The 57671-nt window shown below is 42.5% G+C and carries 49 protein-coding genes and 1 riboswitch; of the genes, 18 read left to right on the top strand and 31 right to left on the bottom strand.

The window, feature by feature from the left end:
- Positions 1 to 39 precede the first annotated feature (39 nt).
- From AC570H_RS21210 to AC570H_RS21175, 8 genes are all read right to left on the bottom strand, one after another.
- Positions 40 to 1773, bottom strand: coding sequence for a peptidase associated/transthyretin-like domain-containing protein (locus tag AC570H_RS21210; RefSeq protein WP_497358697.1), 1734 nt, complete (start codon positions 1771 to 1773; stop codon positions 40 to 42).
- 3 nt (positions 1774 to 1776) lie between these two features.
- Positions 1777 to 2736, bottom strand: a complete 960-nt coding sequence (locus tag AC570H_RS21205) for a FecR family protein (RefSeq protein ID WP_497358695.1) — start codon at positions 2734 to 2736, stop codon at positions 1777 to 1779.
- Between the two features lie 10 nt (positions 2737 to 2746).
- On the bottom strand, positions 2747 to 3301 hold the full coding sequence (locus tag AC570H_RS21200; protein WP_497358693.1) for an RNA polymerase sigma-70 factor: 555 nt from the start codon (positions 3299 to 3301) through the stop codon (positions 2747 to 2749).
- A gap of 83 nt (positions 3302 to 3384) precedes the next feature.
- The gene (locus tag AC570H_RS21195) at positions 3385 to 4893 is read right to left on the bottom strand and encodes a DUF4833 domain-containing protein (RefSeq protein ID WP_497358689.1); all 1509 of its coding nucleotides are present in this window, start codon (positions 4891 to 4893) and stop codon (positions 3385 to 3387) included.
- Positions 4894 to 4913: 20 nt separating this feature from the next.
- Positions 4914 to 5591, bottom strand: a complete 678-nt coding sequence (locus AC570H_RS21190) for a head GIN domain-containing protein (RefSeq protein WP_497358687.1) — start codon at positions 5589 to 5591, stop codon at positions 4914 to 4916.
- 25 nt (positions 5592 to 5616) lie between these two features.
- The gene (locus tag AC570H_RS21185; RefSeq protein ID WP_497358683.1) at positions 5617 to 6717 is read right to left on the bottom strand and encodes a hypothetical protein; all 1101 of its coding nucleotides are present in this window, start codon (positions 6715 to 6717) and stop codon (positions 5617 to 5619) included.
- 252 nt (positions 6718 to 6969) lie between these two features.
- Positions 6970 to 7272: a GNAT family N-acetyltransferase gene (locus tag AC570H_RS21180; protein WP_497358681.1), complete on the bottom strand. Its 303-nt coding sequence runs from the start codon at positions 7270 to 7272 to the stop codon at positions 6970 to 6972.
- 35 nt (positions 7273 to 7307) lie between these two features.
- Positions 7308 to 10769: a TraB/GumN family protein gene (locus AC570H_RS21175; RefSeq protein ID WP_497358679.1), complete on the bottom strand. Its 3462-nt coding sequence runs from the start codon at positions 10767 to 10769 to the stop codon at positions 7308 to 7310.
- A gap of 361 nt (positions 10770 to 11130) precedes the next feature.
- Between AC570H_RS21175 and AC570H_RS21170 the strand changes: the two genes are divergently transcribed.
- The 8 genes from AC570H_RS21170 to AC570H_RS21135 all read left to right on the top strand — a co-directional run bounded on the left by AC570H_RS21170 (position 11131) and on the right by AC570H_RS21135 (position 20647).
- On the top strand, positions 11131 to 12384 hold the full coding sequence (locus tag AC570H_RS21170; protein ID WP_497358674.1) for an efflux RND transporter periplasmic adaptor subunit: 1254 nt from the start codon (positions 11131 to 11133) through the stop codon (positions 12382 to 12384).
- A gap of 4 nt (positions 12385 to 12388) precedes the next feature.
- Positions 12389 to 13843: a TolC family protein gene (locus tag AC570H_RS21165; RefSeq protein ID WP_497358672.1), complete on the top strand. Its 1455-nt coding sequence runs from the start codon at positions 12389 to 12391 to the stop codon at positions 13841 to 13843.
- A 160-nt stretch (positions 13844 to 14003) separates the two neighbouring features.
- Positions 14004 to 14669 (top strand): ABC transporter ATP-binding protein, encoded by a 666-nt coding sequence (locus AC570H_RS21160; RefSeq protein ID WP_497358670.1) that lies wholly within the window; start codon positions 14004 to 14006, stop codon positions 14667 to 14669.
- 9 nt (positions 14670 to 14678) lie between these two features.
- On the top strand, positions 14679 to 15917 hold the full coding sequence (locus tag AC570H_RS21155; protein ID WP_497358668.1) for an ABC transporter permease: 1239 nt from the start codon (positions 14679 to 14681) through the stop codon (positions 15915 to 15917).
- A 24-nt stretch (positions 15918 to 15941) separates the two neighbouring features.
- Positions 15942 to 17126 carry an ABC transporter permease gene (locus tag AC570H_RS21150; protein ID WP_497358666.1) on the top strand — a complete coding sequence of 395 codons (1185 nt, stop codon included), beginning with the start codon at positions 15942 to 15944 and terminating at the stop codon, positions 17124 to 17126.
- Positions 17127 to 17147: 21 nt separating this feature from the next.
- The gene (locus AC570H_RS21145; RefSeq protein WP_497358664.1) at positions 17148 to 18518 is read left to right on the top strand and encodes a sigma-54-dependent transcriptional regulator; all 1371 of its coding nucleotides are present in this window, start codon (positions 17148 to 17150) and stop codon (positions 18516 to 18518) included.
- A complete protein-coding gene (locus AC570H_RS21140; protein WP_497358662.1) occupies positions 18502 to 19764 on the top strand; it encodes a sensor histidine kinase in 1263 nt (420 codons plus the stop codon). The genes AC570H_RS21145 and AC570H_RS21140 overlap by 17 nt, the downstream gene beginning before the upstream one ends.
- 64 nt (positions 19765 to 19828) lie before the next feature.
- Positions 19829 to 20647, top strand: a complete 819-nt coding sequence (locus tag AC570H_RS21135; RefSeq protein ID WP_497358660.1) for a L,D-transpeptidase family protein — start codon at positions 19829 to 19831, stop codon at positions 20645 to 20647.
- Positions 20648 to 20945: 298 nt separating this feature from the next.
- On the opposite strand, the gene AC570H_RS21130 is transcribed toward AC570H_RS21135, so the two are convergent.
- The 6 genes from AC570H_RS21130 to AC570H_RS21105 all read right to left on the bottom strand — a co-directional run bounded on the left by AC570H_RS21130 (position 20946) and on the right by AC570H_RS21105 (position 27346).
- Positions 20946 to 21842, bottom strand: a complete 897-nt coding sequence (locus AC570H_RS21130; protein ID WP_497358658.1) for a helix-turn-helix domain-containing protein — start codon at positions 21840 to 21842, stop codon at positions 20946 to 20948.
- 60 nt (positions 21843 to 21902) lie between these two features.
- Complete coding sequence (locus AC570H_RS21125) at positions 21903 to 22721, bottom strand: SDR family NAD(P)-dependent oxidoreductase (protein WP_497358656.1); 819 nt, start codon at positions 22719 to 22721, stop codon at positions 21903 to 21905.
- A gap of 104 nt (positions 22722 to 22825) precedes the next feature.
- A complete protein-coding gene (locus AC570H_RS21120) occupies positions 22826 to 24151 on the bottom strand; it encodes a sulfatase-like hydrolase/transferase (RefSeq protein WP_497358654.1) in 1326 nt (441 codons plus the stop codon).
- Between the two features lie 190 nt (positions 24152 to 24341).
- Entirely contained in the window at positions 24342 to 24770 is a 429-nt protein-coding gene (locus tag AC570H_RS21115; RefSeq protein ID WP_497358652.1) for an SRPBCC family protein, read from the bottom strand.
- A gap of 191 nt (positions 24771 to 24961) precedes the next feature.
- Positions 24962 to 25321 carry a response regulator transcription factor gene (locus AC570H_RS21110; RefSeq protein ID WP_497358650.1) on the bottom strand — a complete coding sequence of 120 codons (360 nt, stop codon included), beginning with the start codon at positions 25319 to 25321 and terminating at the stop codon, positions 24962 to 24964.
- 54 nt (positions 25322 to 25375) lie between these two features.
- Positions 25376 to 27346: a PAS domain-containing sensor histidine kinase gene (locus tag AC570H_RS21105; RefSeq protein ID WP_497358648.1), complete on the bottom strand. Its 1971-nt coding sequence runs from the start codon at positions 27344 to 27346 to the stop codon at positions 25376 to 25378.
- A gap of 189 nt (positions 27347 to 27535) precedes the next feature.
- Here AC570H_RS21105 and AC570H_RS21100 point away from each other — a divergent pair, with 189 nt between their 5' ends.
- Both AC570H_RS21100 and AC570H_RS21095 read left to right on the top strand, forming a co-directional pair.
- On the top strand, positions 27536 to 28123 hold the full coding sequence (locus AC570H_RS21100) for a Crp/Fnr family transcriptional regulator (RefSeq protein ID WP_497358646.1): 588 nt from the start codon (positions 27536 to 27538) through the stop codon (positions 28121 to 28123).
- A gap of 76 nt (positions 28124 to 28199) precedes the next feature.
- Positions 28200 to 28982, top strand: coding sequence for an alpha/beta hydrolase (locus tag AC570H_RS21095; protein ID WP_497358644.1), 783 nt, complete (start codon positions 28200 to 28202; stop codon positions 28980 to 28982).
- Between the two features lie 58 nt (positions 28983 to 29040).
- On the opposite strand, the gene AC570H_RS21090 is transcribed toward AC570H_RS21095, so the two are convergent.
- The 7 genes from AC570H_RS21090 to AC570H_RS21060 all read right to left on the bottom strand — a co-directional run bounded on the left by AC570H_RS21090 (position 29041) and on the right by AC570H_RS21060 (position 35317).
- Positions 29041 to 30117, bottom strand: coding sequence for a hypothetical protein (locus AC570H_RS21090; RefSeq protein WP_497358642.1), 1077 nt, complete (start codon positions 30115 to 30117; stop codon positions 29041 to 29043).
- A complete protein-coding gene (locus AC570H_RS21085; protein ID WP_497358640.1) occupies positions 30110 to 31732 on the bottom strand; it encodes an FAD-dependent oxidoreductase in 1623 nt (540 codons plus the stop codon). Before AC570H_RS21085 ends, AC570H_RS21090 begins: the two co-directional genes overlap by 8 nt.
- Position 31733: 1 nt before the next feature.
- Entirely contained in the window at positions 31734 to 33248 is a 1515-nt protein-coding gene (locus AC570H_RS21080) for a polyamine aminopropyltransferase (RefSeq protein ID WP_497358638.1), read from the bottom strand.
- Positions 33249 to 33250: 2 nt separating this feature from the next.
- Positions 33251 to 33475: a DUF350 domain-containing protein gene (locus tag AC570H_RS21075; protein WP_497358636.1), complete on the bottom strand. Its 225-nt coding sequence runs from the start codon at positions 33473 to 33475 to the stop codon at positions 33251 to 33253.
- Positions 33476 to 33481: 6 nt separating this feature from the next.
- Positions 33482 to 33655 (bottom strand): hypothetical protein, encoded by a 174-nt coding sequence (locus AC570H_RS21070; protein ID WP_497358634.1) that lies wholly within the window; start codon positions 33653 to 33655, stop codon positions 33482 to 33484.
- Positions 33652 to 34779 carry a DUF4178 domain-containing protein gene (locus tag AC570H_RS21065; RefSeq protein WP_497358633.1) on the bottom strand — a complete coding sequence of 376 codons (1128 nt, stop codon included), beginning with the start codon at positions 34777 to 34779 and terminating at the stop codon, positions 33652 to 33654. The genes AC570H_RS21070 and AC570H_RS21065 overlap by 4 nt, the downstream gene beginning before the upstream one ends.
- Positions 34780 to 34963: 184 nt before the next feature.
- On the bottom strand, positions 34964 to 35317 hold the full coding sequence (locus tag AC570H_RS21060) for an S-adenosylmethionine decarboxylase family protein (RefSeq protein WP_497358631.1): 354 nt from the start codon (positions 35315 to 35317) through the stop codon (positions 34964 to 34966).
- A gap of 114 nt (positions 35318 to 35431) precedes the next feature.
- Positions 35432 to 35498: riboswitch (Fluoride riboswitch) on the top strand.
- Positions 35499 to 35525: 27 nt separating this feature from the next.
- Here AC570H_RS21060 and AC570H_RS21055 point away from each other — a divergent pair.
- Positions 35526 to 36833: a voltage-gated chloride channel family protein gene (locus AC570H_RS21055; RefSeq protein ID WP_497358629.1), complete on the top strand. Its 1308-nt coding sequence runs from the start codon at positions 35526 to 35528 to the stop codon at positions 36831 to 36833.
- Between the two features lie 153 nt (positions 36834 to 36986).
- Here AC570H_RS21055 and AC570H_RS21050 read toward each other — a convergent pair whose 3' ends face one another.
- A complete protein-coding gene (locus AC570H_RS21050) occupies positions 36987 to 38102 on the bottom strand; it encodes a transglutaminase domain-containing protein (protein ID WP_497358627.1) in 1116 nt (371 codons plus the stop codon).
- A gap of 162 nt (positions 38103 to 38264) precedes the next feature.
- On the opposite strand from AC570H_RS21050, the gene AC570H_RS21045 reads away from it, so the two are divergent.
- Complete coding sequence (locus AC570H_RS21045) at positions 38265 to 38882, top strand: 2'-5' RNA ligase family protein (RefSeq protein WP_497358625.1); 618 nt, start codon at positions 38265 to 38267, stop codon at positions 38880 to 38882.
- Here the strand turns inward: AC570H_RS21045 and AC570H_RS21040 are convergent.
- Positions 38879 to 39775 (bottom strand): LysR family transcriptional regulator, encoded by an 897-nt coding sequence (locus AC570H_RS21040; RefSeq protein ID WP_497358623.1) that lies wholly within the window; start codon positions 39773 to 39775, stop codon positions 38879 to 38881. The genes AC570H_RS21045 and AC570H_RS21040 overlap by 4 nt on opposite strands.
- A gap of 96 nt (positions 39776 to 39871) precedes the next feature.
- On the opposite strand from AC570H_RS21040, the gene AC570H_RS21035 reads away from it, so the two are divergent.
- Together AC570H_RS21035 and AC570H_RS21030 are read left to right on the top strand one after the other, a co-directional pair.
- Complete coding sequence (locus AC570H_RS21035) at positions 39872 to 40510, top strand: NAD(P)H-dependent oxidoreductase (RefSeq protein ID WP_497358621.1); 639 nt, start codon at positions 39872 to 39874, stop codon at positions 40508 to 40510.
- Complete coding sequence (locus tag AC570H_RS21030) at positions 40482 to 40772, top strand: putative quinol monooxygenase (protein ID WP_497358619.1); 291 nt, start codon at positions 40482 to 40484, stop codon at positions 40770 to 40772. The genes AC570H_RS21035 and AC570H_RS21030 overlap by 29 nt, the downstream gene beginning before the upstream one ends.
- Positions 40773 to 40819: 47 nt before the next feature.
- On the opposite strand, the gene AC570H_RS21025 is transcribed toward AC570H_RS21030, so the two are convergent.
- The 8 genes from AC570H_RS21025 to AC570H_RS20990 form a co-directional block, all read right to left on the bottom strand.
- Positions 40820 to 41119: a Dabb family protein gene (locus AC570H_RS21025; RefSeq protein WP_497358617.1), complete on the bottom strand. Its 300-nt coding sequence runs from the start codon at positions 41117 to 41119 to the stop codon at positions 40820 to 40822.
- A gap of 49 nt (positions 41120 to 41168) precedes the next feature.
- Positions 41169 to 41915: a hypothetical protein gene (locus AC570H_RS21020; protein WP_497358615.1), complete on the bottom strand. Its 747-nt coding sequence runs from the start codon at positions 41913 to 41915 to the stop codon at positions 41169 to 41171.
- Positions 41916 to 41987: 72 nt separating this feature from the next.
- Positions 41988 to 43400 carry a beta-helix domain-containing protein gene (locus AC570H_RS21015; RefSeq protein ID WP_497358613.1) on the bottom strand — a complete coding sequence of 471 codons (1413 nt, stop codon included), beginning with the start codon at positions 43398 to 43400 and terminating at the stop codon, positions 41988 to 41990.
- Positions 43401 to 43531: 131 nt separating this feature from the next.
- Positions 43532 to 44536, bottom strand: coding sequence for a TonB-dependent receptor domain-containing protein (locus AC570H_RS21010; RefSeq protein WP_497358611.1), 1005 nt, complete (start codon positions 44534 to 44536; stop codon positions 43532 to 43534).
- 24 nt (positions 44537 to 44560) lie between these two features.
- Positions 44561 to 46852, bottom strand: coding sequence for a TonB-dependent receptor (locus AC570H_RS21005; RefSeq protein ID WP_497358609.1), 2292 nt, complete (start codon positions 46850 to 46852; stop codon positions 44561 to 44563).
- A gap of 131 nt (positions 46853 to 46983) precedes the next feature.
- Positions 46984 to 47967, bottom strand: a complete 984-nt coding sequence (locus AC570H_RS21000) for a FecR family protein (RefSeq protein WP_497358607.1) — start codon at positions 47965 to 47967, stop codon at positions 46984 to 46986.
- Positions 47968 to 48275: 308 nt separating this feature from the next.
- Positions 48276 to 48833 carry an RNA polymerase sigma factor gene (locus AC570H_RS20995; RefSeq protein ID WP_497358605.1) on the bottom strand — a complete coding sequence of 186 codons (558 nt, stop codon included), beginning with the start codon at positions 48831 to 48833 and terminating at the stop codon, positions 48276 to 48278.
- A gap of 89 nt (positions 48834 to 48922) precedes the next feature.
- The gene (locus tag AC570H_RS20990) at positions 48923 to 50296 is read right to left on the bottom strand and encodes a S41 family peptidase (RefSeq protein WP_497358603.1); all 1374 of its coding nucleotides are present in this window, start codon (positions 50294 to 50296) and stop codon (positions 48923 to 48925) included.
- A 306-nt stretch (positions 50297 to 50602) separates the two neighbouring features.
- Here AC570H_RS20990 and AC570H_RS20985 point away from each other — a divergent pair, with 306 nt between their 5' ends.
- From AC570H_RS20985 to AC570H_RS20970, 4 genes are all read left to right on the top strand, one after another.
- Positions 50603 to 52219 (top strand): helix-turn-helix transcriptional regulator, encoded by a 1617-nt coding sequence (locus AC570H_RS20985; RefSeq protein WP_497358600.1) that lies wholly within the window; start codon positions 50603 to 50605, stop codon positions 52217 to 52219.
- A 251-nt stretch (positions 52220 to 52470) separates the two neighbouring features.
- Positions 52471 to 55248: a TonB-dependent receptor gene (locus AC570H_RS20980; protein ID WP_497358598.1), complete on the top strand. Its 2778-nt coding sequence runs from the start codon at positions 52471 to 52473 to the stop codon at positions 55246 to 55248.
- A gap of 28 nt (positions 55249 to 55276) precedes the next feature.
- On the top strand, positions 55277 to 56536 hold the full coding sequence (locus AC570H_RS20975) for a right-handed parallel beta-helix repeat-containing protein (protein WP_497358596.1): 1260 nt from the start codon (positions 55277 to 55279) through the stop codon (positions 56534 to 56536).
- A gap of 3 nt (positions 56537 to 56539) precedes the next feature.
- A complete protein-coding gene (locus AC570H_RS20970; RefSeq protein ID WP_497358594.1) occupies positions 56540 to 57613 on the top strand; it encodes a phytase in 1074 nt (357 codons plus the stop codon).
- Positions 57614 to 57671 lie beyond the last annotated feature (58 nt).

Raw genomic sequence — 57671 nt, 5'->3', positions numbered from 1 at the left:
TTCCAGTCTTCAACCCTCTTCCATCTCCCCTTTTACATCTTACATAATGGTAATCCCGGCATTCCACCCTACCCAGCCTTTATATCGACCAATATCCTGATGTTTGCTAGGCACAATCTGTTGCTTGTAGTTTTTGCCACTCGAGCCTAAAGGCGCATTACTGGTGTAGTAGTTATAAGTTGGGCCACCAAATACGCTGAAGCCTTTAAACAATTTGAGTTGCAGGTTAACCTGGCCTTTGTACAGCACATTTGCATAATCCCAATTGCCCAGGTATAAATGTTGCGCGCTGAGCTCGGCTGCGAATGAAACTGTTTTTCCTAAAATGAAATCATGCCCTATACCCAAGCCAAAGGTGATTACTTTGGCCGTATCTGAAAAATTATAGCCCCCCATCAGCATGGTGTACAAATTGGCATTTCCGGTTTTATAGGCCACATTGGCATTGATGGTTTCGTTGGTAGAAAAACTTAATTTGTGGTAGCCGGTTTTTACGAAATTAAGCAGCCCCAAGCTTGTGCCAGAGGAAGTATCGGAAGCATTGATGAGTGCCAACTGGAATCCCTTGTTGTTTTTGGCATAATTGAACAAGCTGGAAATTTGAATGCCCTCCATTTTACGCGAAGTGATATTGCTTAAACCTGCTATTTGTATGCCTCTTGTTTCTCTGCTTACGATATTCCCTAAACCCGAGACCTGAATGCCACGCAGGTTTTGGCTCACGATATTGGCAAGGCCGGCTAGCTGAACACCTTCGGCATTTTTCTTTACCTGGTTAAGCAAACCTGAAACCTGTACGGCCTTAATACTACCCTGCACGCCATTGTGCAAGCCTGCAATTTGTACGCCTTCTACATTTTTGCCTACTACGTTAAACACACCAGCCACTTGCAACACCTTCATATCGCCTTTGTTGAGGTTAAAGATACCACCTATCTCAACGCCGTCAACCCCTGCGGTATAGCCACCCAAAACATTGAGTGAAACCTTGTTTACTACCTGCGAACTCATCATCCCATGCGAGCTCAAACCTGGCGTAAGCGATGCCTGGAAGGGCGTATTGGCAAAAAAGTTGGGGATATTGAGATTTTGGATCCGTTGCCGCGACGACAAAAAGAACCGGCCAAGCCCCAATTCCTCTAAAGCATTGCCAAAAAAAGTTCCCTTTTCCCGATCTGGATCTTGATAGCCTTCGGGCTTGATCTTAATGCTTGATAGAAAAACCAATGCTGTATCCCGATAGGTTTCTTTGCTGGCCGTTAAAATAATGGACTGGTGTTCGCCTTTAAATTTTAGGGTAAAAAAACCATCGTTATCGGTAAGCGTCGACTGGAGCAGTTTTTTCTCGTAAACACTGGCTTGTTTTACTTTTTTGCCTGTTTCGGTATCAATTACATAACCACTAATGAGGTACAGGTTTTCGGCTGTGGTAATATTTTCGGGCTCAATGGTAAAATGGTTTACAGCATAGCGCAAGATCACATAAGATTCGTTTTCCTTGTAATCGACCTTGCCATCGAACATTTCATCGAGTACTTCTCTTACCTGTTGTCCTTTGGCATTGAGGTTAACCAAACTATCCTGGTTAATCAGTGCGCCATTGTAGGCAAAATAGAAATTGCCTGCAGTGCTGATCTTTTGCAATACATCGGCAACGCGTTCTTGCTTTGCGATAAAGGTTACCCTTTTCGACAAATTGTTTTGGTACACAGAAGTCTGCGCCTTCGCCATTGTTGCCAAGCATAGAAAAATAAGGAGGATTTTTTGCTTCATTTTCTATTTTTTAGACAACACGATACGATGTTGGTTACTCTCTTTTTTTAAGCCCAGTGCATCACAAATTACATCAAGGTTCTTGGTTAATGAGCCGTATTTTAAAGGCGCTGTAAAGGTAAGGTCTTTCACGTCTTCGGCCACCACCACATTACTGCCATAGGCTTCGTTCAAAATATCGACAAGTGTATACAAAGGCGTATTGTTGGCCACAAAAATACCGGTGCGGTAATAGCTGTACAATTGGTCTTTGCTCAACTGCTTGTTTAATTGCTGGGTTGCCGGACCTATTAAAATGCGTTCGCCTTTAGTCAGGCGCACTTCTTCGTTGCCCAAGGTCACTTTTACAATGCCGCTTTCTACTACTACTTCGGTTACATTTTTGGTAAGGTGCTTAACGTTAAACGAAGTGCCCACTACCTGCACCGAAACCTGGTCTACATTGATCACAAAAGGCTTGCTTTTGTTGTGTGCCACGTTAAAAAATGCCTCTCCATAAAATAGCTTTACGCTCCGGTTGTTTTCGAAATTTCGGGCATAGCTGATGGCTGTATTTTTATTAATGGTCAGCTCTGATCCATCCGGCAGGGTTTTGTTCATCACAACAGTACTTGGCAAAAGCTCAATGTAAGCCGGCCTTAGCAAACTATACGCTGTCCATGCACTAATGGCTACCACCAATACAGCTGCTATTCTGAGCCAGGCACTGCTTCTTTTCAATGGTTTAACAATAGGTTCTTGTTGTACAGGCAAAGCATCGGCTTTTGTTTTGAACTTTAGCCACGCTGCTTCTACATCAACCTGTTGCTTTGGTGCAATATCGCCACTGGCCTGCCAAATTTTCTCGAGCTGGGCAAAGTATTTGGCATTATCGGCATCGGCAACAAGCCATTCGTTAATCGAATTATTTTCTTCTTCGTCTGTTTCCTTAAGCAGAAACCTGATCAGTATTTCATCGTTCATCACTTTCTCCTTAATTTAGATAATCTTGGTAATACATCATGCCCAACAAGGCCAACAGCAGAAAATCGGCCAGCTTAATGCGCAACAACCTCAAGGCCTTGCCCATTTGGTTTTCTACTGTTTTGATGGAGATGTTTAGTTTTTCGGCTATTTCCCGGTATTTGAGCTCTTCAAAGCGGCTGAGCTGAAAAATAGTCCTGCATTGTTCTGGCAATTCGTTCAAAGCTTCTCTCAACCTGATTTCGAGTTCACTCAATTCTACCTTTGCCGATGCCGTATCGCTGAACTGATCGGCGGTATGTTTGGTAAAATCCTGGTACTTGAGCTTCACCTTTTCGTGTTTTAAAAAGTTGAGGCTATCGTTATAAATGCATTTGTAGAGATAGGCCTTCATGGAAGTTTCTACCTGAAGCAGCTCCCTTTTTTCCCAAAATTTGAGAAACATGTTCTGCACTACTTCTTCTGCCGAGTCTTCATCTTTCAGAATGAGATTGGCATAAGCATGCAAAGCCTGGTAATGGGTTTTGAACAGCTGCTCAAATGCTTGGTTGGTATAGTTATTCACCGAGATTGTAAGGGATAGATTCAATTTTGTTGCGTAAATATATTAAGTTAAATCCTGAACGCTAAGCTTTGCAGCAAAATCATTCAGCCTAGACTGATCCTTTTGAGTACCTCTGCCCCACTTTCGCTATGTACCGTAAACAGGTCTATGTACTGCACATTGGGGAACCAAAACGAACCTCCGTTTATTTTAACGAATACCCTTTTAAGCAAGAGGTTTTTGCCATCGTCCTTAATATACATGTGGTATTTTTGGTCGCTTTCTGATTTGATGAGGTACAATGGCATTTTCTTATAGGCCACCAGCCTGATTTCAAATTGGTCGTTGCCCAGCGCCTTGCACTTTACGCCATAGGCAAACTTCTTTTCAATACCCGTTAAATCACGGCATTTGCCTTGCTCTTCATACCTGATCCATGAACCTTTCACCGGAGCTTCTTGATCAACAGAGCCGTCGCTTTTATAGTTGAGTTCGTAGATCACCGTATTGGCATCAGGCGTACGCTGCAAGAAAAACAACAAGTCTTTGCGTTTTGGCGTGGGCAGATTTGGAGCTACAGGTTCTTGTGCAAAAAGCATTTGACCCAAGACCAACAAAGCCATTACCAAGGCGATTTTAAGCAGCCAGGTTTTTACTTTTTTCTCTTTTAAAACCGCTTTGGGAAGAGGTACATGTTCCAGTTTGTGCCTGTATATTTTCCCGGGACTGGCAAAAATGAAGAACAGCATTTCATTGATCCCATCACTGTGCCTAATGTCGCGGAGCATGTCTCTGTACTCATGGAAATTAAGGATAAAAGGATTGGTCTTGCTTTCTACTGGTGTGGTCAACCCATAAACCGGCTGTTCTTCTTCATACTGGAAAGAACCAAAAATATGGTCCCAGATCATAAAGGTGGCTCCAAAGTTTTTATCAAGATACTTTTCCTGGCTACCATGGTGTACCCGATGATTAGACGGCGTACCAAAATATTTCTCAATAAACGGATGCAGCTTGCCGATGGCTTCAGTATGCACCCAAAACTGATACAGCGTACTGAGCTGACTGGCAATCAGAAAAATTACCGGGTGGAAGCCCATAAGTGCTACCGGAATAAAAAACACCGTTTTAAAATGCTGTACCCAGCTTTGTCTGAAGGCAACGGTAAGATTGTAATGCTCGGCCGAGTGGTGCACTACATGTGTGGCCCAAAAGAAGCGGCAATAATGCGAAATGCGGTGCGACCAATAGCTGCAGAAATCATAAATGATGAAACAGGGAATCAAGAGGTACCAGTTCATGTGCATGCGCCAAGGCAAGAGGTTGTAGATCCAGATGGCACCACAGATCAACCCTGTTTTAAGCAATAGATTGACAGTCAAATTCCCCAAACCGATTAGCAATGAGCCTTGGGTTTCCTTCTTTTCGTAGGTAGGGTGCTCACCGAAACGGGCGACGAGAAACTCTAATAAAGTAATGAAGAAAACGGTGGGCAAAGCGTAGGCCAGTAAATTAGGCCCATTACTTTGCAAATGGTAAACATCTGCTAAAGCTACTTTCTCTGCACCAAAAAGGTTGGAGAGCGATTGCCAATAGGTTTGAGTAGTTGACATATTTGTGTGTGTTTGTGTGTTTAGAACTTGATGAGCTTTCCAGATCCGCTAATGTGCGAATCGATTAATGGGTTACCCGTATAATAAACTTTACCACTGCCGCTGATAGCTGCCTTTAACTTTTCTTGAACGGCAATGCGCGCATCGCCACTGCCCGAAATACTGGCTTCTACATTTTTGCTGCTGAGTTTTTCGAGGTTAACCGTTCCCGAGCCAGAAATGTCTACATCTACATTATTAGCCATAGCATCGCTCTTCATCACAACCTCGGCAGAACCGCTGATGTCTACATTTAAGAAATCGATCAGCGGAAAGCTTCCGTTAAGGTCTACCTTGCAACTACCGCTCAGCGAAAGCAACGCAATTGTAGGCATGGTTACCGTAACCTCTATATCATCGTGCCTTACGCTTGCACTTTCGTAGCCCACCTCGAGTTTGCCATTGCTCACGCTTGTCCTGAAGTAAGGGATCAAATTGCTCGAACCCTTTACTTCAACTTTGTATTCGTTGCCATACACGATATGAACAGGGGTTGAACCGCTATTGTGCAACTTTGTAAAAACTCCAGGATTTCTTGTTTCTGTTGTCATGTTACCATTACCCGAGAGGAACTCTTTCTTGCAAGAGCTTAAAAAGAGGAGGATGGTTGCAAGCGACAAGAGGGCTTTTGTGTTAATAAATGTTAAAACCGATTTCATAATATGTTGAGTTAGGATTGATGGATTAGAAAATATAATTGATGCCTCCGCCATAGCCGATATAGAGGCTTTGCTCGCGATTAGACCATTTGCTTTGCCACGTATGCAGGTGCTGCGTATGCAAGGCTTTGCCTTCGGCAGTGTTGGTAGAAGTGTAATTGAAAGAGGGGCCTCCAAAAATCTCGAGGTGGTTGCCCAATTTTAAGGCTGGCAATACTTTAAAGGACGACTTGAAGTATTCGCCGAACTTAAAGCTCTCCAAAGTGCTTGTGGTGAGTTCTACGTTAAGTCTAAATGCGTTTGAGGGGAAGAAATGTGCACCAAGGCCCGCTTCGGCAGCATAAACTTCGTCTTTGTTTTTAAAGTTATAGCCAATGCCCAGGATCCCGTACATAACTTTGCCTCCAGACCTGAAAGTAAGCATGGTAGTTTGGTTTTCGTCGATGCTTAGGCCTAGGCTTTTTTCGCCGTTTTTAATAAAGTTGAGGATACCGATTGGGCAATCGCTGCTATCGGCCACATTAATGAAACCGGCAATTTGAGCGCCCTTTACTTTTTTAGCCACATTGATAAAGCCTGCGATCTGGGTTCCCTTAATATCTTTGGCTACATTGATAAAACCCGCAAACTGCGAAGCCTTGCCATTGGTTGCAATGTTAGCGAAGCCCGCAAGCTGTGCGCCCTTAAGCTCTTTTGCCATATTGGCGAAACCGGCAAATTGAGTACCTTTTACTTCGCCATGGGCGATATTGGCAAAGCCCGCAAAAGCCGCGCTTTTACCCTCGCCATAGGTATTGGCAAAACCTGCAAACAGCGGACCTACCGCCTTTTTGCCAATATGGTTGGAAAAGCCGGCAAATTGTGGACCATAGGCATGGTTGCGCACAATATTAGAGAGGCCTGCAAAAGAAACGCCGTTCTCTACAGAAGAAACACCAGCCAACAGGTGGATAGAAAGATTATTGGTATCTAGGGGCGCATGTGTGCCGTTGCTGCTCACCGGATAGATTAAACCGAAATGTATTTTAGTTTGCGCCAAAGCGGAAAAGCCTGTACACAGCAAACCTAAAAACAGCAGGTTTCTTAAAGTGGCGAGGAGATTGATTTGATAAGATTTATTGTTCATTTTCTTGTGATTTAGAAATGAGACAACAAAAGGCCAACCTACCCCTACGCTGCTAACAAGAAAATTTTTAATAAATTACAAGAAACTAATTATCAGTTATTTAATTTAAGTTTTATTGATTAGATTCTGAATCGGGGTCCAGCATGACGACGGGCTTTGTTGGCGGAGACACCAATAAAATAGCCCAAACCTTTATCGGGTTTGGGCTACAAATAAATGCTAATGATTCGAGATTAAAACGAAAATTAATTGCTACTCGTCTTCGTTCTTTTTCCAGATATCTTCAAAATCTTGCGGATGCCTTTTAAATTGGGCATGTACATAAGGGCATAATGGAATTACTTTTAAGTGGTGTTCTCTGGCATAGGTTACCATGGCATTGAGCATTTGCTTTGCCAATCCTTTGCCTTCGGCTTCGGGAGCAACTTCGGTATGGTATACGATCAGTTCTTCGCCAGAAATAGCCAATGCCATTTCTCCCAGCTGGGTTCCATTTTCTGTTACGATAAAAGCGCCTTGGTTACGTGCATCTAAATTAAGTTTGAGTTCTTCCATGATTTTTAAGACAGATATTAATATAGGGGTTATGATTATTTTTCTTCTTTAAGCAACTCGATTAGGGATTTTGCCTGCTTTTGCCAGTCTTTCTCCAGCTGGTCGTAATCCCAGTAACAACTATATTTATTAAACTGCAAGTCTTCGGTTTTATTGTCGAAAGCACCACAAACAGCCATGTAACTTTTAGGTTCTTCGTCTTCTGTATAAACGATTTCGAAAACATAATAGATTTCTCCATCCTCATCGATATGGCCAACCAGGTTTATCGCATCTGGCGCATACTCTTCTGCCACATGGTTATATACGATCAGTTTGGCAAACTCATCATGTTTACGGTACTTTGAAGGCACTTCTTTTAGGCGGTCTGCCAAATGAAAAGCTTCCATGATCCGATAGCGCGAATCCAAACTGTCCAGCTTTTCGCTGAGCATACGCTGATCGACTTTTAAATTTGTCCTGATTCTTGTGGCCAATGCTTCGGTATGCAGGTAAGTCATCGAATCGAGCTTAAATACCTTATTGGTAAACTCGTCTGTAAGCGGGCTTGGCTTAAGATTAGCCAAAATATTGAGGTACGCATACACATTGCTCGGATGGTCTTCTTTGTTCGATAGGTAAGCATCGATGTCTGTATTTGCCTTCGCCAATATTTTCTCGCTCCGGCCAGCAACCAACGGCAAATAAACTTCTTTGTTCTTTTCGTTTTGGGCAAGATCCGAAATGATATTCAAAATGATTGTCCTGTATTTTGCATCATCCAACAGGGGCAGGATTTCATCAAGGTGTTTGCTGGCATAAGTCAACGAATCGCTTAATGGCGCAAACAGTCCCCAATAGTCTGTAATTTTGAGCGGTGGTGTTGCTATCAGGTTTTTAAGGTACCAATCGTAGCTGGTCGAATCAATTAATGGGGCAACCGCAAGCATTTTCGCTTTGAGGATATCGGGGTTTTTAGCCTTGAACAATTCCTTAACAAAAGGAAGGGTGCTTTTATCTTTTATGTCCGTAAGCGTAGATAAAAGTCTGGCCCTTGCACCATTTCTTAAAGTATCGTCGGCATAGCTTTTCTTTAAGGCTCCGTAAATCAAAGGCAGCTCTGTTGTATCAAATTCATAGTAGCCAAGCGCACCAAAAGCTTTTTTACGCACTACGGTATCTGTCTGCAGCAAGTCGTCAAATATCAACTTAGCCTTCGATTTGTTCAGGTCAAAGGTACTTTGCACAGGCGTATAATCAATCTGCTTAAAATAATCGTTTGTTGTTTTGCTATTGATTTCTTCTTTACCTACAATCGCCATCTGGAAAAAATACCGATCTCGGTCTATCCAGATCCTGGATCTTCTTTCGGTACCGCCCAAGGTATCTTTTGCGGTGTATTCTTTGCCTTTGATGCCCCCAATGAGCACATCTTCAATTTTAATTAAGCTATCTCCATCAAACTTTTGTGTATTGAGCAAATCTTGGTATAAACTATCCAAATCCTTGTGCTTATAGTATTTGCTAAAGGTTGCCGTTTGGATGCCATATACGCCACCGCTATTTCTGTTAATGGCATAATGCGATTGGCTGTCTTTCAAATACGAAGCATCTTCATCACCTTCGTCTTCCTCCTCTGCTGTTTTAACAAGGATGGCCTCTCCGGGCATTTGCAGTTTAACGTTTGCCAAAGCAAAGGGACGGCTTGCAGCAGGTTGGATCGGCGTAAAATGAAAACTTTCGAAAAACTGATCGGGAGCAGCCTTGCTGGCCCCATTAAGGTTCTGCTTTAACAGCATGTAGCTCCTGTTGCCCCTTACATAAAGTTCAACTTCCATGTAATAATCCTGCACGATAACGTCAACTCCCCTGCCTTCAACCCCATCTTTGTAAATCACCCGAGGTACGCCAACCACTTCGCCCTTACTGGCAAACTGTTGGGCTATATTATCAAAAACGATACGCGAATTGGCCATGTACATGCCTTCTGGGTAGTCGTTGTACCAGAAAATATAGCTGACCAATTTAGACTGGTCGGTAACCGAATACATGACGGGCTTAAACGGCTTATCTGCCATTTGAGGATTGGGAATCTCTCTCGAAATTTCTTCTGGCTGACCAGGCAGCTTTACCGTAAAAGCGCCTGCCTCATTTTTATAATCGATCCATCCCGAAACATTGCTTTGCTTGTTTACCTTAAAGGAAGAGAAAAACCGATTGGCGTAATAATCGTGCAGGTTGTTTTTAGTGTTTTCTACAGATAATCCATAAAAAGTACCGATGGCATATTGCAAGCGCATCCTTACAAACTTGTCTTTATTTTTCGCCTCTATTTCTACCAAAAGGTGTCCGTTTGCATCGGTAATTTCTTTTTTGCTCAACAGCTCTAAATGTTGCTGCTTAAGGTGCACATTAAGGATGGTATCTATAATCGAACGGCTTTCTATTACTGAAGCCGGACCAATAAACCTTGACGATACCGTATAAACAGCCTCGTTAACCAAATCTGAAAAAACTACTACGCCACTTAGGTTTTTGGCCCTGGTGCGTACGGGTTCTGAAGGGAAATCAATGCTATAGTTATTCACCGAATCCTTGAAATTGCGCCACTCCATTTTCGAATAATCGATGGCGTATTTTTTGGCCAGGCCAGTGAACGTAGCCTTAACAGGTTCTACGGTATAGCCCGCTTTGCGCAACAGGGCAATAATACCTGTTTCGGTAGGCAAATGGGCTACCCCAACCGCTACAAAAAGATTATCGTGTTTAAACAGGTTGATCATGCCATCGGCCATTACCTTATTTCTGGCGATCAGTTCTGGATCCTCTCCGTAATCCTCTTTTATAAAATCAAAAATCTCGTCGATATTGCCGCGTACATACAGCTCTACCATATCCTCGCGAAAGCTTTTTTCGCCTTCCACATCGGTATCAAACAGCTCCACGATTTTCTCATTATCGTCGTAAAGCTTGCTGGCCTGGTCTTTTATCCGCTCTAGGCCGAAGATTTTTTTGTTAAAGGTCCTGGCCATGCCATACAGATAGGCATCAACAAAAGTCTGCATGTCATCGTCTTTTGTATAATCGGTTTTCATGAGCGATGAAATGAGCATGGGATTATTTAAGATGGCCGAATCGGGTGCATAGCCATTTTTTCGCTCAAAACGTGCAAGCACTTCTGCCTTCTGTTCGTTGGTAAGTGTTTTTTCTACGTTGCTTTTTTCGCTCTGCATGGTGGCATCGTACAATGCCTTTAACAGGCTGTCTGGATGGGTTTCGAGCACAAATGCCGAACTGTTTTCCATAGCCTTCATTACCGAATCGCTAAAATTGAAAACGCGACGGTCTTTGATGTGCATCGAACCGAACAGGTAGGAAGGTTTGCTGAGGCCCTTGCCGCTAATCTGCCATAAAAGGTTATATTTTGATTGCTGTGCAACAACTTGGTTAGGAATGGCCAAACACAGTACAACTGATGCGCATACTTTAAGCAAGTTGCGATAAAAAGAAGATTTCATAAGAATTGAGCGCTGGATGCTGCGCGAAGATAATCATTCTAACAAAAAATGGGAAAGGTAAGATGGAAGAGGTTGCTTTGCCATGATTGTTATGTTGAGCCTGCCGAAACACATCAAAAAGCTTTTAAATGTTCGGATCTATCTTCGACAAGCTCAGATTGACACTTATTAGTCGATACCAATGCGTACAAACCATCGACTTATTTCGGCTAATGAACCAATAAACGCTTGGCTTTGTTCGATAAAAGGCAAAATGTTCGATATCGGGCATTTTTTAAATTTAAAAAAATCATAATTAGCTTATTATCAATATCTTAATATTGGCATTCGGCTTGTAAAGCTAGGTGTAAAAACCTACAAAATGGACAAGCTTATTGAAGAAGAAGTACTTACCAAAAGAAAGAAAAAACGATACCTCATTGCCCTTATCGTAGTGGTTTTGCTGGCTTGCAGCATTTGGCTGGTTCGCACCTATCTCAACCCCACTATCAATACTGCCGAATTTACTACGGCAAAGGTAGAAACGGGCAATATAGAAAATACCATCAATGCAACAGGCGAAGTATTGCCAGAATTTGAAGAAGTATTGGCCAGTCCGATTAACGCCTCTATCAAAAATGTAATTATGGATGCCGGCAACAAAGTAAAAGCCGGGCAATCTATTTTAACGCTCGACAAATCGCAGGCCCAAACCGAGTACGACAAATTGGTTTTCCAAATCGAATCGAAGCAGAATGAAATTGCCAAACTTAAACTTGATCTCGAAAAGAGCTTTTACGATATCAAATCGAACAACAACATCAAACAACTTAAAATCAGCAACCTGAAAGATATGGTAGCAGGTGCACAGCGCTTGTTCAAAGCAGGTGGCGGTACCAAAGAAGAAATTGAACAGGCCCAGCTGAACCTTAAAGTTGCCGAGCTCGAAAAGCAGCAGCTCGAAAACGAAATCAAGAGCAAGCAACAGACCATGAAAATCGAGATTAGGGAAGCTGAAATTGCATTGGCCATCCAACGGAACGACCTCACCGCCCTTAAACGCAAGCTCGATTTGGCCAATGTAATAGCTACCAGGGATGGCGTGGTTACCTGGGTAAACAAAAACATCGGCACCAGTGTGCAACAGGGAGAAGCCATCGCGCGTATTGCCGACCTCAGCAGCTTTAAAGTTGCGGGTAACATGTCAGAAAACCAGCTGGAACAATTGCACAACAACATGCCAGCCATTATCCGGATTAACGATGTGCTGTTGAAAGGTACGGTTATCAATATTTCGCCAGCCATTAAAAACAGCATCGTATCCTTCGATATCCGTTTCGATGAAAAGAACAACAAACTGTTGCGCCCCAACATGAAAGCCGACGTTTTTCTGGTGACCGCCACACACAGCAATGTGGTACGTGTAGCCAATGGACCAGCGTTTAACGGCTCCAACCAACAGGATATTTTTGTATTGACCAGCGAGGGCAAGGCCGAACGCAGATCGGTTAAAACCGGGTTCAGCAACTTCGATTATATCGAAATCGTAAACGGACTAAAACCTGGCGATGTGATCATTACCTCAGAAATGAGCAATTACAAACATTCGAAAGTGCTCACCATTAACAAACCATAAGACGATGAAAACTTTACTCTTGGGTTTATTTTTGCTTACTGCTTTATCAGCTGTTGCCTACACGGGGCCAGATACCTTGCGCCTCTCTTTGCCTCAAGTGGTAGAAATGGCAAAAGGCAATTCCATCGCCGCTAAACAGGCCATTACCGTAAAGGAAACCAAATATTGGGAATGGCGCACTTTTAGGTCAAACTATCAGCCTCAGTTGGCTTTAGAAGGTATTTTGCCCGGCTATAACAAAAGTTACACACAGGTTTTACAGCCCAACGGCACCATTTTGTTTCAGCCAGTACATAACGACAATTCATCATTAACCCTCAACTTTAAACAAAGCATTGCAGCCACGGGGGGTACCGTTTACGGCACCACGCAATTGCAACGTTTCACCGATTTCGACCGCAACAACGTGTTGTACAATGGCATTCCTTATGGCATCGGCTATACCCAGCCCCTGCTTCAGTTTAACAGCCTCAAATGGGACAAGAAAATAGAACCGCTCAAATTTGACGAAAGCAAGCAGGCCTATATCGAATCGCAGGAAAAAATATCGATTGCCGTAACCGAATATTTCTTTGACCTTTTGCTGGCCCAGGTAAACCTGAACATTGCCGAAACCAATCTCGAAAACACGCAAAGGATCCTGACCATTGCCAACACCAAGTTTGAACTGGGCAAAATTGCCAAAAACGAAATTTTGCAGCTGCAGCTCGAACAGCTCAATGCACAAAAGGCCGTAGGCACAGCTAAAAGAGATATGGAAATTGCCACCTTAAACCTGCGCAGCTATATTGGCATAGAAGGCGAAGACCGGATTGTGCTCGACATGCCAACTGCCGTTAAGCAAATGAGCGTAGCATCAGAGAAGGTATTATCCGAAGCTTTTGCCAACCGTTCTGATGCCATCGCCTTTGTGAGACGCATTGCGGAGGCCAAGCGGGATGTGGCCAAAGCCAAAGGCGAAAATGGGTTAACGGCTACCCTCAAAGCCAATTTGGGTTTTTCGAATGCCGCCAATAATGCTTTTGATGTTTATCGATCGCCAAAAAGCCAGCAATCTGTAGAGTTGCAGCTTTCTATTCCCATACTGGATTGGGGCCGGTCTAAATCACGCTACAAAACCGCAGAAGCGAATGAAAAATTCACCACTTATGCCGTAGAGCAGGATAAGCAAACCTTTAAGCAACAGATTGTAACCCAGGTTACGCTGTTTAACATGATGAAAGAGCAATTACAACTCACCGCCGACGCCGAAAAGATTGCGGCCGAGAAGTATAAAATTGCGAGTGAACGTTATGTGTTGGGCAATTTGGGCATTACCGATCTCAGTATCGCCTTTCAAGAAAACGATCGTGCCAAAAGAGATTATGTAAGCTCGCTGAAAGATTTTTGGGGCGCTTATTATCAGTTGCGCTACCTATCGCTATACGACTTCGAAAAAAACCAGAAAATAACCTATTGAGAATGAATAATTGAATGACAGAATGATTGAGTGAATGAATGGAAGAATGAAATTTCAAGCCATCATCCCAAACTTTCAACTTTGAACTTTCAACTTTGAACTTTAAATTTTTAACCCTAAACCTTTAACCCAATTAATATAAAATCATTAACTATACGATATGATACGTTTACAGAACATTGAAAAAGTTTATCGCACGGCTACGGTAGAAACCCTGGCCATCAATGGCATCAGTTTGGACATCGCCAAAGGCGAGTTCCTCTCCATTATGGGGCCATCTGGCTGTGGCAAAAGTACCCTGCTCAATATCATGGGCCTGTTAGATGAGCCTTCGAAAGGCTTGGTGCAAATAGACAACCAGCAGATTTCCAGTTTTTCGGACCAGCAATTGGCCAAATTCAGGAACCAGAAACTGGGTTTTATCTTTCAGAGCTACCACCTGATCAACGACCTGCAGGTTTTAGACAATGTAGAACTGCCCCTGCTTTACAGAACGGCATCGGCTAAGGAGCGCAGAACATTAGCTACCGAAGCCCTTGAAAAAGTTGGGTTGAGCAATCGCCTAAAACATTTCCCATCGCAACTTTCAGGCGGACAGCGCCAAAGAGTCGCCATTGCACGTGCCATCGTGGGCAGGCCACAGATTATTTTGGCCGATGAGCCAACGGGTAACTTAGACAGCGCCATGGGCAACGAAATTATGGATATCCTCATTAACCTTAACCGCAATGATGGCACCACCATCGTAATGGTTACCCACGATGAAAACATGGCGAACAAAACCCACCGTTTAGTGCGCTTATTTGATGGTTCTCAAGTTCAATAACCCTGTATCATGCTAAAAAATTATTTCAAAATAGCCATAGCGGTACTCAAGCGAAGAAAGTTCTTCACTTTCATCAGCTTATTCGGTATCAGTTTTACGCTCACCATCCTCATGGTTGCCACTGCGTTTTTAGATAAAATTTTAAGTGCGGGCTATCCTGATTTTAAAAGAGACCGGAGTTTGTACGTAGGTACCATGGAACTCAGAAACACCAAGGAAGGCTGGCTCAATAGAAGTGGTGTTTCCTTCTACTTTTTTGATCATTATGCATCAACACTTAAAACGCCCGAGAAAATAGCTATTTCTTCGGGTGCTCAAGCCACCAATGCCTATATCAACAACAAGAAAATAGTCATCAATTTCAAATACACTAATGCGGCCTATTGGGAAGTATTGGAATATAAATTCTTGGAAGGTAAACCTTATAACACCCAAGAAATTGCAGCGGCTAGCCGGGTAGCGGTAATTTCTGCCGATACCAAGAAGGCTTATTTTGGCGATTTGGCTAGCGTAATAGGCAAATACATCTTAGTAGACAATGTAAACTATCGTGTAATTGGCGTGGTAGATAACGTAATTCGAACCATGGACAATGTTTATGGCGATGTTTATCTTCCTTACACCGTATCAAAATCCGATTATAAAAAAGCGGAGCTGATGGGGGGCTACAGTGCCATTTTATTGGCCAAAAACAAGGCTGATGTGCCTCAAATGAAGGCCGAGTTCGATAAAATGATGACCAAAGTACCTATTCCAGATAAACAATACGACAGGTTATACAGCAATGCCGATCCATTTTTTGAGAGCAAGACCAGAGGAATGTTGGGCGATGGCGCCAATTCTGGCAAAACCAAGGCCATCACCATCAGCAGCTTGGTGGTATTCCTGTTTCTGCTTTTGCCTACACTCAATTTGGTGAATATCAACATTACCAGAATCATGGAACGTTCTTCAGAAATCGGGGTGCGCAAGGCCTTTGGGGCTTCCTCTAAAACTTTGGTGTATCAGTTTATTGTAGAGAATCTGATCCTTACCTTGCTTGGTGGCCTTATCGGTATTGTTTTGTCTTTGCTGGCTATTTATATCATCAACGATTCGAACCTCATCCCAAACCTCAACCTTACCTTCAATCTTAAGGTTTTGGGCTATAGTTTGTTAGCCTGCTTGTTTTTTGGGCTCATTTCTGGCGTATATCCTGCCTGGCGCATGTCGAGGTTAAACGTAGTTAAAGCATTAAAGGCACAATAGGCTCACACTTAAAAAGAAATTATCATGTTTAAGCATTTATTCAAATTATTATGGAACAAAAAGAAACAAAATTTCTTGTTCCTTTCAGAAATACTGGTGTCTTTCTTGGTCATCTTTACGGTAAGCTCCTTCTTGGTATTTTATTACCAGAACTACAGAAAGCCATTGGGTTTCGATGACCAAAAAATATGGCCAATCAACTACAGCGAACCGCCAAAGTTTAAAACCATTGATTCGGCCATTGCCTATTACGACAATCTGCGCACCAGCCTAGAGGCCATGCCAAAGGTAGAGGCGGTGAGTTTTGTAAGCGCCAACTATCCTTTTTCTGGCAGCAGCATGAGTACAGGCATCCATTACAAAGGCAAAAAATACGACTTTGTAAATCATTATCAGGTAGACGACAACTACAGCAAAGTAATGAAAGTTAACCTGTTGGAAGGCCGATGGTTCAATGCCGATGATGCCGTAAGCAAAGACAAGCCCATATTGATTAACCAAACGCTAAAAACCGCCATTTTCGGCAACAGTACGGCAAGCGGAAAATTTATAGGCGATTATGACGACAAGGAAAAGATGAAAATTATTGGCGTAGTGCAAGACATCAAGACCACCGACGATTTTTACCCTGCAGGCAACGCTATGTTTGTACGGATAGATACCGGTTCTATCAAATGGCAACGCAATGTTTTGGTAAAGGTAAAACCTGATGCCGATGCCGCTTTTGAAAGCAAGCTCAATAAATTCATGGCCAACTCTATGACCAATGCTACCATAGAGGTTTCGCACCTAGATGAGCTGCGCGATCAAAAGAACAGCGCCACCATCATCCCGATGATCATTTTTATTATCATTGCCGGTTTTCTCGTAATCAATGTGGCCTTGGGCCTGTTTGGCGTGCTCTGGTACAACATCAACAAGCGCAAGGGCGAAATAGGACTGCGCCGGGCTATTGGTGCCAGTGGCAAATCGGTTTCTTACCAACTGGTGAGCGAATCGCTTATCCTGGCTACTATGGCACTAATTGTAGGTTGTTTTTTCGCTGTCCAATTCCCTTTGCTCAATGTATTTGATTTGCCTGCTAATGTGTATATTATCGCTATGCTATTGTCTATTTGCTTTATTTACCTGCTCGTTTTTATCTGTTCGCTTTATCCGGGCAAACAGGCAGCAGCGATACATCCGGCAATTGCATTGCACGAAGATTAATTCATTATCTTAACTTCGCATATGATCCTAATTGTTGATGACGACATTGCCGTTAGAACCTCTTTGCTTTTATTGCTGCAGCACCATCAGTACGAAGCGCTTGGTGCCGATAATGCTACAGAAGCCTTAAAAATGATCAGCCAGCATGCACCTGAGCTGGTTATTCTCGACCTTAACTTTTCTATAGATACTTCTGGAAAAGAAGGGATGGCTTTGCTCAAAAAAATTAGGGAAAAACATGCGATGCCCGTGTTATTGATTACCGGCTGGGGCAGCATAGAATTGGCCGTTGAAGGGATGAAATTAGGTGCGAATGATTTCATCAACAAACCTTGGAACAACGACCATCTGCTCCAGTCGGTAAAAACATTGCTCACGTTACAAGACCAAAAGCCAGCTCAACAAAACCGTAGGCAGTTGGACAAACAATATAACTTTAACCAGATTATTGGTGAAGATCCGCGAATGATTGCCATTTTGGAAACCATAGGCCGTGTAGCCGGCACCGACGCCTCTGTGCTCATTACCGGCGAGAGCGGTACCGGGAAAGAACTGATTGCAGAAGCTATCCATCAAAACAGTAAACGGACCAACAAGCCTTTCGTAAAAGTGAATTTGGGTGGCATTTCGGCTTCTCTTTTCGAAAGTGAAATGTTTGGCCATGTAAGAGGTGCCTTTACCGATGCCCGCTTTGACAGGGCCGGTCGCTTTGAATTGGCCAATAAGGGCACCATATTTTTAGATGAGATTGGCGATTTAGAAAGTGGAAGCCAAGTAAAACTGCTCCGTGTGCTACAAGATAGGACCTATGAAGTTTTAGGCAGCAGCCGAAGCAAAGTTGTAGATACCCGCGTAGTTTGCGCCACCAACAAAAACCTGAACGAACTGGTTTCAAAAGGACTTTTCCGAGAAGACCTGTTATACCGCATCAATCTGATCAGCGTGCACTTGCCAGCCTTAAGAGAAAGGCCCGACGATATTCCCTTGCTGGTTGATTTCTTTATCAAAAACATGAAGGAAATCTATAACCGTCCAACTTTATCGGTAGCTCCTGTAGCCATAAAATGGCTCAAAAAACTGCCACTTCCGGGCAATATCAGGCAATTGAAAAACCTGATTGAACGAACCGTACTGGTGAGTGGCAATGACCTGTTGGGCGTTGAAGACTTCCAATCGCAATTAGAGCTTTCTCCTGCCAAAAAAGACAAGAACCAATTGCCTGGCGTTGGCACCATGACTTTAGAAGAAATGGAAGAAGGCATGGTTCGCCAGGCCATGAGCTTTCATAAAAACAGGATCAGCAAAGCCGCCGCTTCATTGGGCATTACCCGCAATGCACTTTATCGCAGGCTTGAGAAATACCAAATTCCGTTCAATGAGGCTGAAGATTAAATATATCGTATTCATTGTCGTCATCCATTTGGCGGCCTTGTTATTGAGCTATTTTGTTTTCGAAAAAGACAAGCTTATCTTCATCATTGCAGAGGTATTGGTTATTTTCTCCATTCTGATTGCCCTCAACCTCTATCAACAGCTCATTAGGCCCTTAAATTATTTGCAAGAAGGAATTAATGCCATCAAAGACCGCGATTTTACGGTTAAGTTTTTGCCAACAGGCAAGAGAGAAGTCGATTCGCTGATTGGCGTATACAACCAGATGATCGATGAACTACGCGAAGAAAGAACCAGACAAGAGGAACAACATTTTTTCTTGGAAAAACTGATCCATACCTCTCCCACTGGCATTATTGTATTAGATTTCGACCATCAGGTGAAACAAATCAATCCAGAGGCTACGGCTATCTTAACAGCAAATCCAGGAATACTGGAAAAATACGTACACAAGCTCAAGGTTGGTAGCTCCAAGATTATCCGATTGCAAGGCCTGAGAACCTATAAAGTGCAAAAATCTCATTTCATAGACCGAGGTTTTGAGCGGGTTTTTATTTTGCTGGAAGAAGTAACCGCAGAGATTTTCGAAGCCGAGAAAAAAACGTACAGCAAGGTCATCAGAATGATGGCCCACGAAGTGAACAATACCATTGGCCCAGTAAATTCGATTATCAGCACCACTTTGCAAACGCCAGATTTATGGAAAAATGCCAAGCAAGCCCAATTACAAAACGCCTTAGAAATTGCTTTGGAGAGGAACCAAAACCTGAATCTGTTTATGCGTAACCTGGCCGATTTGGTAAAGCTTCCGGCTATCCATCGCCAATCCTTAGACTTAACGGCCCTGCTCAAATCTATCGCGCAACTGTTGCATTTCAATGCTTCGCAAAAAGGCGTTGTGTTTGAGTCTGAGCTTCCTGATGAGCCGTTTTATATCCAGGCAGATACGCCCCAAATGGAACAGGCCTTGATCAACATTGTTAAAAACGCTACCGAAGCCGTAAACGACAATGGGCTCGTTAAATTTATCTTGGTACCAAGCGAGAAAAAGCTGATCATTGCCGATAACGGCCCTGGGATTTCCGAAGAGCATAACGAACAATTGTTCAGTCCCTTTTTCAGTACCAAAAAAGATGGGCAAGGCATTGGCTTAACCTTGGTAAGAGAGATTTTGCTGAACCATGGCTTTGAATTTTCATTAAAGACCAACCGCCCTGGCGAAACCCATTTCACCATTTATTTTTAAAATTATTTCATAAAAACTATAAAATTAGTTATAATTTAAATAAATTAGTTTAAAGGTTTACAACATGAAATATTCCGGCGTATTTTTATTGCTCGCCTTAATGGCTGGCGCTTGGGTTTGGCTATTGGCAAAAAGTCCTCAAGCGGTCAAAACCGCAGAACCAACAACTGTACTTTGGAATGATACTTTATTAAAGCACCTGCCAAAGAACATTGATACCAATGTAGTGGTCGAAGACCAAAACGGCAAGCCTTTAAAATTCCGCCAGTACATTAAGCCACTTTTTAACCAAGAGGCGATGATTTACCAAGACAAAGGCCAATGGAAGTTCCAAAGCTTTAGCGAAAGTGCCATGGACTCGCTTAGAAAAGATGATTATGGGATTGCGCGGGTAGAAAGATGGGAAGCTTATAGAAACCGTGCCGCCCCTGTTAAACAGCCTGAGAAATTGAAGGAGATTGCACGCACCTTAGCCATGGGCGATCACGTATTGGTATTAAAGGGCAAAAGAAAACTGTTCGTGACCAAAAAAGGTGTTCAATTGTTGGAGCTGCCCATTAATTTAGGTTTCTCACCGATCGGCAACAAGGTAAGCGATGGCGATGGAAAAACACCCGAAGGCATTTACCACCTCGACAATAAAATGGTTCGTGAAGATAATTTCTATAAAAGCCTTTGGATTTCATATCCCGATGCGGCAGATAAGTTATTGGCCAAAAAACGAGGCGTAAAGCCTGGTGTAGGCATCATGATCCATGGCACAACGCCTGCTAAACAGAATGCAAAAGACTGGACGGCCGGTTGTATTGCCTTAGCCAATAAAGATATAGACAGCTTGTTCGAACATATCGTTCCCGGGGCGATAATCGAAATCAGGAAATAAGCAAACAGGAAATTCAGGCCAAAAATCCCAATAAATGGCCTTAGTTCCCTGTAAGCCTTAGCGCCCCGTCATCCTGAGATACCGGATCGGCGTCCGGCATGACGATTTCTTTTCTGGCGATTCTTTTATATATCATTCTTGTCCCCCTCTGGAGGTGCAGGGTGGAGGAAAGAAGTTTTTCTTTGCTTTCACCACCTTAGAAACCTGAGGCCACCTGAGCCTATCAACCATATAGAAACATAGTTCTTATTCTCTTAGGTGTCTTAGGTGGTTAACCTTTAATACTTTGAGTTCTCCTTTAATTCAAATTCAGTTTTTTGAATTCGTTCGGGCTCATCCCTACCTCTTTTTTAAACAGCCTCGAAAAGTATGGCGGATTTTCAAAGCCCAATGTATAGGCAATTTCTGCTACGCTTTGCTCAGCGCCAGTTAGCATGTTTTTAGCTTCGCCCACCAAAAAGATATGGATCAATTCCATGGCGGTTTTACCGGTTTCCTGCTTCAGCAAATCGCTTAGGTATCGCGAAGAGACATTTAACCGATCGGCCAATTGATGTACCGTGGGCAATCCTTTTTCGGCCAGTTGGCCTTTGTCAAAATAACCTGAAAGTACCTCGTTGAATTTAGAAACCGTAGTGCCCGATAAGTCGGTACGGTTAATAAACTGGCGCCTGTAGAATCTTTGCGCATACTTCAATATCGAGTCGATATGGGTGAGCATAATGCCCCTGCTGTATTCGTCTTGGTTATTGTTGTATTCGTCGTTAATTTTATGGAAAAGCTCCCAAATGGTCTGCTCCTCTTTGGGCGATAAATGCAAGGCTTCGTTTACCTCATAATCGAAATAGCCGTATTTCTTAATATCGCTATGCAAGAAATGTCCATTCAAAAAATCTTCATGGAAACAAATCATAAAGCCGTCTTCTTCCAGCTCTAAGTCTCTGATGGCCATGACCTGCCGAGGCTTAATAAATGACATCGAACCTTGGTCATGATCATATTTCGTTTTGCCATACAGCATCATGCCGGCACGCATTTTTTTAAAGCCGATGATATAATAATCGCTGGTAAATTCCATGCCAGATGCATGGCATCCCTCATCTACATTGCACCTTACGAGGCTGATCAGCGGATGCTCTGGTGCCGGAAAATGCAAATCGGCATGCAGTTCGTACAAACTTTTATAATGTTTCATACCCTAAAGAATTAGAAGAATCCATGTAAAGATAAACATGGATTCTCGAGTTTCGGTCAGTTATTTGCCATGTGCGGCAGTAGCCACATCAGCCCATTCTTCCCAAGTGGCCAAACGTTGCTCATACACTTGTTTTACCCATGGAAAAGCTACCTTGCCTAAAAACAAACGCAACGGTGGCTGTGGCGCATCTACTAGTTTCAAAATGGCGTCGATAGTGGCCTCTGGTACACCAAAAAAATCATCGGTCATATTTGCCTGAAAATCGGCTTTCACTTGGTCATAAACGGCCAACGATTTGCTATGCGTAGCTGAAGCGCCACCCCAGTCTGTAGAGAAAGCATTAGGTTCTACCAAGGTTACGTTAATCCCGAAGTTTTTCACCTCACCGGCCAAGGTCTCGCTTAAGCCTTCCACTGCAAATTTCGACGCATTATAAACGCCCAATACTGGTGTAGCTACCACGCCTAATACACTCGATACTTGAATAATATGACCACTACCTTGCTCACGCATAATCGGAAGTACGGCTTGTGTCGCCCATAGAAGACCGAACACATTGGTTTCTATCTGATCGCGGGCTTCTTGCTCTGTGGTTTCTTCAATGGTACCGAAGAGTCCGTAACCGGCATTATTGATCAATATATCTACGCTACCAAAATGTGCCTTGGCTTTAGCCACTGCATCAAAACTAGCCTGACGGTTGTTTACATCTAATTGGATAGGCAAAATTGAATTGCCATAGGTTTGAACCAAATCGCTGAGTGCAGTTAGATTCCTGGCAGTGGCTACTACTTTATCGCCACGCTTTAAGAAAGCTTCGGCCCAGATTTTTCCGAAACCTTTTGATGCTCCTGTAATAAAAATTGTTTTTGACATTGCTGAATTAATTTGATACAACAAAGTTATACAGGCGCTTGCCAAGAGATTTATACAAAAGTGGGAATTACTGATACGATTTTACGAAAGGCACAAAAAACCTATCAGTTTTTTCCGTAAGAATATTGATCAAGCTTTGCCGTAAGCTTAGCAACCAGCTCTGGATGATCGGCTTTGAGGTTAACCCGTTCTGCCGGATCGGCCTCGAGGTTAAACAGTTCAATGGTAGTTTCATTCTTCTCTTTGATGCGTCGGAGCTTCCAAATGTCATCTCTAACCGCTTCGGGCACCCCGTTGTTTACATAATAGAAAGGCTGGTGTGCCGGCGAATTTTTTCCAGTGAGCAGGTTTCTTACATTTTCGCCGTCCAAAGTTTGGCCCTTGGGTAAAGTGCTTCCTGTAATACTGGCCAAGGTTGGCAAGAGATCCAAGCAGGTTAAGGGCTTTTTCAATACGGTGGGCTGGGTTTGTCCTTGCCAGTAAAAGATAAAAGGAACCCGATCGCCACCTTCGTAGCTCGTGCCTTTGCTGCCTCTAAAAATTCCGGCATAACCGGCATGATTGCGTTTAGTTACCTGATCATCACTCATCCTGTCGGGATAGTTGGACCAAGGACCGTTATCGCTGGAGAAGATAAAGATGGTGTTTTTGGCAAAGCCTTGCTGTTCTATTGCTTTCCAAACCGCAGCAATGCTTTTATCCATTTCGTTGATCACAAAACCCAACTCACCTCCTTTTTCAAGGTTGTTCTTGTTTTTTTGTGCCGCAAAGTACACCGGCAAATGGGGCATGTTATAGGCCAGGTATAAAAAGAAAGGCTGATTGGCTTTTTGCTTTTTGATAAAGCTGATGGCTTCCTTGCCGTATAAATTGGTGAGCGAGCTATCGGCAGGCTGTACAATTTCGGGTTTGTTGCCTCTGTAGATTTTTAAGGTAGAATCCGTTTTTACATAGGGCGGGTGGTAATCATGACTGTACAGCATGCCATAATATTGCTCAAAGCCCTGTTGCATGGGCAGGTTTTCGTGGTGATCGCCCAAATGCCACTTGCCTACCATAGCCGTTTTATAGCCATGTGCCCTTAACATTTCGGCCAAGGTTACTTCTGCAGCGGGCAAGCCCTGTTTTTGGCCAGGAGCCAATGGCGATGGAATATCAAATCGGGTTGGATACCTGCCCGTTAACAAACTGGCGCGCGAAGGCGAACACGAGGGCGACGTAACCGCATAATTGGTGGCTTTTACGCCTTTGGCAGCCATCTGATCTAAAAATGGACTTTCAATTACTGGATTGCCATAACAAGATAAATCTGCATAGCCCAAATCATCGGCTAAGATGAGGACAATGTTAGGGCGTTGCTGGGCTTTTGATGGCTGAAATAAACAAATGAGAAAGAGCACCAAAGCTCCTTTTAAAAAATTGTTGATCATGGGTAAATAACTAAGGGTAGATTCTAGTTTTAAAGATAGTCCTTAGCTCACCTAATAAGCAAATTATTTCAAATTTTGCATTCTATTATTTCACCACCAGCCATCATGCATGTCCCCCTTTGGAGGGTGCAGGGGGAGGATTATTCACCATCCCCCATTTATGCCAGCGAGGATATTGGATGCATAAAACTTACGCTTCCTCTTCTGTATATTTTTTGAAACTATCTAAAATCGCTTGCCAGCCACCTTGTTGCATTTCAATCGGATTGGTATCTTCTGGATCAAAAGTTTCGGTCACCTTGGTACTGATGCCCAAGTCTTCGAATACGATTTTTACTTTCCTTCCGTCTTCCATGGCATAGGCAATCAGTTTGTGTGGTTCTACCTCACTATATACGCCACCGAAGTCGAAGCTAAAGCTGCCGGCTTTCGCAGCCATGGTAGTTTTGAATTTTCCGTCTACACGAAGATCATTTTCGGCATAGGGCGCATGCCAGTCTGGCGAAGCTTGGCACCATTTGGTGATGTGCTCGGGCTCGTTCCACGATTTCCAAACTTTTTCTACAGGCGCATTAATTACGGCGCTAACGGTGATTGGGGTTTTAGTTGCAGTTTCCATTGTTTTATTTTTAATTTTTTTTGTTCGTTTTGATGAAGGTAAAGTTAGGGCAACATTTGGAAACTGATTATGGGCAAATGTGACAAATATAGGGTGCAAATAACGCCATCACCAGTGAATGGGCTACATAGATATAGTTTTAAGGCCCAAAACCAGGCAATAAAGCTAAAACAATAAGAGATGAGTTGTAATTAATCGAGGTAGCGTTCAACCCGATTTTGGAAATCGTCGATATTAAAGGGCTTGCTGATGAAATCTTCGGCACAAGCCTCTTTGAACATATCTTTCTTTTGGGCATTGGCTGACATTAGTATGATCGGAATATCGGCAAATTGCTGATCAGCCTTGAGCTGTTTGCAAATTTCGAGGCCATTTCCATCCGGCAACATGATATCTAGCACAATCACATCAGGATGAGCCTCTTCAATTGCCTTCGTAAAAGAGGTGGCATCAGGGTACATGGTCACATCATAATTGTCGCCTACCAGGATGTAACCAATCAAATCCCTAATGTCTTCGTTGTCTTCAACAATGTAAATGTTTTTCTTCATGTGGGTTGTGTAATGTAGGGCCTTATTGATAAACAAAATCTATCTCGGCCTGTTTCATTTTTTTTCTATTACCGGAAGCCTAAAGCTAAAAACCGAACCTTTTTTATATTCGCTCTCTACTTCTATCTGCCCATGGTGCCTTTCCACAATTTCTTTGCTGATGTAAAGGCCTAAACCTAAGCCAGAGATATTGCTGTTTATGCCCTCTACCCTATAAAACTGGCTAAAAATACCCTTCAGGTTTTCTTTGCTGATGCCAAAGCCTTTGTCGCTTACCGAAACCACTGCTTCATTATTTTCGAGCCTCACCTCAACATCAACCTGGTTGGCCTCTGGCGAATATTTGACTGCATTGCCAACTAAATTGGTCATTACCTGTTCCAGTCTTATTTTATCGCCCGCTATCCAAATCGGTTCTCCATGCTGATAGCTGAGCTGATGGGTATTGGTGGTGGTTCTTAAGCCTTCGATTACCTCGTCTAAGAAACTGGTCAATTCGATTTCCTCTATATCAAGTTGCAGCTTACCTGCCTGTACCTTGGCAATATCGAACAAATCGGTGATCAGGACATTAAGTTTGGCCAACTGATTGATGGCTTTGTTGATAAAAACCGAGTTTCTCTCGTCGTTTATCTTTTTCTGTAGCAATTGCATATAACCGTTCATGGAAGTTAACGGCGTTTTGAGTTCGTGGGTAGCAAGGGCAATAAATTCGTCTTTCTTTCGGCTGAGTTCCTTTACTTCCTCAAATAATTTGGAATTATCCAATGCCACCGAAGTCTGCGAGGCCAAGCTCACTACGAGGTCTTCATGTTCAGCCTTAAATATGCCTGGTTCTGGATGGCCAAAGAACAGTCCTCCCAGCACATTGCCATTGGTAGAAACTACCGGAACAGCTAAATAACTTACTACAGGCAAATGTCCTTTTGGCATGCCAAAATACGGGCTGTTTTTTCCATACCGCGGATCCTTCGTGATGTCATCAACCCTTACTACTCCTTCTCCTTTAAATGTTGGATCGAAAACAGCTGTATTACGGGGCATCTCGAATTTTTCAAAAGCCGAACGCGGAACGCCAGATAAGGTGTACAGCATAAAAGCCTCGCCATTTTCGTCAATTGTATTGTAAAAGAAAGCACCAAAAGCAGCCCCAACCAATTGCGTAGTGGCATCGGTTACTTTTTGCAAGATAAACTCTACATCCATTTTTTCGGAAATGAGCTTACCAATAGAATTGAGTATTTGTAGTTTCTTAACCTGCTGGTTAATGATTTCTTTTGCTTGTTTTTCCTGGCTAATGTCCCTGGCAATTTTTGAAGCCCCTACCACAAAACCATTAATATCCTTCACGGGCGAAACGGTTAGGGAAATATCCAGCTCATGCCCCAGTTTATGCAGGCGCGTAGTTTCAAAATGGTCTATCCTGTTGCCTTCCTTGATATTGGTGATAATCCGATCTTCTTCCTGGATTCTGTATGGAGGGATTAGCTTGGTAACATGCTGCCCAATCATCTCTTCTTCCGTATAGCCAAAAATACGAAATGCGCCTTCGTTCCAGCTGGTAATATAGCCTTCGAGCGTTTTGCTGATAATGGCATCGTCAGAGCCTTCGATAATGGAGGCCAACAAATTATGCTTCTCATCGGTAAATCTTTCTATGCCTAAATTACGCAACACGTAAGAAATCCCAATCAATTGCCCCACATCATTTTTTAAAGGATAGGCAATCAAAGAAACAAATACCTCTTTGTCACTTTTTTGCGACCTATAGCTTTCTAACTTAACTATAGTGTCTTTATGCTTAATATCATTTAAAATCTCGTCCTGCTCGTGTTCAAGTCTCAAGGGTACCAGCACATTAATGCTTTTGCCTATGATTTCTTCTTCGCTATAGCCAAATAGCTTCTCTGCACCTTTATTCCAGCTATTAATGTTGTTGTTCAGGTCCTGAGAAAACATAGCATCGCCAAAACCTTCTATAACTTTGGCTAATGTGCTCAGCTCTGCCTGCGATTTATTCTTCATTAGTTGTTTGCTTGTCACCTTGTGGTTAAGGTACTAAAGATTAAGTACAATTTAAGGGGTAGTTTTGTTTAAAATATATTGTAGCCAACTCAATGGTATAATGTTAACTGCAAATTGTGAGGTGCTCCATTTCCATCTTATCTCTTCCATTTAAATTTTTTAGCTTTATGTTTTAAGCGCTTAATCCCTATGGCCGACCTTATTTTGCTCAAACATGCACTTCATGCCTTTGCCGGCATAGACGAAGATTCCTTCGCACTCGCCGCCCCTTTTTGGCAACAAAAACAATATGCGAAGGGCGAATTTTATAACGAATACAAAAACGTATGCAAACACCTGGGCTTTATTATAGATGGTGTTTTCAGAACGTACTATGTAAATACCGATACCGGCGAAGAGAAGAACATCTTTTTCTTTTCGCAGCATCAGATTATTGTTTCTTACAAAAGCTTCGTAAACCAGGCACCTTGTAACTACCATACCGAATCGATGACAAATGCCCACATTTTGTATATTACTTATGCCCAATTGGAACAGCTGTACAAACAATCGCACCAGTGGGAGCGTTTTGGCAGGCTCATTGCCGAAAAAGCATTTAATTTGGCCATGGGCAGGGCCGAAGATTTTATTTTTCAAACGCCCGAACAACGTTATACGGAACTGATGGCAGCCCATCCCGATATTACGAATGTGGTGCCTTTGTATCATATTGCTTCTTATTTGGGCATTCAAGGTCCATCGTTAAGCCGGATCAGAAAAAGAATGGTAGGGCGCTGACGATTTTAACCTAGGTTAAAATTATTGATAGGAATAGTGCGGAAATTTGGTCTATCAAATTAAAAGAAACAAGATCATGAAAACTATCAATTCTAAAACCGTATTATTTGTTACCGGAAACTTTGTAAGCCACCATGGCTGGGACGATTGGAAAACCTATTTCGAAAAACAAGGCTATACCACCTTGGCACCTGCCTGGCCTTTTAAAGATGCCCCTGCAGCCGAACTTAGGCAAAGACATCCAGACAAAGACATTGCCTCTTTAAGATTAACCCAAGTGGTGGATTATTTCGCCGATATCATTAAATCATTGCCTGAAAAACCAATCATCATTGGCCACTCTATGGGCGGATTGATTACCCAATTGTTGCTGAACCGTGGCTTGGCCGCCGCTGCCGTTACCATCCACTCTGTGCCTCCACAAGGCGTATTGGCCACCAAGTTCTCTTTCTATAAAGCTACCTGGGGACCATTAGGCTTCTTTACTTCAGCCAACAACACCTTTCTGATGTCGTTTCCGCAGTGGCAATATGCCTTTACCAATGGCATGTCGCTGGCCGAGCAACAAGAAGCTTATGACGCTAATGTTATTCCAGAATCTAAACGCATTTCTAGAGATGGCCTCAGTAGTGCGGCTCAAATAGACTTTAAAAAAGCACATGCACCATTGTTGTTCGTGGCCGGAGAAAAAGACAATATTATGCCTGCCTCCTTAAACTACAGTAATTACAAAAGATACAAAAACACAGATTCTATTACCGATTTCAAAGAATTTAAAGGTCGTAACCACTTTGTATTGGGACAAGCAACCTGGAGAGAAAATGCCGATTATATTTTAAACTGGATCGATGCACATTAACAAAGCCAAACCGAAACATCCCTTCTTTTAGCCTTGCAAACGAAAATAGTTGGCAAGGCTATTTTTTGTGGGCTGATCGCCTCCAAATAAATCCATCCAATACATAATGGGTTGATTGGGGCAACGATAAAAGCGGCACCAAAAAGGCTAACAAACTTGCGTTTTCAATTACCGGCAGATGGGAAAAGAAGCCAAACACTTGTTCATGTTCGCGCCAAACGAAACCATCCCATAAACCTTCCTCTACATACGCAAACCCTATAATAACCAGTATAAACAGCACTATGCCGTAATGGCCAAAGCTGAGCCGTAACAATTTATTGGCCGAAGCGCTTTGCTTTTGGTATCGCTTTTTTTCAAAAAACCAAATGAGCGCCATGTAGGGAATACCATGAGAAATTACGTTTAGAGTGGTAAAGGCCATATCGCCGTTGAAATAAACAATACCGAAATACCATGACAAAAAAGTGCCGATAACCAAAAGGTTTCGAGGCAGGTTGAATTGATTTCCCCTTAACAAAACCACTGTCTCTTTTAAAATATAAACTACTATAACCAGTACATAAATCCAATTTGAAAACTGAAGCAGCAAGGGTGAATTGAAATAATAAAAATCGCCATTAATAAACCAGTTGAAATTGCGGTTGCCCTTTAAATGCCAATATAAAATTGGATAGATCGTAGCGGCATAGATGGCTATTTTATCGATCAGTTTGATGGTTTTTCCTGCATTTTCCTTTCTTGAATACAGTCGCATAAAGCCATACTGTTGTCTAATGAAATGAAATACTGCGAGGTAGGCTAGTATCCGCCAAAACCAAAGCGAATCCAACTGATAAAGTACTACGCCCACTACATAACAGCCAATCGGAATAAGTGTAAGCAGGTACCTGTTTTGCAATAGGGCGCCGGGGTTAAAGTAGGTGCGATACAAAGTAGAATAGACATGGGCAACATCAACAAAAACCACCAAGATGAGCCAGTATTGCAAAGGCATGGCATTGCTTACCTTAAATTGAGCGGGAAACAACAGCACCAGCAACAACGACACAAAGGGTGGAGACAAGATAAAAACCAGATCCGAAACCGGCGAATTGAGCCAGGGTTGTTTAGCGACTTGTTCAGTTTTATCCATGTTGAGCTAATCTTTCTTTGGCGGCGCTTATGCCTTGTTCAAAACCTTCTTCAAATAAAGAAATGCCACTTAAATCGGTATGGGCGAAGAAAATCCGATTGTTTATTGATCGTTTAACCGCCTGCCTATCCTTTCCCCAAATATAGCCAACACTCGGACTAACCATTCCGTGCCCCCAGAGCCATACATCTACATTTTCGATAAAATCGGTAATGCCAGGATGCATAAACTCCAACTCCGGAATAATCAGGTCAAGCCATTGTTCATAGCTGCGCGCATAAGCTGCCAAACGCGATAAGCGTGGCTCGTAGTCGCAAAGAGGCAAATAAAAGCTGATGACCTTATCTTTTTGGCTGACCAATAAACGTTGCTGTCCGGCATATACATAACCCACAGAAGCCGTTCCATAGGCTACATTATCCCATGCCAGGCCTTCAAAAGGAAAGCCTTTAACGGTAACATTGGCCACCATCCATGGCGCATAGGTTATTCTATCGGCAGCAAAACTTCTATCTATTGTACTTAAAATACGCTGGTTTACAAATTGGGGCGAGGCCATGATCACATGTTCAGCCACAACAACTGACACCGTGTTTGCTAACAGGTCGAGAACTTTTACATCAACCCGCCCATCAGGTCTCATTTCCAAGCCAACAGCCATACTCGATTTTCGGATATGTTCACTGAGCTTTTCTGCCATACGCTGTACCAACCAGCCATTACCTTCGGGCCAGGTTAACACTGCCCCAGGTGCAGCATTAGCCGCCTTGCCCTTATGGCCAGCAAAATAATTCAGTCCGGCCCAAGCCGAAACCTTTTCCAGCTTTTGCCCATAATCGTCTTTGCAACAATATTCTAAATACCAATACAAATATTTAGAACCATAGCCTTTATCCTGCAGGTATTGCTTAAAAGAAAGCTGGTCAAGCTTGCGATAGCTTTCATCGGCAGAAGAATGATCAACCGGAATATTAAAGGCATATTTTCCATCGGTTCCTCTTGCTTCCCTCAATTGCTCGATCTCTTTAAAAAAAGCTTCCAGCTCCTGTGTGTCTTTTGCTGATGCGCCAAACTTTGGAATGATCCCCTCCTGCCATTGTCCATTAAGGAGCAACCGCTCTTCGGGATCGAAACACAGATAATATTCATTGTATACCGGCAAATCGTTTTCAAAATGCGAAATCACTTCGATTTCTTTCAAAAAATCGATCAGATGCTGGTTTTCGTTATTGGCGATGGTAATGTAATGGGCACCTAAGGGATAAGGCGAAACACGATTGTTCATCGTATGCGAATTGCCACCAACATGGTTTTCCAATTCTAAAATTTCGAAGTGCTCAAAGCCTTGCTGTTTTAGCCATCTACCGGCCGATAGTCCCGAAATACCAGAGCCAATAATCAGGGTATCGACCGTTCTTGTTGCTGTAGGCGCAGGCAATGGCGTTTTATCCCTTAGCATATGGCCCGCTTTGGCATTAGGCCCCATTAGCTTGCCTTCAATGTGTTTATATTTACCAGTCGATTTTATCTTTTTGAGACAGCCTTGCAACAAAGTCGTGCCCATGACCAAGCCGGCTCGTAATAAAAATCCTTTTCTGCTAAAACTGTAGGCCATGTTACTGATAGGTTACGGCGCCCCACTCCTCTTCAAAATACTTAACCAAAGCCTGATTGTTCAGCTTATTGATTTCGGTTTTCACCTTAGCCATGTCTTTAGGAAAATAAAGCATTTGGTTTAAGCTTTGTGGCGAGATAAATCTGGTACCTGCCGGAAAAGTTTGGGGTATTTTATAATTGGGTTGTGGTTTGGCCAATATGTAGCCCCACTCGCCAAAAGATGGCACATAATTATGATAAGGTATGGTAAAAAAACCAACCGACTGCAATGTTTCGTTAACGCACCAAAAAGATTTTGGCGCCACATAAGGCGAAGTAGATTGTACCACGATCATTCCATCGGGCGCAACCAAATCGTGTATCAATTTATAAAAGGTATTGGTGTATAGCTTGCCCACCGAATAGTTGGAAGGATCGGGGAAATCGACAATGATAAAATCGTAGCGCCCTTTTTGCGATCGGGCCCAGGTAAATGCATCAGCGTTGATGACCTCCACTTTAGGCGAAAGCAAGGACTTTTTATTGAGATCGACCAAAAGATTACTGGTTTTGAACAAATTGGTCATGCCAGCATCCAGGTCTACCAAAGTAATCTTTTTTACGTTTGGATATTTTAAAATTTCCCTTACTGCCAAACCATCGCCACCACCCATTACCAATACATTTTGTGCCTTTGGCAAGGCGGCCAGGCCGGGATGCACCAAAGCTTCGTGGTAACGGTACTCATCATCTGAACTGAACTGCAGGTTGCCATTGAGGTAAAGCTTGAGCACTTTGGCTCTTTTGGTAAGCACGATACGCTGATAGGAAGTACTTTTAGAATAGATAATGGTATCGTTGTAGCCCAAACTCTCGGCATAGCTGGTAATGTTATTGGCCAGCACAAAGCCAATCAGCAATGCAAAAAGGCAAAGCATAGAAGCAGTTTTGAGGTAAGCTGCCCTCCTGATTTCCTTTTCGAAGGCAAAACATACAATCAGGGCTATGATAATGTTTAGGATACCAAAAAGAAAAGAGGTCCTGATTAGCCCCAAATAAGGAATGAGGAGCAGCGGAAATACAATGGAAGCCAATAAAGCACCAATGTAATCGAAGGTAAAAACTTTTGAAACCAGGTCCTTAAATTCATACCTGTCTTTGAGTATCCGCATGAGCAATGGAATTTCCAGCCCTACCAAAATACCCGTCATCGCCACCAAGCTGTAAAGAACAATGCGAAAAGAAGCTACGCTTTCAAAAACCAAGTACAAAATACTTGAGCTGGTGCCTCCTACAATACCTACAAGGATTTCGATCTGGATAAACCAGAATAAGATATGCTTGTCAAAATATTTAGAAATCCATGAGCCAATCCCCATCGAAAAGAGGTAAAGACCGATGATGGTCGAAAACTGTGTCACTGAATCACCCAGCAGGTAACTGGCTAATGTACCCGCAACCAATTCGTAGATGAGCCCGCAAGTGGCTACTACAAACACAGAAATCAACAATAAAGCTGGTAGTCTCTTAGTCACCCTTAACCATGAATAGAAGAACTGATGATCAGTGCAATGGCCAAAATAAACGCGGCACATACAATGGCCAAAGCGATATTCTGTTTCTCCACAATTTCCTTCCAAAGATTTTCTGGCGTAATTTTTTCGATAATCCAGAAGGCTGCGACCAGGATAATAATGCCCAGCACCGAATACAGCACGGAGGCCGTAACGTATTTGTAATTAATTAGATCGTTAAAAGTCATATCTTTTTATTTATGATGAAATCTAGTTCCGTAACCTCGGTAAATCCTATTGCCGGTGTACTCGGTATTTTTCTCTACTTTGTCTCCAAAAATGGCCCTGCCATAATAAGAGGAATAGGCATAATAGCCAACGAAGGCAATGCCCAGTACCAAATAAATATATCTAGCCGTATTTTTCATGAGTTGCTTCCAAAAGGTGAATAATCGCTGTTCTGCCAGCGCCTACGTTCAAAAAATTGCATCCGCAAGAAAACAAGAATGGGATAGGCACATAAAATAAGCAGCCAAACCACAATGTTTCTCCATAAGATGGTATTGGCCTTAATATTTACGCTCATCGAACTTAATCCCGAATCTCCTGATGCAGGATAAATATTCAAATGGTATTTCCCTTTGGGAATTTCTGAGAGCAGCACCTTTGTGGTCCGTTCGCCTTCGCTCCAACGCTCTCCATCCTCAACACCTTCATAATATTCTATTCCCTTGGTCACCTCCCAGGTCTTGTTACTTGCTTCATTTACCAAAACTACGGTAGCTTCTAGCCAGTTATTGTTTACTTGACTAGAACTCAGTTCCATATCCAAGGCAGTAGAAACCTCATCTACCTCAAATGTAGGCGAGCGAAAGGCCTTAAATTCATTGGCACCTTTTTGGGGTTCGTAGGTGAGATTGAAGGTTTCAGCCATAATGTTTTTCTCAGGCCTTATCTGAGAACGCACCAGTTCGATCACAAATACGGCCAGCATCAAAAATAAAGTGGTTGTAATTACCCATGGCCACAGCAGCTGGGCTTTTGATGGCTGATTAGCTCCAACCCCTTGCCTCTCGGGAAAGAGCTTGACTTCTAAATTAAAGGCTTGTGCAACAGCAGCCGGCTCTAGGTATTCGCCTCTATAATATTGGTATTCTTTACTGCTGCCCTTTTCAATTTCTTGAGAAATGATAAATGGCGGAGCGATATATTCTCTAATTCTTAACCTCTCCTCGTAGATGTTCCAATCAAACTCGCCTTTAGCTGCCACCAAAAATGGAGAATACTTATTAAACAGCCGGTAAGTTGCCCGCTCGTAATTGATCACTACATCATCAATTTTATCAAGACCAGGCAAAAAGTTATTGCCAAAAATGATATTCCAATGTCCTTGGTACTCGCTTAGGGTAGCATAACCCTTTTCATAGTTGTAGAGCAGGTACTCATGCCAGGTATAGGCAGGATTATGTTCATCTTTTTCAAGAATGGCAATCACCTTAAAAGGGATACCTTTGAGCGTTCCTTCTGTTCCCAAAGGGATAACCGTATCCAATCTAAAATCCCCAATATTTTTTAATTTGACAGGTTTTTCATCAATAAACTGGATAAAAGATTGACAATGGTTGCAGGTGCAAAATTCGCTTCCCGCCGGATCAAGCAACTTGATTGTTAATTTGCAATGCGGACAATCAACAGTCTCGGGTATTGGGAACGAAGTTAATGAGGTACTAGCCATATTATCTGATCAATTCCGTGTGTTGACGTTCGATTGCTTCAAAAAAATCAAGCACCTGTTTACAGATGGCCTTCACTTTTTCGGTATTGTCTTTTTGGTAGTTAGAGAGGAAGATATCAAACGTAGCCAAGCCAAATTCAGGCCAGGTGTGAATAGATAAATGCGACTCGGTTAAACAGATGACTGCAGTAAAGCCGCCGCCGTCAAAATCATGGTAAACCTCGCCCACCTTTGCCAAGCCATGCTGCTGCACTAAACCATCAAAAAAAATTCTGCAAGGGGCATGGGCTGATAAATACTCGGTTTTCTTCGAATCGAATTCAGAAAGTATGTGTAATCCCGGTTGGTAGATCATTGAAAAGCGTAAATCAAAAGCGATTCTCAAAAATAGCAAAGTTTTTTACTTCGCCAATATTTTCAATATCGATATCCCTGTAGCTCTTGCGCTTTTGGGCAGCAGTGCCTATATTTGTTTGAAGGAAATGGTGTCTTCCTAATTGAACCGCCCTAAAAAAGCTGATGACGCCTGGTTATGGATGTTAAAACATTTAATCAGGATCGTTATGCCTTTAAAAACACAAAAAAACCTCAGCAAAAAAGCAAGCCTGCAATTTCGCCTATTTTGCAGAAAGTACCCCACCCTACCTTATTTGTTTAAATGGCTATGCATTTGTGCAGTGATTGGCGCATTGGTTGGATCGGCCTCGGCTGGCTTTTTAGAAAGCCTAAATTGGGTAACGGCCTATCGAGAAAACCATCTTTGGATCATTGCGCTTTTACCTCTTGCGGGTTTAGCCATCGGTTTGCTTTATCATTATTATGGCAAAGATGTTGAGGCGGGCAATAACCTGCTCATTAAAACCTATCACGAACCGCTACAAACCATTCCTTTTAAAATGGCGCCTTTTGTTTACCTGGGCACTATGGCTACACATCTGTTTGGAGGTTCTGCCGGTCGAGAAGGTACGGCTTTGCAAATGGCCGGCGCCATAGCCGATCAGTTGAGCAAACCTTTAAGGCTCAGCAAAAGCGATAGGCAAACCTTATTGGTCGCTGCTGTGGCCGCTGGCTTTGGTTCGGTTTTCGGCACGCCACTGGCTGGAGCGGTATTCGGATTAGAGCTTTTCTTGATTGGCAAATTGAAATACGACGCTATTTTTCCGGCATTTATGGCCGCTATCTTAGCCGATTTAACAACCAGGCTTTGGCATGTCCACCATACGGCTTACCAGATCAATAGCATTCCCGATATCTCGCTATTGCCCATGCTCTATGCGCTCGTTGCCGGCTTGGCTTTTGGACTATGCGCAGCCAGCTTTAGCAAACTCATGCATTTGGCCAGTTCCACATTCAAGAAATTGATCAAGTATCCACCTTTGAGACCAGTTATTGGAGGAATTATTGTTGTTGCAGCAGTTTGGGGACTAGGTACTACACAATATATTGGCTTAGGCATCCCAACGCTAATTACCTCTTTTAATACGCAACTAGGACCTGAAGTTTTTATACTGAAAATAGCCTTTACCATCTTAACCTTGTCGACCGGCTTTAAGGGTGGAGAAGTTACTCCCCTCTTTTTTATCGGTGCGGCCTTGGGCAGTGCACTTTCGTTTTGGTTGCCCTTGCCTACCGGCTTATTGGCAGGCATGGGTTTTGTAGCGGTATTTGCTGGCGCTACCAATACGCCTTTGGCCTGTACGGTAATGGCCATAGAGCTATTCGGTGCCGATTGTGGCCTATATGTGGCCATTGCCTGTGTAACTGCCTACCTTATTTCGGGCAATAACGGCATTTACCGTGGCCAGGTAATTGGCGAGGCCAAACAAAGTCGCTTCAAGACGCTCAATAATAAGCGACTGGAAGAACTTTAATCAATTAACATGAGTTGGGTGTACCCTTCTTTGTAAAGCAAAAACTGTGTATTTGTTGGTGTTCTTCACCAACAAATAAAGGAAATATTCTTGTGCGATCAGACCATAGTGGTTTTTCTAAATCACTGGTGAAGAACACCAACAATAGCTAAATTAATTAGGCACGGCGTAAAAATCCTGCATTGAACGAGTGTAAATGCAGTAATCTACTTTCATCTGCCAGAAATCTATTTTGCTAAGTTCTGGGGCACCTTCTGGCACCAGCATCAGCGAGCGCTTCCCGTCAATGGTAAAACTTTGGCCGGCAGGCAAAGAGCGGTTATCCAAAGCGGTATCAAAGTAGTAGAGATAGTCGTTGGCAAATGCTACATAGTCTTTTTTAACAATTTTATCTCTGCTGGCAATTACTACCTTATCATAATCATGGCTCAAAGCACGCTGAAACTCTACGGCATTTAAGGGTTCTCCGTTTAAAGTTGGCATGGCATTAAACTGCCCATCTACATAGGCCCATTTTTTTAAATCGTTGAGGTAAACTTCCGTCACTACATGGCCCGGCGACCCTTGGCGGGTAGAAGCGTCTTTGGTTTTAAGGTAAAGTACCCTAGCTTTAAAGCCATTGGCAATAAGTTGGTCGCGCAATACAATCGAATAGGCAAAACAAGGGAATTCGCCACCAGCTTTTGCTTCTTTCAAAATCGTAAGGGCATCACTTTTTGATGGAGTACTATTGCCATTGTGTTTCCATTGGTGATGAGTCCAGTTTAAAATAGACAATACTTTTTCTTTCTCGCTTTTATCATTTTTGATTACCTGTGCCAACGGATATTGGTTACGCAAGGTATCGAAATAGGTTCCGGCAGGTTTTTCGTAAAAAATCTTGATATTGTTGTTCTTGCCCGAAGTGCCATAGGTGAGCTTTTCCCATTGGTAAGGCGAGGCCGACACCAGCGTATGTGCGGGCTCCTTATCACCCCATTTGATATAAAACGATTTGGTTTCACCTGTATTTATCTTAAAGGCGATGCTGTCCTTATCCGTTCTAAAAGCTACGTCCTCACTTTTTTCGTAAAGCTTGATCTTAAGGCTATCATTTGCTTCCTGGGGAGAGATACGCCATCTTTTCTCGTACCAGTCTTTGCCAATGCGGATATCGATGCTCTCCACACCCGAAGCAATCAGAGGTTTGTTTTTATAAGTTCGTTGGGCATTTGCATTAAAGGCAAATAATCCACCCATCAGGATAAGGGCACAGCTATAGATCTTCATTGTTTTTTGATTTGGTTTTAGAGGTAGACGACGAAATTAGGCTAAAAGTTGCATGATCAAAACAAAGGTAAACTATTATCGAGCAACAAAATAGCTACAATTTAATTTTGTATTTGCTAAAAATATTAGTATATTAGCTTTTATAATCCTAAGATTTTTATCATGGCAACAAAAACTGCGTATGCATTTTACGAGCATCTGCTCCTGCTTTCTCCCGACCAGAGGGTAAATGCCGAAATTATGGAAATTAAAACAGCCTATAGCAATGATTACGGCTTATCTAGCGCAATAAGGTCAAAACCGCACATTACCTTAGCTAATTTTGGACAGTTCGAGAGCATGGAAAGGCCCATTGTTGAGGGTTTTGAAAAATTGGCCAAGGCCATACCACCAACTACGATCAAACTATCTGGCTTTGGACAGTTTAATTACCGCACCATTTATGTAAATGTGCTTAAAAACAAGCCAATTGCCCGTGGCGTAAGTGCGATGAAGCTCAGGTTGGCCAAAAAGCTGAATGCCTTAGATACTTTTAAGCCTTCATTTACCAGCAATTTGCACTTAACCATTGCCAGAAACATTGCTGCCCCACAATTTGAACTGGCTTGGGAAAAATGGGGAAAAAGAAGATACAATGCTTCTTTTGCCGCCAACGGCATGCTGTTGATGAAACGCGAAATCGATCCGGTTACCTTTCAGCCAAAAGAAAGCTATCGGCTGATCAAATATTTTCCCTTTACCGGAAAAGAAGACCAAGCCGAACAATTGGCTCTATTTTAAACCATCTCTTTTTCAAAGATTTCTTGGATCTGGGCAAGTTGTTCAGCATACATAGTTTTGCTCCTCGTGCCAAAATACAGGGTATTTTCAATGATGTTTTCTCCTTCCCAGATGATTTTTACCTGACCGGCATCCAATTCTTTTTTAGAGAGGAAGTCTGGAACGACCGCAAAACCACTCCTGCCACTTAGGCAACGCAAGATGGAACAGATATTAGGTACAATAAAGTTAGGCCTGAAATCTGGGCGTTTATCAAAATTCTGGTACCAGAAGCGCCTCAAGTGCTCCATATCACCAGTAGTGCCATACCATGTCTGCGTTTTTAGCCATTGCTCGGCTTCAGGTAGTTCTTTTGCTTGGATCAATTTTTCGAATGCCGTTGTATCTGTTTCTTTGCCTGCCACCAGCACCAAACGTTCTTTAAAAAATGGCTTGTACACCAAGTTCTTATAATCTCCCCGCTGTGGCGTAATGATCATATCTAGGATGCCATTGTCCAAATCGGCCAGCATTTCTGGGTATTCCCCAAACTTGATAATCACATTAAAATCCAAAGTGGGCAGATAAGGCTCTAAAGTAAATTGAAAAGTTTCGAAGCACATACCGATGCTGACCGTAGGGATGTCTTTTTCAGTACTCTTTTTAAAATGTTCTTCGGCTTCCTGCAGTTTCCCAATGGGCTCCAGCACAAAATTATACAGGATTTTCCCACGCTCCGTTGGCACCATTTTCCGAGAACTCCGATCAAAAAGTTTATAACCCACATAAGATTCGAGGGAACTCAGGTGCAGACTCACTCCAGGTTGTGAAATATAAAGTGCTTCTGCAGCGCCAGTGAGCGAACCTGTTTCATAAATCGCCTTGAAAGTGCGAAACCATTCTAGATTTACCATTGTTTTGTCATCATAATTATGATACAAATATATAATTTATATTATTTTAATAGTAAATAAAACTGCGGTAATTTTGTTTCATCAATTAGAAAGATCATGGAATTCAAAAAAATATTTATCATTAATGGCGGTCAGGTCTTCGGACATTCGGGTGGCCGCTTCAATAAAACCCTTACCGATTTTAGCGTAGATTTTTTGGGCAAACTGCCTGGAGTGACTGTCCGTTCAACAGACATTAACGATGTTTACGATTTAGACAAAGAAGTAGAAAACTTTGTTTGGGCCGACCTGATCATCTACCATACCCCAATTTGGTGGTTTCAGGTACCTAATGGACTGAAGAAATACATCGATGAAGTATTCACAGCTGGACATCAAACAGGCATTTACCATAGTGATGGGCGTTCATCGGCCAATCCGGAAATTAACTATGGCACCGGAGGCATGCTGCATGGCCGCCACTATATGGTAACCAGCAGCTGGAATGCACCTGCTACGGCTTTTACCCTGCCAGGAGAATTTTTTAACGAGAAAAGTGTAGACGAAGGCGTGCTGTTTGGCTTTCACCGCATGAATGCCTTTACTGGAATGAAACCCATACCAGGCATCCATTTTCATGATGTAGAAAAGAATGCTGATATTCATCGCGACTTAAAATATTACGAGCAGCACCTAATCGATTTATTCAACCTTAAAAACATTCCCCATGAGCATCTATCTCACAGCCTTAGTTAAAAGCAAAGCCGGAAAAGCTGAAGAATTAAAAGCCATTTTGAAAAACATGGTGGTTCATTCAAGGCAAGAAGAAGCCTGCATCCAATATGACTTGCATCAATCAGCCGAAGATGAAAACATTTTTATTTTTCATGAAGAATGGGCAAGTGAAGCAGGCTTAGCCGCACATAACCAGCAACCCTACTTGACCGGGTTTGCGGCAGTGGCACCTGAGTTAACCGAAGGCGCACCGGTAATCCACCTGACGAAAAAGGTAAGTTAACAACGATACAAATAAAAAGCCCCGAATTAATTCGAGGCTTTTTTCTTTTAATCTTGAGCGTCGTAGATTACTACTTTCTCAAAGAAAACACGAAACTCGTCTAAGAATGCCTTGTGTATAGGGTGCACCTGGTAAACATCATGTGCTGCGAGGTCTTCGAAGAAAAGAACCAAGCTAAAGGTATAGGTTGTATCCACCACAGCCCTTTCGATAGGCGCAGGCGTACCAATATGGTGAGATTTTACAATGTCAATATGCTCGAGGGTTTGCAGGCCTTTTAGAAAGGCAGCTTTTTGCTCGGTACTCGTATCAGCTTTTAGCCAAAACAAAACGTGGTGTGCTATCATGTTCAAATTTTTTGGCCAATTTAAGAAGTAAATCTATGTTTTCTATAAGCTAGTTTTGAAACAATGTTTTTATAGCAATTTTATAGGTAGAATTATTAACTGCAACTCCATTTACCGCATCTTCTACTAAATAAATGGTAAATACGCTAAAATCGCCAGAAGCAGAAAATGGCATGGCTCTTGAAATCAGCCTTTGTTTTGTTTTTGAATCTAAAATAAAAATAGAACCTGTTTTATTGGCTGCGGTGAATCTGTTTACGTTAATGTATCCATCAAATTTCCCACTTACTTTTTCTAAAGTATCGGCAGGCACCAGTTTATTGGTAGCAGGGTTATTGAAATAAAAGGCCAGATCAACTTGATCTGCGAATATATGTGGCGCAAAATTAGCCACCTTTACCTTAATAAAACCGGCCACTGGCTTGGGCTCGTCTGCCTGATTGTTTTCTAATATAATAGGCTTAATGCTCGTTACAGGCTGAAACAAAATCCAGTTGCTCGACTTATTGGCCTTCGCACTATAAACAGTGTCTAAAAAAGTTTGTCCAGTTTTGTCTTTAAAAGCAATTTTCCCCTGTCCTACGGGGATCTTGATGTTACTGAACTTCGCTGCCGCAGTAGATACAATTAACGGAGCATTGTTATAGGTTATTGATATTTCCTCGTTTGGATAAGTAGTTTGATTGCTCAAGTTCAGAAACCCAAACTGGGTGGTTTCTACGATTTGTTTTTTACAGGCAAAAAGCAAGATGCCGCATATTGCAAGCAGAAAGCTGTATTTGAAGAATTTGATCATTACGTTAATTAAAAGATTTAAATAAAGACAACTTCCCAATGGGAAGTTGTCTTTTGAAATTTGAAAAAGAGATTAGTAAACCTTGTTCTGAGTAGCAAACAATGTCCAGTTCTTTAACCAAGTATTACCTGCACTCACAGATGGATCAATAGCACCTTTGTATGGGCTACCTGCAGCTGGAGATGAAGAGGCTGCATCAGGGATCAATTGATCAACATCCAAACCTGCAACATCACTTACATAAAATGGAGAACCAATACCATCGCCGAACAATAAATAGTTTTCAGCTGGATCAGCATTGCTTGATGGAGTTACCGCACCACCAGTTAAGCCAAAAGCATGAAGGATATTATTTGCATAAGTACCAGAAGCACCATTCTCGTTAGTTACACCTACAGGGAAACCAGCAATTACCGAATATTGGATATCAAAGGTTGCATTTCTTCTGAAACGAGCACCGATTTTAAGCGCTGCATTGTTTGAGCTTGTACCCAAAAGCGTAAGATTTCTTAATACTGGGTGGGTTAATGGAGTTAAGCCACTACCAGTTTTATCGTTATCGCACTCGATACCGTTAGCATCAGATGAACCACCTGAAGTACTGTGTGTAGAATTTAAAGCTTTTACACCTACTGCATACTGAATAGTACCAGTATAACCGAAGTCGAAATCGAAATCATCGTCATCGCCACCAGCAGCAACCAAGTGAGAAGCATTTACGGTTCCACCAAAGAACTCGAAGCTATCATCTCTAGAATAAGTTACTTGGATATGGTTCAAAGTAGTACCTGAACCTACGCCACCACAAGTTAAACCGTTGATTTCGTTGTTTGCGAACAACACAAAACCAGGGTACTCGATACGTACATATTCCATGATACCTGAGTTATCGCTAGCGTTCGAACCACCATAAGTAATGTCAACAGCCGCTGGAGGAATTGGCAAGCCTTCGATTACGGTAGAAGTTGGCTGATTGATTGGAGCAGAACCTAATAAAATAACACCAGCAAAATCGCCAGGCGCCCTGCTGCCAGGAGCATTTGGAGAAGTAAATACGATTGGATTGGCTTCAGTTCCTTGTGCATCAATTTTAGCACCTTTTACTACAACCAATACACCATGAATGTCTTTAGTTACCGTAACACCACCTTCAATACCTGTATAGGTTTTGTCAACGCCTGCCGAAAGGATAGTGCCTGCAGGAATTTTTAAGGTTTTGCCACTTGGCACATAGCTTACGCCATCAATTAACCATACTTTATTGCTGGTTAGGTTAATGATGTTGTCTGTTGCGTTTCCATCAAAGTTATCCTGAATTACGCCATCAGCGTCAACTGGAATACTTTGAGTTGGGTTAGTGAATCCTGCTGATTTTGAACGATTGAAGTTACCGCTTCCACCGTTGCTGAAATCTTTCTTGCAGCTTGTCATTAAGGCTGCGATAGCTACCATAGCTACCACTCCCGTTTTGATTTGTTTTACCATTTTTTTTGATTTTTTGGTTTTAATTTTTAGTAATGCTAAGATAAAATTGCTATGTTAATAAATTGTTATTTTAATGATATAATTATCTGATTATCAATTATTTAAATAAGAAATCACACTATTTTAACTTGTCAAAAATTATAGGTAAAAATTAAACTGTAAGCACGCCCATAAGTGGTTTTGTAGCGCAGGTTATCGCCGTTTTCAGCTTCGTAGTTGTCTGTACCTTTTGTTCTTACAAAGTTTGTAGCTCCGGCTTCTTGCTGCCAAGAATTTCTGTTGTTATAAAATTGGTCGGAGGTATTGAGCACATTGCTAATGTTAAGCTTAATTTCTGCTTTTTGCTTCAGCAATTTTCCGCTAAGCTGCAGGTCTAGCAAGTTGCGGGCACGTTGAAATTCGGTTTGGGCAGGATCTGCCGAAATCAGGTAAGAGCGGTAGCCCGAACGGTTAAAGCTTAAAGTAGCACCCGCATAAGCAGATTGATAACCCAAGCCTGCATTAATAATATAAGGAGACTGGCCGATTAAAGGGCGTTTTAAAGGCTGTACAACTTCTATGTTTTCTGGCTGCGCAGTTGGATTGGCAGGATTATAAGCAGGGTTTTTTACGATGGAAACCGTTTTCACTTCGCTCCAGATATAAGCCGCATTACCGAAGAAATTGAAGTTGGCCAAACGATCACTGATAAAATTAAGGGATTTGCGAAACTCCATTTCTACACCTGTATTTTTTGCAGCATGCTGGTTTTGATAAGTTAAGGTAACCGTTGATGCGCCAGGGCTTAAATCAACAAGCTCTACCGGACGGTCGAGGTATTTGTAAAAAGCAGATACCGATAAAATTTCACTCGGAGTTGGGTAAAATTCGAAACGCAAATCGCTGTTATGGATCTTGGTACTACTTAGGTTGCCACCTCTAATCGTTGCCTGTAAGATCGGATCGGGGAACCCAAAAGTTGAGGTTTCGCGAAAATCTGGCCTGATCATGGTTTTGGCATAAGAAGCCCTGATATTTATGCGCTCAGTTAAGCTATAAATGGCATTGATCGAAGGCAAGAAATTCCAGTTCTTCTCTCCGGTCAATATAGGCTTGGCGGTATTGACCACCACACCCGGATTTTGTTGTTCGAACAATTGTCTCCTTCTAATTTCTTCTTCTTACCTATTAGCCAGGTTAAAGTTTTCTGCCCTTACCCCATAAACCAAGCGCAGTTTTTGAAAAAATCGTTGGTCAAGCATCACGTAGGCCGCATGGTATTTTGAATTGGCATTGTATACGCCACCAGCGCTTTCTTGGTCTATAAAATAATAGGCCTGATTTACACCATAGCCAACTTTTTCTGGGCTAAGTAGAGTTTCATAAAGGTCGGTAGTGGTATGGGTATCGTTTTTGGCATAGATTTTAGCCAAAGTGATGTCTTGCGTCCTTTTTTTGTTCCAGCCGGCATAACCTATTTTAACCAAGCTTTTATCTTTCAAAAAATTGAATGGATAGCTTGCGTTTAAGGCCCAGTTCAAATCTCTTTCCTTAATGGCTGTCCAGAAACGATAATCCCAAACATAATTACCCACTGTAGTTCCTGTGGTGGTTAAATTTGGCTCTTGGTAATAGCTGCCAAAGGTATTTTCGAGCTCTCTATAAATGAACCTACGTGTATCTTTATGATCTTGATGTAGATTGGTATAACCGGCACTCCAATCGAGCTTAAGCCCTTTTGTACCAAAAGTATGTTCGCCTTCCAGCTTATGCTGCCGAATAGTAGAAAATACAGGATCAACAAAATTAAGCTCTTGCTTTCTTTCCGAATCATAGGTAATACCCTTACCTTGATAATATTCCTCATTTAAGATATGGGTATATACATTTTTTACATTTATCTTAAATGTTTTGCCTTGTATACCTCCATTCACTACCGCGCCTATATTGGTATTAAACAAATAGTCGTTACCCGTAATTACGCGACTTGGCGCCAAAATATTATCATTGCTACCTAAACCCCTAACTGAAGTAAAAGGATTGATTTGTTGCGTATTGCGATAAGTTAAACCTGCTACAAAACCCACTTTAAGGCCTTTGTCTTCATTTAGATTGTATAACCTGCCCAAAGTGAGGCGATAGTTTTGATTAGGCGCAGCCGTATAAGTGTATCGCTTAAAACCCTCTGGATTAAACTGCTTGCTTTGCTCAATGGCTCCGGCATAACCTGTTTTAAAACCTCGGCTATTGGTGGCTTCAATCCGGGGGTCATCTTGGCCATTAGCCAGACTCCATGCCACCAAGTTTTGTGGCATTTTGCGCCTGCCATCATCAAAGCCAAAATAATCACTTTTTCCTCTTCCGCCAGCAGATAAAAAATCTTTGCCAGTGCTTTGGTCGTTATAGCCTGTACCCAAACTAAAGGTCAGGAAGTTGTGATTAGGGATCGACAATGTATTTACCATTACCTGTCCGCCTACAAATTCGGCAGGCACATCTGGTGTTGCGGTTTTGTTTACTATTACATTGCTGATCAATTCGGTTGGCACAACATCAAAAGAGAAGTTTCGACGGTTTAGATCGGTATTGGGCATGGTAATGCCATCAATCAATGCCTGATTGTAACGCTCGGTTAAGCCACGCACCACTACATATTTATTGTCCAAAGTGGTGATGCCGCTCACTCTTTTCAGTACTGCACCCACATTGTTATCAGGCGTGCGCGCAATCTGCTCGGCCGAAATACCATCGGTTACCGAAGCGGCGTTTTTTTGTTGTGCGTATAATCCTGCCACCGATTCCTTTTTGAAGGAAGAAGTAACCAGCACTTCCTTTAACGAACTCGAAGCCGCTTTAAGTGCCACATCAAGGTTGGTGGTTTCGCCCGATTTGACAACCACACCCGTAATGCGTTTGCTTTGGTAAGAAATATAGCTTACTTCCAAGGTATAGGTACCTGGCTCCAAACTCAATTGATAGGAACCATCAACACTACTTTGGATGACTTTGTTCAATTCTACCACTTTTATTCCGGCTCCCGGCAAAGTCTCGCCTTTCTCGTCGATGATAAGCCCGGCAATACGGCCATTAGCAGGCTTTCTTTCAACCACTTTAGGCTTGGTATAGTTTACCGAAATAGATTTGTTGACCAACGAAAAGCTAAGGCCGGTTTTAGTCAGTTCTGTTAATATTTTGCCAAGAGCAGTTTTGTTATAATTGATGTTCTCCAGCTCTACCTTATCCAGCAGGTTATCGTAAAAAAAACGATAGGAAGTCTGTTGCCCCAATGCCTTGAGCAAGGTGCTTGCATTTACTTTATTGTACTTTACGGTTATTGGATCGGCAATTTTGTCATAAGCTTGGGCATAGAGCGGTGTACTGAAGACAAGAAGCGAGAGGAAAAGATAGAAGCTGAGAGGGTTACGATATTTTTTTACCCATATATCCGTTAGGATATGAATATTTAATTGCATATTTTCGTTAAATTTTTTACGATTTTTTTGTACAAAATTTTAATTTTTAGTAGCGGGGTTGCTATCCGCATTTGTAAAGTGCCGTTTTACCGAACGGCACTTTCTATTTATTTTAATTTTTAGTTGAGTAGCTATTTCTTCATGAGTTTATAATTTATGCTGTCGGTTTTTATGAATTGGATCTGATGGATAAAACTGAGGACTTTGAGCGTTTCGCCTAAACTCTGTGTGCTGAAATCGCCGTTAACCGTAAAATTTTTGGTGGCCTGTTGGTCAAATGCGATATTGATCTTGTAATAAGAGGCAATGCGATAAATAGCCTCGTTAAATGGCGTGCGTTCAAAGCGCATTCCATCGGCAGCATTGGTCTTCAACAGGTCGAAATTGCTCAGCTTGCCCTTTCCGGCAACGTACGTATAGGCTTTTCCAGGGCTGAGGTAAACTGTTGGCCCGCTACTTTTGCTAACAGGATGGATCATTACCTTGCCCGTGTAAAGATTCACCTTGCTCCAGCGGTAAGCCGGATTGTACTGTACCGTAAAAGAAGTTCCCAAAACTGTAGTCTGCAATTCGCCGGCTTCTACGCTAAAGGGCTTGGCCCTATTTTTAACCACTTCAAACAATGCCCTGCCTGTAGTAAGATACACCCGACGTTCGCTTGTTGCAAAAGCCTTCGGATAACGGAAAACGGCACCAGAAAAAGCGGTAACTACCGAACTATCTGCAAGAATTATCTGTTGCGTAGCACCTACCGGAACATTAACGGTAAGGAAAGTTTGGGTGTCTTGAATATAGCGATGGTGCTGATAGGCTTTTACGCCAACTACAACAACCAGCACTGCGGCTATGCCCGCTACCAACTGATAAAAAAGTTTAAAAGATTTTTTGGCTGGTGGTTGGATCTGCGCAACTACATTGTCTTTAATAGAAGCCAACGATTGCTCCATATCAAATGGGATGGCAACAGGAGCTGTTGTGTCCAGGTCCTGATCTTCATCCAGCAAATCGTAATGTTCGCCACCGCCTACCATTTCCCAAAACTCCTGCTGTTCTGAAGGGCTGAGGTTTCGGTCAGCAAATTTCTTTAATAATTCTTTTTTTCTTTCCTGATCCATTGTTAGCTGTAGCCGCCGTTCCGTATTTGGCAATTACTATCATCATATACAATGGAAGTTGGTACTAAGGGGGGCTGTCTTGGAAAATATTTTTTCTAGTAGGAAAGTTGCCGATGGTCTTTTAGTCGGGAGTTTGAAGTCGATAGTCTATGGCTCATCATCGTCATTGCGAGCCCGCGAAGCAATCTCATTGGACGATATTCAGTTGGCAACAACTATTCAACTTGCCACCTAGTCCAACTTGTCATCCAGAGCGAAGCGAAGGATCTACCTATTAAAATGAACCAATCAGCTAATGAACCAGTGAACTAGATATATTCCTCAGATTTATTTAAAATAGCCAAAGTTTGAGAAGCCTTGCTGATATGATCCTTAACGGTTTCCTTTCCAATAGAAAGCTGGTTGGCAATTTCTGCATACGAGAGCTCCGAAATGCGCGACATTAAAAACACTTTCTTTCTTTTCTCAGGCAACAAAATCTCTACTTGGTTTAATAATGTCTTAAAATCGATGTTGGCATTCAGCTGAGCAGATTGATCTCCGGCCACCGTGTTTTCTTTATAGGAATTGGCATACTCTTCCTTGAGCTTGGCATCCCTGGCCACTTGCGTAAGCCAGTTATAGAAAATGCTTCGGGCAATTTTATTGAGGTAGCTTTTTACACCTTGTGTAGCATCAATATTTTCTCGGTACTGCCAGAGGCGGACAAAAGTATTGTTCACCAATTCTTCGGTGGTTTCTCTAGAGCGGGTATTTTGATAAAAGTACAGCCAGATATTTCTGCTGTAGGCATTAAAGATCTGGCCAAAGGATTTTTCGTCTCCTTCAATAAATGCCTTAATCACTTCTTTTGTCAAGTTTTCCATTGATTAAACGCTATCGGTAGTGTTTGTAAAGATATTTAACTCAAAGTATGGCCCGATTAACTCAATATTATCTCTGTGTTAATCGGCATTTAATTCCTATTTCTCATGATGCGTATTGGTCTTGCACTTCGATCAACCATGTCTCTCGAATCGAACAAGACCCTGGTTTCTTGCCGTTGTGCAACTGCTTTTTTAGCCGTTCCTGTAATCGTTGCCACTGCATTTTTGATCAGCGGATCATTGGCATCGCCCAATGGCAACAGGCTTTCGCTAAACTCATCAACCTGCTGATCGGGAATTAATCCAGTGCTATAATTACCCTCGCTCCTGCTGTTGTACAGCTTAAAAATCATGGGCTCGATTTGCCATTTGTTGTTTTTGTCGGCATGGCTATCTTCAATACTGAAAGAAGCCATGTCTTTGCCCAGGGTGGTGGTGCCAATTTGCGTAACATTGATCCAAGGCTTTAAACCTTTAACCAGAAATTCGGCCGCTGAAGCAGTGTGGCTACCTGTTAGAATAAACACGCGATTTAAAGGCAGGCGCATCGCCTTCATTTCATTAAAACTGAAATTGTAACCAGCCGTTATTTTGCCTATCGCATTTTCGAAATTCTCTTTAATGATGCCTGCATTGGAATTGCCTCGGTACTCTACAAAAACATTAGAGGCACTTACATTGGCAATTGCTGTAGCCATTGCTGCGCTTACCCCAATATCGCCACCTGGATTGTACCTCAAATCGACGATCAATTCTGTGGCCTGTTCCGTCTTGAAAAAATTAAAAGCTGCTTGCAAAGCATATTTTGATCTTGCCTCAAACGAGTTATAAAAAAGATAGGCAATGGTTTTGCCTCCAACAGTAAATGTTTTATAAAGATAAACTGGATTTTCATTTACAATGGAAGCACCTACTTCAATGGTTCCCTTGCCTTCAACTTCGAGTGTGATCTTCCTTTGCTTAATGGCCGTCAGGATTAAGTTCGCCATTGTTGATGCATTTGGATTTACGCCATTGATCCTTTTGATCACATCTCCCCGCTGCAGGCTTTTGAGGTTCGCCTGGCTTTGGGGCACTACCAAGCTAAGCACCGTTTTAATTTGGCTACCATTCTCTTGGTATATTGCCATGTCGAAACCAAAATTATGCACCAGAGAAGGGTAATAGCTTTCGGGTACGGCCGGATTAACGAGTCGCGAAAAACGATCGTCCCGATTCAAAATACCGGAAAAAAAATCGGCCGGCGCCAAATGGATATTAGGTTTTGCAGGCAAGGTTTTGTTCCAGTAATAATAAACTTTCATGCTATCCAGTATCCAGCTGTTGATGTATTCGTTTGAACCAGCGGGATAATCGGGTTTGCTTTTATCTTTTCTGCAAGCACTTTGAACAAGGCACAGCAACAGCACAAGGCATGCCCAAACCAGAGGGTATTTGCGGGAAATAGCACTTGTATTTTGCATGGAAATTTAGTTTGGATACCTCCCTACAAACATAAATCCCTCTTATTAACAAATAGTTAAATCGTAAAAGCTACCTTATATTGGCCTTTGCCAATCAGGTAGAAATACGGATCAAAATCGGCCAGAAAAACGAAGCATTGCAAGTTGTTCTATTTTTTTACATTTCTATCGGCCAGAAAAAATGACCAATCCAAGGCCATAACAAGGCATTATGGGTAAGTGAATGCACACGCTGAGGTAACATTAAATTAACATTAAGTTGCTTTATTTGATGATTAAATAAATCCTTTTGTCCACAGCGCTTGTATGGTAAAGTTGCGTTCATCTTTTTGGCTTGTCATTGGCCTTATCACTTGCCTAAACACTGTTGCGCTGGCACAAGCAGAACGACTGGTTGCTCTTCAAGCGATCAGCCAAAAGCATCCTGATACTGCGCTCATTATTCTCAAGAAACTCCATGCGAAGGCATTAGCGCAAAACGATTACCTTGCCGAAGGCCTCTGCCTGCAACAAATGGGGAAGGTTTGCTATAATCAGGGACATTATGCCCAGGCCTTGGAATTTTATCTACATGCTGATAAAATATTTAACGAACACAATGAACGCGACTTGTTAGCGGCCAACATGGGTGAAATGGGCGTGCTTTATTATTACAACAAGCAACTCGACAAGTCGCGCCAGCAGTACAACAAAGCCTTAGCTTTATATCAACAAAACGGCAATCTTAAGGGACAGGCGCAAATTTTGGGCAATATTGGGCATCTCTACGAAAAACGCCAACAGTACGACAGCGCTTTTTACTATCAGCGTTTAGCACTCGAGAAATACAAACTGACCAATTACAAGCAGGGAATAGCCAAAATTTACGAGAATCTGGGTAGCATTTATGAAGACCTGGCTAAATACGATTCGGCACAAGTCAGTTTTACACATTCGTTAGCGCTTTACAAACTAGATCATAATGAAGTAGGGAGCATAGAGGTGCTGAACAATTTAGGCGATATTTTAAGAAAGACAGGCCAATACGAAGCGAGTATTACTTTCTCCAAACAGGCTTACAACCTTGCATTGCAAAACGACAACATTTATCAATTGGCTTCGTGCAGCAAAGATTTGGGCAAGGCTTACGAATTGATGAAACGCATGGATAGTGCGTATTACTATGCAGAATTGAGCCGTAAATATTCGTTGGAGGTTTATTCCAAAGATGCGGTTAGCCAAACTTCTTTTTTACAGGTACTTTACGATATCAACAAAAAAAGCGATGAAATTGCACGCCTCAACAACAGCCGAAAAGTAAACCGCATCATTACCGTAGCTGTGGTTATTGTGGTAGTACTTCTGATCATATTGAGTATTGTTATTTTTAGCCGGCAACGCCTCAAACTCAAAGATCAAAAAGTATTGGCCCGACAACGCGAGGTAGAACACGAACTGGTACAACTGGAGCTGAAAAACCAGCAACTGGAAGATGGAAATCTGAAGCAGGAACTTGAAGTGAAAAGCCGGGAGCTTTCTACCCATACCCTCAACCTGATCAAAAACAACAAGTTTCTCGAAGAATTGCGCAATACCCTCCAAGACATGGTAAAAGACGACAAGCGCGATCAAAAGAAACAGATGCAGCAATTGATCAACCAGATTAACGATAGCTTTAGCCATGAACAATACTGGAAAGAATTCACCACCGCTTTTGAAAAGGTTCATCAAAGTTTTTTCGACAAGCTGAAAGTTTACAGCAATGAATTGACCGCAGCCGACCTGCGTCTGGTATCCTTGTTAAAGATCAACCTCGAATCGGCAGACATTGCTGTTTTGTTAGGCATTTCTACAGATAGCTTAAGGGTTTCGCGCTACCGATTAAGGAAAAAACTAAACATTAAACAGGGTGATAACCTGACAGCTTTTATCCAAGCCCTTTGATCTTTTTTTGATGGTTATTTTTTGGCCTTGTAACGCTTAACATTTTGTTAATGTAACGGTAATGAAATGATAACGGAGGTTTTAAATAACAGTAAATTACTGAAATACAAATAATTACAAAAAACTGTTGCTTTATCATCTACGTGCTTTGTAACGCTGTTGCCTTTTTGTAACTCTCGAAATTTCACTCGGTGCCTATAGCCTTTACATCTTTGCTGCGTCATTTAAAATCCTTGACTTAACGCAAAACAATGAGCAAATTTTTAAAACTTCTTTTTCCCCTATTATTCGTGGCTGGCCTAGCCAATGCAACGAAACTAAAGGGGCGTGTTTACGACAAACAAACAGGCGAAGCGGTGGTTGGCGCAACCGTGGTATTAGAAAATACCGGCAAGGCAACTACTACTGGACTTGATGGTTCGTTTGAATTAAAAAGCGTAACTGCAGGCAAGGCCGTACTTCGCGTTTCTTACCTCACCTATGCAACCGTAACGCAAAACATTACCATTTTAAACGAGGACAATCCAACCTTGAAAATCTACATGGAACCCGCCTCCAAAATATTGACAGAGGTAACCATTAAAGGCGTAGTGAATGGCAACAATGAAAACGAAGCCCGCCGATTGGAACAAAATGCCAATCAGGTGATGAATATCGTTTCGGCCAAGGCCATCGAAATCTCGCCCGATTTGACCGTAGCCAACGTTATCCAAAGGGTATCGGGCATATCGGTAGAGCGCAACAGCAATGGCGATGGGCAATATGCCATTTTAAGGGGCATGGACAAACGCTACAACTATACTTTGGTAAACGGTGTTAAAATTCCTAGTCCAGATAACAAATACCGTTACGTACCATTGGATCTTTTTCCTTCAGACCTGCTAGACCGCCTAGAAGTTTACAAAACGCTTACCCCTAACCTAGAAGGCGATGCCATTGGCGGTGCGGTAAACATGGTGATGAAAAACGCACCAAACCACTTCCAGGTCAATGCCAATCTGGCCACGGGTTATAACCAATTGTTCTTCGACCGCAAATTTACTAGCTTTAGTTCATCGAACATCAGCAGCAAGTCGCCGTACGAATTGCATGGCAGAACCTACAATGCTACCCAGGCCGATTTTAACAAAGGAACATTAGCTTATACCTCAAAAAATCCTGCACCAAACCTAATTGGCAGCCTATCAATTGGTCAACGCTTTTTAGACGGAAAGTTAGGTGTAATTGTAGCAGGCAGTTACCAGAACACCTATCGTGGCAGCAACAGCACCTTCTACAATTCGGCAGTAACAGGCACTGATCAATATGCAGTAATTACCAGTAGAGATGAGCGCCAGTATTCGGAGCAACAAAAGCGTTTAGGTCTCCATGGAAAGGTTGATTATATCTTTGACCAGAACAACAAAATCAGTCTTTACAATTTCTACGTTAACCTAAAAAACGAGCAGCTACGCGATGTGGTGAGCACTACCTATAATGGTGTTTACGATCCGAGCAAAGGCAATGCCGAACTGGTATACAATACCCGCAGCAGGCTAACCGAGCAGGAAATCTATAACAGCACCTTGCATGGCGATCATAAATTCTTCGACAATAAATTCAAGGTACAATGGTCGGCTGTTTACTCTTCGGCCAGGAACGAAGTGCCAGACAATACCACCATTAGTCTGAACGGTATTCAACAGAATTTTGTAAACAGCCGTTTGGCTTTGGTCAATACTTCACCGGTTAACCACCGTTGGGAACGCAATACCGATGAGGACAAAGCAGGTTATCTCGATTTAACCTACACGGCAACGATTGCTGGTACCAAGGTCGATTTTATGGCTGGTGGCCTCTACCGCGACAAACAAAGAAGCAGCTTCTTTAACAACTATACCTTGGCGCCTACCGCAGCCAATGCAGGCCTAATTTACGGCAAGGACTTTCAAAACTATACCGATCTTAATTTGGTGGTGAGCAATCCTACCGGCGCGGTAAGCAATCCGCTAACCTACGATGCCACCGAAAAAATTGGTGCAGGTTATGGCATGGTAAACTTTAGCCTCAATAAGTTGCAGGTAACAGGTGGTGCCAGAATTGAGCATACCAACCAAGGTTACCAATTGTTGTTTCCTGCCGGAGAAACCAACCCAACAGGCGAACAAGTTTATACCGATGTATTGCCAAGCTTAACTTTAAAATATCACCTTAACGATAAGGAACAACTACATGCCTCTTATTACAAAGCGTTAAACCGTCCCGGTTTTTATGAAATTGTGCCAAGCAAGGTGGTAAACGAAGAGTACCAGGAGCGTGGCAATCCGAACCTGAAACGTGCCTTGGCAGATAACTTCGATTTGCGTTATGAGTTGTTTCCCGGAGCATCAGAACAGTTATTGGTAGGTGTTTTTTACAAAAGCATCAAAAATCCTATCGAATACACTTTTCAGCCAGATGCTACCCGTGGACAAGATATTTATTACAGTCCGGGTAATTTTGGCAATGCCAAAAACTATGGAGCAGAACTGGATTACATCAAATTCTTCCACAAAATCGGCATCAAAGCCAACTATACCTACACGCACTCTAGAATTACCACACCTAAAACATCTCGTCAAAGAGATGCCGTTACTGGCGACATCAAAGCGATATCGGTTGATCAATCTAGACCATTATATGGACAATCAGAACACATTGCCAACCTTTCGTTATTGTACAAAGACACCAAAAAGGGCTGGGATGTACAGCTAGCAGGCGCATACACCGGTCCACGCATCAACACCGTTTCGCAGTTCTTAAACAACGATCTTTGGCAACAAGGTTTCATCCAAATGGACCTTTCGGCCGAGAAGCGATTTAAAGGTGGCATCAGTGCATTTATCAAAGCTGGCAACCTGCTGAATACGCCAACCAAACTCTTTATCAAAGGTACCAATCCTGAAAATAACAAAATCAAGGAAGACTTGGTTGAAAACGGACATACTTTAATCAGAAGCGATAATTACGGACAAAGCTATTTGATCGGCATTCGCTATAAACTCAACTAATTGATCAACCACATCAAATTTAAAAGCAATGAACTTTAAACAGATTTTTAACATCTTCCTACTGCTGGCAATAGCCTTTGCAGGTTGCGAGAAAGCAAATGTTGATGTAGATACTACACCGGGGAACGGTTCGGCCATGGGCGAAGTTTCGGGCGTATGGGCAAAAGGAAGCACCCAATTAATTAAGGGTGATATCATTATTCCCGAAGGGAAAACCCTTACCATTGAAGAAGGAGTAACCGTACTAATGGATGTCGATGCCAAACCCGAAATCATCGTCAAAGGAAACCTTTATGCCTTGGGTACCATAGAAAATCCGATCAAATTTACCGTTGGCGATTTTTACAAGACCCCAGCCAATAAATTTGGCAAGCTTTGGGGCGGTATTTTGGCAGCGCCAAGTTGTGCCGAGCTGGTGCTAGACCATACCATCATCGAATATGCAGGCGCTACCACATCAGATGCTTCAACCTCGGTAAAAATGGGCTTGTACAAACAAGTAGCCGGAGAAAACCTGCCAGCGCTTTGGTTCTCGAACGCCAATGGCAAATTGATTGTAATGAACAGCATCTTCAGGAATCTGCAAGAAGACTGTACCTATATTGAAGGTGGCAAGATCATTTTCGCCAACAATGCCTTTTATACTACTGGCGTAACCGGTGGCGAAGCCATGAACTTTAAATCAGGTTGTTTGGCAGACATCGCCTACAATTTGGTTTACAGCACCAATACCAATGCCTTAAAATTATCTAATGCCGGTGATAAAACTCCGCAAACCCATATTATTGCCTATAATAATACTTTCGTAAATACAGGCTGGCGCAGGCCAACTGCCAAAGGTGGTTCGGTTTGGCTAGAAAGCACCGTGCGCGCCAATTTGTACAACAACCTGTTTGCCAATACCCGTTTTGGCGTAAAACGCGATCCGAAGAAGCCAGAAGACAGCCGTTCTGTTTATACCAACAACTGGTACTATGGCTATGACCAAAGCACGGTAAACCAGTTTCAGCCAGGAGGCGATATTGTAGGTGGCACCAATGATGTAATTGGCACCAAAGCGGGAGACAATGACCCGAAATTCGTCAATTATCCGCTGGGCACGGCAATGACCAGTCCTGATTTCAATACCGCCTGGGATTTCCACTTGCAAGGCAATTCTCCGGCCTTAACCAAAGGAACCACCAATTTTACCCGCCACCATAAAGCAGGAATCACCACTGCCAATGGCATTACTTATGTATCACCAGAGCCCTCTATCTTTGTAGGCGCTTATGGCATTAACCTCTAACCAATGAATTTGAACAAACTGAACTGTACACCCCTATTTGCTTTGTTGCTTTTGGCAGCTTGCAATTCGGGCACCCCTACCACCAACAGCACAAGCAACATTAAACCGGTAATTATTACCGAACCTGTAAAATACGACACCGATGATCCTGCGATATGGATCAACAAGGAAAATCCGGCGCAGAGTTTAGTGATCGGAACCGATAAAGATGCAGATGGCGCACTTTACGTATTCGACTTGAACGGAAAAATTGTGGCCGACAAAGTTGTGAGGGGCTTAAAAAGACCCAATAATGTTGATTTGGCTTATGGCCTGATGCTAAACGGCAAACCTACGGATATTGCCATTGCCAGCGAACGCATGACACATAAGCTCCGCATTTTTTCGTTGCCGGATATGAAACCTGTAGACAAGGGTGGTATTGATATTTTTGTTGGCGAAACCGGTCCAGAATACCGTGATTTGATGGGTATTTCGATCTACACCAGCAAAGATGGCAAAATGTACGCCATTGCCGGACGCAAAAACGGCCCAAAAACCGGTGGTTACTTATGGCAGTACCTATTAGAAGATGATGGCACGGGCAATGTAAAAGCTACTTTGGTCCGCAAATTCGGCGAGTACAGCGGCAAAAAGGAAATTGAATCTATCGCAGTTGATAATGAGCTGGGCTACATCTATTATTCTGATGAGCAAACTGGTGTTCGCCAGTATTATGCCGAGCCAAGCAAGGGCGACAAACAGTTGGCCATTTTCGGCACTACTGGTTTTAAAGCAGACCATGAAGGCATTTCTATCTACAAGCTGAGCGACAGTACAGGTTACATTTTGGTCTCAGATCAAGGGGCCAATCGTTTTCAGATCTTTAGCAGAGAAGGAACCAGCAAAAACCCTTTTGAGCATAAACTGTTGAAAATAGCCAATGTACAAGCCACGCAAAGCGATGGTTCTGATGTGGTGAATGTGTCTTTAAACGACACCTTTAAACATGGTTTGTTTGTGGCCATGAGCGATGACAAGACTTTCCATTATTACCGTTGGGAAGACATAGCTGGCAAAGAACTAAAGCTACGCTAGCTGATTGCTTGTTTATTATAAAAAGGCCGGCTTGACCGGTCTTTTTTGTTTAGGATTT

The sequence above is a fragment of the Pedobacter sp. B4419 genome, assembly GCF_059693725.1.
This window is presented reverse-complemented; position numbering and strand designations above follow the sequence as displayed.

Coding starts and splice junctions, on each gene's coding strand:
- AC570H_RS21210 (WP_497358697.1), bottom strand. CDS start 1,773: ATGAAGCAAAAAATCCTCCTTATTTTTCTATGCTTGGCAACAATGGCG.
- AC570H_RS21205 (WP_497358695.1), bottom strand. CDS start 2,736: ATGAACGATGAAATACTGATCAGGTTTCTGCTTAAGGAAACAGACGAA.
- AC570H_RS21195 (WP_497358689.1), bottom strand. CDS start 4,893: ATGTCAACTACTCAAACCTATTGGCAATCGCTCTCCAACCTTTTTGGT.
- AC570H_RS21190 (WP_497358687.1), bottom strand. CDS start 5,591: ATGAAATCGGTTTTAACATTTATTAACACAAAAGCCCTCTTGTCGCTT.
- AC570H_RS21185 (WP_497358683.1), bottom strand. CDS start 6,717: ATGAACAATAAATCTTATCAAATCAATCTCCTCGCCACTTTAAGAAAC.
- AC570H_RS21180 (WP_497358681.1), bottom strand. CDS start 7,272: ATGGAAGAACTCAAACTTAATTTAGATGCACGTAACCAAGGCGCTTTT.
- AC570H_RS21175 (WP_497358679.1), bottom strand. CDS start 10,769: ATGAAATCTTCTTTTTATCGCAACTTGCTTAAAGTATGCGCATCAGTT.
- AC570H_RS21170 (WP_497358674.1), top strand. CDS start 11,131: ATGGACAAGCTTATTGAAGAAGAAGTACTTACCAAAAGAAAGAAAAAA.
- AC570H_RS21165 (WP_497358672.1), top strand. CDS start 12,389: ATGAAAACTTTACTCTTGGGTTTATTTTTGCTTACTGCTTTATCAGCT.
- AC570H_RS21160 (WP_497358670.1), top strand. CDS start 14,004: ATGATACGTTTACAGAACATTGAAAAAGTTTATCGCACGGCTACGGTA.
- AC570H_RS21155 (WP_497358668.1), top strand. CDS start 14,679: ATGCTAAAAAATTATTTCAAAATAGCCATAGCGGTACTCAAGCGAAGA.
- AC570H_RS21150 (WP_497358666.1), top strand. CDS start 15,942: ATGTTTAAGCATTTATTCAAATTATTATGGAACAAAAAGAAACAAAAT.
- AC570H_RS21145 (WP_497358664.1), top strand. CDS start 17,148: ATGATCCTAATTGTTGATGACGACATTGCCGTTAGAACCTCTTTGCTT.
- AC570H_RS21140 (WP_497358662.1), top strand. CDS start 18,502: ATGAGGCTGAAGATTAAATATATCGTATTCATTGTCGTCATCCATTTG.
- AC570H_RS21135 (WP_497358660.1), top strand. CDS start 19,829: ATGAAATATTCCGGCGTATTTTTATTGCTCGCCTTAATGGCTGGCGCT.
- AC570H_RS21130 (WP_497358658.1), bottom strand. CDS start 21,842: ATGAAACATTATAAAAGTTTGTACGAACTGCATGCCGATTTGCATTTT.
- AC570H_RS21125 (WP_497358656.1), bottom strand. CDS start 22,721: ATGTCAAAAACAATTTTTATTACAGGAGCATCAAAAGGTTTCGGAAAA.
- AC570H_RS21120 (WP_497358654.1), bottom strand. CDS start 24,151: ATGATCAACAATTTTTTAAAAGGAGCTTTGGTGCTCTTTCTCATTTGT.
- AC570H_RS21115 (WP_497358652.1), bottom strand. CDS start 24,770: ATGGAAACTGCAACTAAAACCCCAATCACCGTTAGCGCCGTAATTAAT.
- AC570H_RS21110 (WP_497358650.1), bottom strand. CDS start 25,321: ATGAAGAAAAACATTTACATTGTTGAAGACAACGAAGACATTAGGGAT.
- AC570H_RS21105 (WP_497358648.1), bottom strand. CDS start 27,346: ATGAAGAATAAATCGCAGGCAGAGCTGAGCACATTAGCCAAAGTTATA.
- AC570H_RS21100 (WP_497358646.1), top strand. CDS start 27,536: ATGGCCGACCTTATTTTGCTCAAACATGCACTTCATGCCTTTGCCGGC.
- AC570H_RS21095 (WP_497358644.1), top strand. CDS start 28,200: ATGAAAACTATCAATTCTAAAACCGTATTATTTGTTACCGGAAACTTT.
- AC570H_RS21090 (WP_497358642.1), bottom strand. CDS start 30,117: ATGGATAAAACTGAACAAGTCGCTAAACAACCCTGGCTCAATTCGCCG.
- AC570H_RS21085 (WP_497358640.1), bottom strand. CDS start 31,732: ATGGCCTACAGTTTTAGCAGAAAAGGATTTTTATTACGAGCCGGCTTG.
- AC570H_RS21075 (WP_497358636.1), bottom strand. CDS start 33,475: ATGACTTTTAACGATCTAATTAATTACAAATACGTTACGGCCTCCGTG.
- AC570H_RS21070 (WP_497358634.1), bottom strand. CDS start 33,655: ATGAAAAATACGGCTAGATATATTTATTTGGTACTGGGCATTGCCTTC.
- AC570H_RS21060 (WP_497358631.1), bottom strand. CDS start 35,317: ATGATCTACCAACCGGGATTACACATACTTTCTGAATTCGATTCGAAG.
- AC570H_RS21055 (WP_497358629.1), top strand. CDS start 35,526: ATGCCTTTAAAAACACAAAAAAACCTCAGCAAAAAAGCAAGCCTGCAA.
- AC570H_RS21050 (WP_497358627.1), bottom strand. CDS start 38,102: ATGAAGATCTATAGCTGTGCCCTTATCCTGATGGGTGGATTATTTGCC.
- AC570H_RS21045 (WP_497358625.1), top strand. CDS start 38,265: ATGGCAACAAAAACTGCGTATGCATTTTACGAGCATCTGCTCCTGCTT.
- AC570H_RS21040 (WP_497358623.1), bottom strand. CDS start 39,775: ATGGTAAATCTAGAATGGTTTCGCACTTTCAAGGCGATTTATGAAACA.
- AC570H_RS21035 (WP_497358621.1), top strand. CDS start 39,872: ATGGAATTCAAAAAAATATTTATCATTAATGGCGGTCAGGTCTTCGGA.
- AC570H_RS21030 (WP_497358619.1), top strand. CDS start 40,482: ATGAGCATCTATCTCACAGCCTTAGTTAAAAGCAAAGCCGGAAAAGCT.
- AC570H_RS21025 (WP_497358617.1), bottom strand. CDS start 41,119: ATGATAGCACACCACGTTTTGTTTTGGCTAAAAGCTGATACGAGTACC.
- AC570H_RS21020 (WP_497358615.1), bottom strand. CDS start 41,915: ATGATCAAATTCTTCAAATACAGCTTTCTGCTTGCAATATGCGGCATC.
- AC570H_RS21015 (WP_497358613.1), bottom strand. CDS start 43,400: ATGGTAAAACAAATCAAAACGGGAGTGGTAGCTATGGTAGCTATCGCA.
- AC570H_RS21005 (WP_497358609.1), bottom strand. CDS start 46,852: ATGCAATTAAATATTCATATCCTAACGGATATATGGGTAAAAAAATAT.
- AC570H_RS21000 (WP_497358607.1), bottom strand. CDS start 47,967: ATGGATCAGGAAAGAAAAAAAGAATTATTAAAGAAATTTGCTGACCGA.
- AC570H_RS20995 (WP_497358605.1), bottom strand. CDS start 48,833: ATGGAAAACTTGACAAAAGAAGTGATTAAGGCATTTATTGAAGGAGAC.
- AC570H_RS20990 (WP_497358603.1), bottom strand. CDS start 50,296: ATGCAAAATACAAGTGCTATTTCCCGCAAATACCCTCTGGTTTGGGCA.
- AC570H_RS20985 (WP_497358600.1), top strand. CDS start 50,603: ATGGTAAAGTTGCGTTCATCTTTTTGGCTTGTCATTGGCCTTATCACT.
- AC570H_RS20980 (WP_497358598.1), top strand. CDS start 52,471: ATGAGCAAATTTTTAAAACTTCTTTTTCCCCTATTATTCGTGGCTGGC.
- AC570H_RS20975 (WP_497358596.1), top strand. CDS start 55,277: ATGAACTTTAAACAGATTTTTAACATCTTCCTACTGCTGGCAATAGCC.
- AC570H_RS20970 (WP_497358594.1), top strand. CDS start 56,540: ATGAATTTGAACAAACTGAACTGTACACCCCTATTTGCTTTGTTGCTT.